This is a genomic window from Streptomyces sp. NPDC107517, assembly GCF_055582645.1.
Genome location: NZ_JBVJPM010000027.1, coordinates 1 through 57,117 on the forward strand (window position 1 = coordinate 1; position 57,117 = coordinate 57,117).

General features: G+C 71.1%; 49 protein-coding genes and 2 pseudogenes (1 of these 51 only partly in view). 15 read left to right on the plus strand and 36 right to left on the minus strand.

What is annotated here, in order from left to right:
• Positions 1-402 (plus strand): annotated as a pseudogene (locus ACZ67T_RS37560) (2-oxoacid:ferredoxin oxidoreductase subunit beta); the annotation flags it as partial.
• Positions 403-434: 32 nt separating this feature from the next.
• Here ACZ67T_RS37560 and ACZ67T_RS37565 read toward each other — a convergent pair.
• A complete protein-coding gene (locus ACZ67T_RS37565; RefSeq protein WP_469990376.1) occupies positions 435-809 on the minus strand; it encodes a winged helix-turn-helix transcriptional regulator in 375 nt (124 codons plus the stop codon).
• Between the two features lie 92 nt (positions 810-901).
• Here ACZ67T_RS37565 and ACZ67T_RS37570 point away from each other — a divergent pair, with 92 nt between their 5' ends.
• The 3 genes from ACZ67T_RS37570 (at position 902) to ACZ67T_RS37580 (ending at position 3,750) form a co-directional block, all read left to right on the plus strand.
• A complete protein-coding gene (locus tag ACZ67T_RS37570) occupies positions 902-1,759 on the plus strand; it encodes an SDR family oxidoreductase (protein WP_469990378.1) in 858 nt (285 codons plus the stop codon).
• A gap of 115 nt (positions 1,760-1,874) precedes the next feature.
• The gene (rarD, locus tag ACZ67T_RS37575; protein ID WP_469990380.1) at positions 1,875-2,906 is read left to right on the plus strand and encodes an EamA family transporter RarD; all 1,032 of its coding nucleotides are present in this window, start codon (positions 1,875-1,877) and stop codon (positions 2,904-2,906) included.
• A 256-nt stretch (positions 2,907-3,162) separates the two neighbouring features.
• Complete coding sequence (locus tag ACZ67T_RS37580) at positions 3,163-3,750, plus strand: flavodoxin family protein (RefSeq protein WP_469990381.1); 588 nt, start codon at positions 3,163-3,165, stop codon at positions 3,748-3,750.
• A 15-nt stretch (positions 3,751-3,765) separates the two neighbouring features.
• Here the strand turns inward: ACZ67T_RS37580 and ACZ67T_RS37585 are convergent, their stop codons facing one another.
• From ACZ67T_RS37585 to ACZ67T_RS37600, 4 genes are all read right to left on the minus strand, one after another.
• Positions 3,766-4,668: an ABC transporter permease gene (locus ACZ67T_RS37585; protein ID WP_469990383.1), complete on the minus strand. Its 903-nt coding sequence runs from the start codon at positions 4,666-4,668 to the stop codon at positions 3,766-3,768.
• A complete protein-coding gene (locus ACZ67T_RS37590; protein WP_469990384.1) occupies positions 4,655-5,611 on the minus strand; it encodes an ABC transporter ATP-binding protein in 957 nt (318 codons plus the stop codon). The genes ACZ67T_RS37585 and ACZ67T_RS37590 overlap by 14 nt, the downstream gene beginning before the upstream one ends.
• 109 nt (positions 5,612-5,720) lie before the next feature.
• Complete coding sequence (locus ACZ67T_RS37595; protein ID WP_469990386.1) at positions 5,721-6,998, minus strand: LolA family protein; 1,278 nt, start codon at positions 6,996-6,998, stop codon at positions 5,721-5,723.
• A 556-nt stretch (positions 6,999-7,554) separates the two neighbouring features.
• Positions 7,555-8,565 (minus strand): polyprenyl synthetase family protein, encoded by a 1,011-nt coding sequence (locus ACZ67T_RS37600; RefSeq protein ID WP_469990387.1) that lies wholly within the window; start codon positions 8,563-8,565, stop codon positions 7,555-7,557.
• Between the two features lie 224 nt (positions 8,566-8,789).
• Here ACZ67T_RS37600 and ACZ67T_RS37605 point away from each other — a divergent pair, with 224 nt between their 5' ends.
• Both ACZ67T_RS37605 and ACZ67T_RS37610 read left to right on the plus strand, forming a co-directional pair.
• Positions 8,790-10,304 (plus strand): peptide MFS transporter, encoded by a 1,515-nt coding sequence (locus ACZ67T_RS37605; RefSeq protein WP_469990389.1) that lies wholly within the window; start codon positions 8,790-8,792, stop codon positions 10,302-10,304.
• Between the two features lie 28 nt (positions 10,305-10,332).
• The gene (locus ACZ67T_RS37610; protein ID WP_469990507.1) at positions 10,333-12,333 is read left to right on the plus strand and encodes a CocE/NonD family hydrolase; all 2,001 of its coding nucleotides are present in this window, start codon (positions 10,333-10,335) and stop codon (positions 12,331-12,333) included.
• A 68-nt stretch (positions 12,334-12,401) separates the two neighbouring features.
• Here ACZ67T_RS37610 and ACZ67T_RS37615 read toward each other — a convergent pair whose 3' ends face one another.
• The gene (locus tag ACZ67T_RS37615; RefSeq protein WP_469990391.1) at positions 12,402-13,223 is read right to left on the minus strand and encodes a Cof-type HAD-IIB family hydrolase; all 822 of its coding nucleotides are present in this window, start codon (positions 13,221-13,223) and stop codon (positions 12,402-12,404) included.
• 78 nt (positions 13,224-13,301) lie between these two features.
• Positions 13,302-13,490 (minus strand): annotated as a pseudogene (locus tag ACZ67T_RS37620) (hypothetical protein); the annotation flags it as partial.
• Between the two features lie 116 nt (positions 13,491-13,606).
• Here ACZ67T_RS37620 and fahA point away from each other — a divergent pair.
• The gene (gene fahA, locus ACZ67T_RS37625; protein WP_469990392.1) at positions 13,607-14,863 is read left to right on the plus strand and encodes a fumarylacetoacetase; all 1,257 of its coding nucleotides are present in this window, start codon (positions 13,607-13,609) and stop codon (positions 14,861-14,863) included.
• A 16-nt stretch (positions 14,864-14,879) separates the two neighbouring features.
• Here fahA and ACZ67T_RS37630 read toward each other — a convergent pair whose 3' ends face one another.
• Both ACZ67T_RS37630 and ACZ67T_RS37635 read right to left on the minus strand, forming a co-directional pair.
• Entirely contained in the window at positions 14,880-15,956 is a 1,077-nt protein-coding gene (locus ACZ67T_RS37630) for a DUF5937 family protein (protein WP_469990394.1), read from the minus strand.
• Between the two features lie 329 nt (positions 15,957-16,285).
• On the minus strand, positions 16,286-17,497 hold the full coding sequence (locus ACZ67T_RS37635; protein ID WP_469990396.1) for a M20 family metallopeptidase: 1,212 nt from the start codon (positions 17,495-17,497) through the stop codon (positions 16,286-16,288).
• Positions 17,498-17,672: 175 nt separating this feature from the next.
• Between ACZ67T_RS37635 and ACZ67T_RS37640 the strand changes: the two genes are divergently transcribed.
• Positions 17,673-19,220, plus strand: a complete 1,548-nt coding sequence (locus ACZ67T_RS37640; RefSeq protein WP_469990397.1) for an AbgT family transporter — start codon at positions 17,673-17,675, stop codon at positions 19,218-19,220.
• A gap of 15 nt (positions 19,221-19,235) precedes the next feature.
• On the opposite strand, the gene recQ is transcribed toward ACZ67T_RS37640, so the two are convergent.
• From recQ to ACZ67T_RS37715, 15 genes are all read right to left on the minus strand, one after another.
• Positions 19,236-21,227, minus strand: a complete 1,992-nt coding sequence (gene recQ / locus ACZ67T_RS37645; RefSeq protein ID WP_469990399.1) for a DNA helicase RecQ — start codon at positions 21,225-21,227, stop codon at positions 19,236-19,238.
• Between the two features lie 206 nt (positions 21,228-21,433).
• Positions 21,434-23,083, minus strand: coding sequence for an NADH-quinone oxidoreductase subunit NuoN (gene nuoN, locus ACZ67T_RS37650; RefSeq protein ID WP_469990401.1), 1,650 nt, complete (start codon positions 23,081-23,083; stop codon positions 21,434-21,436).
• Positions 23,080-24,651 carry an NADH-quinone oxidoreductase subunit M gene (locus tag ACZ67T_RS37655; RefSeq protein ID WP_469990402.1) on the minus strand — a complete coding sequence of 524 codons (1,572 nt, stop codon included), beginning with the start codon at positions 24,649-24,651 and terminating at the stop codon, positions 23,080-23,082. Before ACZ67T_RS37655 ends, nuoN begins: the two co-directional genes overlap by 4 nt.
• Before the next feature lie 5 nt (positions 24,652-24,656).
• Positions 24,657-26,558, minus strand: a complete 1,902-nt coding sequence (nuoL, locus tag ACZ67T_RS37660; protein ID WP_469990404.1) for an NADH-quinone oxidoreductase subunit L — start codon at positions 26,556-26,558, stop codon at positions 24,657-24,659.
• 14 nt (positions 26,559-26,572) lie between these two features.
• Positions 26,573-26,872 (minus strand): NADH-quinone oxidoreductase subunit NuoK, encoded by a 300-nt coding sequence (gene nuoK, locus ACZ67T_RS37665; RefSeq protein ID WP_100598032.1) that lies wholly within the window; start codon positions 26,870-26,872, stop codon positions 26,573-26,575.
• Complete coding sequence (locus ACZ67T_RS37670) at positions 26,869-27,693, minus strand: NADH-quinone oxidoreductase subunit J (RefSeq protein WP_469990406.1); 825 nt, start codon at positions 27,691-27,693, stop codon at positions 26,869-26,871. Before ACZ67T_RS37670 ends, nuoK begins: the two co-directional genes overlap by 4 nt.
• Positions 27,690-28,301, minus strand: a complete 612-nt coding sequence (nuoI, locus tag ACZ67T_RS37675; RefSeq protein ID WP_326774580.1) for an NADH-quinone oxidoreductase subunit NuoI — start codon at positions 28,299-28,301, stop codon at positions 27,690-27,692. The genes ACZ67T_RS37670 and nuoI overlap by 4 nt, the downstream gene beginning before the upstream one ends.
• Entirely contained in the window at positions 28,294-29,676 is a 1,383-nt protein-coding gene (gene nuoH / locus ACZ67T_RS37680; protein WP_469990408.1) for an NADH-quinone oxidoreductase subunit NuoH, read from the minus strand. The genes nuoI and nuoH overlap by 8 nt, the downstream gene beginning before the upstream one ends.
• Positions 29,673-32,171, minus strand: a complete 2,499-nt coding sequence (locus ACZ67T_RS37685; RefSeq protein WP_469990410.1) for an NADH-quinone oxidoreductase subunit G — start codon at positions 32,169-32,171, stop codon at positions 29,673-29,675. The genes nuoH and ACZ67T_RS37685 overlap by 4 nt, the downstream gene beginning before the upstream one ends.
• Positions 32,168-33,523, minus strand: a complete 1,356-nt coding sequence (gene nuoF, locus ACZ67T_RS37690) for an NADH-quinone oxidoreductase subunit NuoF (protein ID WP_469990412.1) — start codon at positions 33,521-33,523, stop codon at positions 32,168-32,170. The genes ACZ67T_RS37685 and nuoF overlap by 4 nt, the downstream gene beginning before the upstream one ends.
• Complete coding sequence (gene nuoE, locus ACZ67T_RS37695; RefSeq protein WP_469990414.1) at positions 33,520-34,398, minus strand: NADH-quinone oxidoreductase subunit NuoE; 879 nt, start codon at positions 34,396-34,398, stop codon at positions 33,520-33,522. Before nuoE ends, nuoF begins: the two co-directional genes overlap by 4 nt.
• Complete coding sequence (locus tag ACZ67T_RS37700; protein ID WP_469990415.1) at positions 34,395-35,729, minus strand: NADH-quinone oxidoreductase subunit D; 1,335 nt, start codon at positions 35,727-35,729, stop codon at positions 34,395-34,397. The genes nuoE and ACZ67T_RS37700 overlap by 4 nt, the downstream gene beginning before the upstream one ends.
• Positions 35,729-36,469: an NADH-quinone oxidoreductase subunit C gene (locus ACZ67T_RS37705; protein ID WP_100598024.1), complete on the minus strand. Its 741-nt coding sequence runs from the start codon at positions 36,467-36,469 to the stop codon at positions 35,729-35,731. The genes ACZ67T_RS37700 and ACZ67T_RS37705 overlap by 1 nt, the downstream gene beginning before the upstream one ends.
• A complete protein-coding gene (locus ACZ67T_RS37710; RefSeq protein WP_006133126.1) occupies positions 36,466-37,020 on the minus strand; it encodes a NuoB/complex I 20 kDa subunit family protein in 555 nt (184 codons plus the stop codon). Before ACZ67T_RS37710 ends, ACZ67T_RS37705 begins: the two co-directional genes overlap by 4 nt.
• A 13-nt stretch (positions 37,021-37,033) precedes the next feature.
• Positions 37,034-37,393, minus strand: coding sequence for an NADH-quinone oxidoreductase subunit A (locus tag ACZ67T_RS37715; protein WP_007383963.1), 360 nt, complete (start codon positions 37,391-37,393; stop codon positions 37,034-37,036).
• A gap of 714 nt (positions 37,394-38,107) precedes the next feature.
• Between ACZ67T_RS37715 and ACZ67T_RS37720 the strand changes: the two genes are divergently transcribed.
• Positions 38,108-38,914: a C40 family peptidase gene (locus ACZ67T_RS37720; RefSeq protein WP_469990418.1), complete on the plus strand. Its 807-nt coding sequence runs from the start codon at positions 38,108-38,110 to the stop codon at positions 38,912-38,914.
• An 86-nt stretch (positions 38,915-39,000) separates the two neighbouring features.
• On the opposite strand, the gene ACZ67T_RS37725 is transcribed toward ACZ67T_RS37720, so the two are convergent.
• From ACZ67T_RS37725 to ACZ67T_RS37735, 3 genes are all read right to left on the minus strand, one after another.
• Positions 39,001-40,803: a hydroxysqualene dehydroxylase gene (locus ACZ67T_RS37725; RefSeq protein WP_469990420.1), complete on the minus strand. Its 1,803-nt coding sequence runs from the start codon at positions 40,801-40,803 to the stop codon at positions 39,001-39,003.
• A 142-nt stretch (positions 40,804-40,945) separates the two neighbouring features.
• Positions 40,946-41,272 (minus strand): putative quinol monooxygenase, encoded by a 327-nt coding sequence (locus ACZ67T_RS37730; protein WP_469990421.1) that lies wholly within the window; start codon positions 41,270-41,272, stop codon positions 40,946-40,948.
• 179 nt (positions 41,273-41,451) lie between these two features.
• Positions 41,452-42,735 (minus strand): geranylgeranyl reductase family protein, encoded by a 1,284-nt coding sequence (locus ACZ67T_RS37735; protein WP_469990422.1) that lies wholly within the window; start codon positions 42,733-42,735, stop codon positions 41,452-41,454.
• Positions 42,736-42,833: 98 nt separating this feature from the next.
• Between ACZ67T_RS37735 and ACZ67T_RS37740 the strand changes: the two genes are divergently transcribed.
• On the plus strand, positions 42,834-43,340 hold the full coding sequence (locus tag ACZ67T_RS37740; RefSeq protein WP_469990423.1) for a GNAT family N-acetyltransferase: 507 nt from the start codon (positions 42,834-42,836) through the stop codon (positions 43,338-43,340).
• Positions 43,341-43,427: 87 nt separating this feature from the next.
• Positions 43,428-43,769 (plus strand): PASTA domain-containing protein, encoded by a 342-nt coding sequence (locus tag ACZ67T_RS37745; protein WP_469990424.1) that lies wholly within the window; start codon positions 43,428-43,430, stop codon positions 43,767-43,769.
• Positions 43,770-43,782: 13 nt separating this feature from the next.
• Here ACZ67T_RS37745 and ACZ67T_RS37750 read toward each other — a convergent pair whose 3' ends face one another.
• The 8 genes from ACZ67T_RS37750 to ACZ67T_RS37785 form a co-directional block, all read right to left on the minus strand.
• The gene (locus tag ACZ67T_RS37750) at positions 43,783-46,302 is read right to left on the minus strand and encodes a zinc ribbon domain-containing protein (RefSeq protein WP_469990426.1); all 2,520 of its coding nucleotides are present in this window, start codon (positions 46,300-46,302) and stop codon (positions 43,783-43,785) included.
• Positions 46,303-46,469: 167 nt separating this feature from the next.
• A complete protein-coding gene (locus ACZ67T_RS37755; protein ID WP_469990427.1) occupies positions 46,470-47,159 on the minus strand; it encodes a demethylmenaquinone methyltransferase in 690 nt (229 codons plus the stop codon).
• A 34-nt stretch (positions 47,160-47,193) separates the two neighbouring features.
• Positions 47,194-47,793 (minus strand): hypothetical protein, encoded by a 600-nt coding sequence (locus ACZ67T_RS37760; protein ID WP_469990428.1) that lies wholly within the window; start codon positions 47,791-47,793, stop codon positions 47,194-47,196.
• A 7-nt stretch (positions 47,794-47,800) separates the two neighbouring features.
• Complete coding sequence (gene mqnC / locus ACZ67T_RS37765) at positions 47,801-49,000, minus strand: cyclic dehypoxanthinyl futalosine synthase (RefSeq protein ID WP_326774590.1); 1,200 nt, start codon at positions 48,998-49,000, stop codon at positions 47,801-47,803.
• A gap of 80 nt (positions 49,001-49,080) precedes the next feature.
• Positions 49,081-49,815 (minus strand): prepilin peptidase, encoded by a 735-nt coding sequence (locus ACZ67T_RS37770; protein WP_469990430.1) that lies wholly within the window; start codon positions 49,813-49,815, stop codon positions 49,081-49,083.
• A gap of 47 nt (positions 49,816-49,862) precedes the next feature.
• Entirely contained in the window at positions 49,863-50,558 is a 696-nt protein-coding gene (locus ACZ67T_RS37775) for a hypothetical protein (protein ID WP_469990432.1), read from the minus strand.
• Between the two features lie 96 nt (positions 50,559-50,654).
• Positions 50,655-52,346, minus strand: coding sequence for a serine/threonine-protein kinase (locus ACZ67T_RS37780; protein ID WP_469990434.1), 1,692 nt, complete (start codon positions 52,344-52,346; stop codon positions 50,655-50,657).
• A 295-nt stretch (positions 52,347-52,641) separates the two neighbouring features.
• Positions 52,642-53,487, minus strand: coding sequence for a menaquinone biosynthetic enzyme MqnA/MqnD family protein (locus tag ACZ67T_RS37785; RefSeq protein WP_469990509.1), 846 nt, complete (start codon positions 53,485-53,487; stop codon positions 52,642-52,644).
• A 310-nt stretch (positions 53,488-53,797) separates the two neighbouring features.
• Here ACZ67T_RS37785 and ACZ67T_RS37790 point away from each other — a divergent pair, with 310 nt between their 5' ends.
• Positions 53,798-54,001: a cold-shock protein gene (locus ACZ67T_RS37790; protein WP_006138897.1), complete on the plus strand. Its 204-nt coding sequence runs from the start codon at positions 53,798-53,800 to the stop codon at positions 53,999-54,001.
• Positions 54,002-54,122: 121 nt separating this feature from the next.
• Here ACZ67T_RS37790 and ACZ67T_RS37795 read toward each other — a convergent pair whose 3' ends face one another.
• On the minus strand, positions 54,123-54,686 hold the full coding sequence (locus ACZ67T_RS37795; RefSeq protein ID WP_469990436.1) for a helix-turn-helix domain-containing protein: 564 nt from the start codon (positions 54,684-54,686) through the stop codon (positions 54,123-54,125).
• Positions 54,687-54,771: 85 nt separating this feature from the next.
• On the opposite strand from ACZ67T_RS37795, the gene ACZ67T_RS37800 reads away from it, so the two are divergent.
• The 3 genes from ACZ67T_RS37800 to ACZ67T_RS37810 all read left to right on the plus strand — a co-directional run.
• Entirely contained in the window at positions 54,772-55,608 is an 837-nt protein-coding gene (locus tag ACZ67T_RS37800) for an AzlC family ABC transporter permease (RefSeq protein ID WP_469990438.1), read from the plus strand.
• Positions 55,605-55,919 (plus strand): AzlD domain-containing protein, encoded by a 315-nt coding sequence (locus ACZ67T_RS37805; RefSeq protein ID WP_469990440.1) that lies wholly within the window; start codon positions 55,605-55,607, stop codon positions 55,917-55,919. The genes ACZ67T_RS37800 and ACZ67T_RS37805 overlap by 4 nt, the downstream gene beginning before the upstream one ends.
• A gap of 280 nt (positions 55,920-56,199) precedes the next feature.
• A protein-coding gene (locus ACZ67T_RS37810) for an ATP-binding protein (RefSeq protein ID WP_469990441.1) crosses the window boundary here: on the plus strand, positions 56,200-57,117 show its 5' portion. The gene runs 132 nt beyond the window's last position; 918 of the gene's 1,050 nt are visible here — the first part of the coding sequence; the start codon lies at positions 56,200-56,202; the stop codon falls past the right edge of the window.

Sequence of the window (57,117 nt, forward strand, 5' to 3'; positions counted from 1 at the left end):
GACGGCGCCTTCGAAGTCCTCAAGGACAAGCAGCAGGCCGAGGAGGCGGTGATCCGCCTGGAGCACGGGCAGCCGATCCGCTTCGGCACCGACCTCGCCCAGGGCGTCGTGCGCAACCCGGGAACCGGTGACCTGGAGGTCGTCGACGTGAGCGAGGACAACCAGTCACAGATCCTCGTCCACGACGCACACGCGGCCTCGCCCACGACGGCGTTCGCCCTGTCCCGACTGGCCGACCCGCACACCCTGCACCACACCCCCATCGGCGTCTTCCGCTCCGCCGAGCGGCCCGTCTACGACGTGCAGATGTCCGACCAGCTCGACGAGGCGATCGAACAGAACGGAAAGGGCGACCTCGGCGCACTGCTCGCCGGCGGCGACACCTGGACCGTGGTCGGCTAGGCGGATCCGCCCGATGACACAGCCCGCGCCCCTCAGGGGGTGCGGGTTTCGTCGTATGCCGCTCGGGCCTCCGTCACCGCTTCCATGCGGCGCTCCGTCCACATCGCGAGCGTTCTCACCTGTTCCGCCGCCTCGCGGCCGAGATCGGTGAGCGAGTAGTCCACGCGTGGCGGGATGACGGGCTTCGCGTCGCGGTGCACCATGCCGTCGCGCTCCAGGGTCTGGAGTGTCTGCGTGAGCATCTTCTCGCTGACGCGGCCGATCTCTCTTCGCAGCTCGCTGAACCGGTACGAGCGCTCCTCGAGGGCGATCAGGACGAGGACGCCCCAGCGGCTGGTGACGTGTTCGAGCACGAGCCGGTACGGGCACAGCTCCTCGCCGTCGGCACCCCACTTACTTACTGCCATGCCAGTACCTTACTTCAAAGTGGGTACTTTCCAATAGTTAGCGCCGTGCGTAGGCTCAGCGCCATAACCAGTCACCAAGGGAGATTCCTGGCATGAGCATCGTCGTCACCGGAGCCACCGGACACCTCGGCCGTCTCGTCGTCGACGGCCTCCTCGCCGCCGGTGCACCGGCGCAGAGCATCGCCGCCGTCGTCCGCGACAAGGACAAGGCCGCCGACCTCGCCGCCCGCGGCGTCGAGCTGCGGATCGCCGACTACAGCGCGCCCGGGACGCTGGCCGGCGCCTTCGCCGCCGGGGAGCGGGTCCTGCTGATCTCCGGCAGCGAGGTCGGGCAGCGCGTGGCGCAGCACCAGGCCGTGATCGACGCCGCGAAGGGCGCGGGCGTCGCGCTGCTCGCGTACACCGGCGTCCTCGGCGGGCCCGAGGCCGACTTCGACCTGGCGGCCGAGCACAAGGTGACCGAGCAGGCGATCCTGGACTCCGGTCTGCCGTACACGTTCCTGCGCAACGGCTGGTACCACGAGAACTACACCGAGAACCTCGCCCCGGTCCTGGAGCACGGCGTCGTCACCGCCTCCGCGGGCGAGGGCCGCGTCGCCTCCGCCTCCCGCGCCGACTACGCCGCCGCCGCGGTCGCGGTCCTCACCGGCGAGGGCCACGAGAACAAGACGTACGAGCTGAGCGGCGACGTCGCCTGGTCCTTCGCCGAGTACGCCGCCGAGCTGTCGAAGCAGACCGGCCGGACGATCGCGTACAACGCCGTCACGCCCGAGCGGAACCGGGAGATCCTGCTCGGCGCCGGACTGCCCGCACCCTTCGCCGACATCCTCGTGGGCGTCGACACCGCCATCGAACAGGGCCTGCTCGCCGGCACCGGCGGCGACCTGTCCCGGCTGACCGGTCGCCCGACGACCCCGCTCGCGGACGCGATCAAGGCCGCGCTCGCCTGAGAACGGACGGTCTCCCACCTGCACGGACGTCCTGTCATGACCGTATAGAGATACGGACATGACAGCCGGTGCCCCGCGGCGCTACCTTCATGGGTGGCCGCCACGGGGCGTCCGCATGGGTGAAGGAGGGGCCGTGGAGGCTGGGCAGTCGAGGAGCGAACAGCGCACAGGACTGTTGAACGGCATCGCGGCCTACGGGATGTGGGGCCTGGTGCCCCTGTTCTGGCCCCTGCTCAAGCCCGCCGGCGCCGGTGAGATCCTCGCCCACCGCATGGTGTGGTCGCTGGCCGTGGTCGGCATCGCCCTGCTCTGCGTACGCCGCTGGGCCTGGGCCGGTGAGCTGCTGCGCAACCCGCGCAGGCTGGCGCTCGTCACGGTCGCCGCCGCCGTCATCACGGTCAACTGGGGCGTCTACATATGGGCCGTGAACGCGGGCCATGTCGTCGAGGCGTCGCTCGGCTACTTCATCAATCCGCTGGTCACCATCGCCATGGGCGTCCTGCTCCTGGGCGAGCGGCTGCGGCCCGCGCAGTGGGCGGCGGTCGGCATCGGCCTCGCCGCGGTCCTCGTCCTCGCCTTCGGATACGGGCAGCCGCCCTGGATCTCCCTCTGCCTCGCCTTCTCCTTCGCCACGTACGGCCTGGTGAAGAAGAAGGTGAACCTCGGCGGCCTGGAGTCGCTCGCCGCCGAGACCGCGATCCAGTTCGTGCCCGCGCTCGCCTATCTGCTGTGGATCGGGGCGCAGGGCGAGTCCACGTTCGGCAACGGCCCGGGGCACGCCACGCTGCTCGCGGCGACGGGCCTGGTCACCGCGATCCCCCTGGTCTGCTTCGGCGCCGCCGCCATCCGCGTACCCCTGTCGACACTGGGGCTGCTCCAGTACCTGGCGCCGGTCTTCCAGTTCCTGCTCGGCATCCTGTACTTCCACGAGGCGATGCCCGCCGAACGCTGGGCGGGCTTCGCCCTCGTATGGGTGGCGCTCACGCTCCTGACGTGGGACGCCCTGCGGACGGCCCGGCGAGGGCGGATCGCGCTCGCCGAGCAGGAGGCGCGGGTGACGGCTCCGGAGACGGTGCCGGAGTCCACGACGAATCCCCAGGCGCAGCCCCAGCCGCAGACGGATCCGCGGCGCGAGCCGGCCGCCTGATCCCGCGCGCCGACACGAGCGCGCCCGGCGTCACCATCACCACCGCCACCTGAGGGCCGCGCGGAAGGCGGAGAGCGTGCCGGCCGCGCCGGCACGCTTCGAGGCGATCCCGTACACCGCGGTCACCGCCGAGAGCCGGCGCGGGCGCGGCCCCGGGCCGCGTCGGCCCCCGTGGCTCCCCTGGACAGTTTTACTTGCACATGCATAAACTGCACGTGCAGGTAATCGGCGCGACCAACCGACCCCGGAGTGCCCCATGTCCCGCACGTTCCTCTTCCTGCTCGGCAGCAGCCGCGGCGAAGGCAACACCGAGATCCTGGCCCGCAAGGCCGCCGAGCAGCTCTCCCCCGAGGTCGGGCAGCGGTGGATCGACCTCGCCGAGCACCCGCTCCCCGACTTCGAGGACCTCCGCCACGACAGCGACCACACCCGGCCCGCCGGCGACAACACGGCGCTGCTCCTGGACGCGACCCTCGAAGCCACCGACATCGTCATCGCGTCGCCGCTGTACTGGTACTCCGTCTCGGCCCCCACCAAGCGCTACCTCGACCACTGGTCGGGCTGGCTGCGCACCCCCGGCATCGACTTCAAGGCGACCCTCGCGGGGCGCACCCTGTGGGGCGTGACGGCGCTCGCCCACGAGGAGCAGGTCGTCGCGGACCCGCTGGTCGGCACGCTGCGCAACTCGGCCGCGTACATGGGCATGCGCTTCGGCGGCGTCCTGCTCGGCAACGGCAGCAAGCCCGGCGACGTACTCAAGGACGAGCAGGCGCTGCTGCGCGCCAAGACGTTCTTCGCGCCCGAACGGCAGCCGGAGATCGCCCGCTTCCCGTACGAGGCGTAGGAGTGCGGAGGTCGGCTACGCCGTGACGTCCTTCGTCGTGAAGCGCGCCCACGCCGCCGAGCCGAACACGGCCGCGTACAGGCCCTGGAGGCCCAGGTTCTTGAGCAGGTCGTCCCAGTAGACCGGCTCGCGCATCAGGTCTGCGAAGGACAGCCAGCGGTGCGAGAACAGGTACGGCTGGATCGCGTGCAGCTGGGGGATCTGGTCGAGGATCTGGACGGTGATGAGCAGGCCCACCGTCGTCGCCATCGCCGCGATGCCGCTGTTCGTGAGCGTCGAGACGAACAGTCCGAGCGCGGCGATCCCGACGAGTGACGCGGCCACGACGAGGGCGATCAGCAGCGCCCGCACGAGTCCCTCGCCGAAGCCGATCCGGGTGCCGGAGATCGTGACGAGGTCGCCGAGCGGGAAGAGCAGGGCGCCGGTGGCGAGCGCCGTCACCGCCACGACCAATGTCGCGACGAGGCAGAACGTCATCGTCGTCGCGTACTTGGTGAGCAGCAGACGGGTGCGGCCCGCGGGGGCGACGAGCAGATAGCGCAGCGTCCCCGCGTTCGCCTCGCCGGCGATCGCGTCGCCCGCGATCACCCCGACCGCCATCGGCAGGAAGAACGGGAGCGTCGCGGCGAGCGAGGTGAAGACCAGGAACAGGCCGTTGTTGGTGATCTGCGCGATGAACGCGGGCCCTCCCCCGCCGCCGCCCGCACCCGGTGAACCGCCGCTCGTCTCGATCTTCACGGCGATCCCGACGAGGATCGGCACCCCGGCCAGGACCGCGAGCAGGGCGACCGTGCGCCAGCGGCGGAACGTGGTGACCAGCTCGCTCCGGAACAGGCCGAGCGTCCAGATCCTCTTCCGCACGGGCGCCGCGTCCTTGGCGGCGGTGACGGCGGCGGCCGTGGCCTCAGCCTGCGACATCGAATCCCTCTCCCGTCAGGGCCACGAACGCGTCCTCCAGCGAAGCCCGTTCGAGTCCGAAGCCGCGGACGCGGACGCCCGCGGTGACCAGCGCGGCGTTCAGCTCGGCGAGGTCCGTGCCGGGACCGGGCGGCTCGCCCGTCACCTGGTCGTCCGTCACGGTCAGGTCCGCTATGCCCCGCTCCTTCAGGACGCGCGCCGCGTCGCCCGGGTCGGGGGTCGTGACCACGAGCCGGCCGCGGGCCCCCGCCGCGAGCTCGGCGACCGGGCCCTGTGTGATGAGCCGGCCGCGCGCCATCACGGCCGCGTGCGTGCAGACCTGCTCGATCTCGTCGAGGAGGTGCGAGGAGAGGAAGACGGTCGTGCCGTCCGACGCCAGCTCCCGTACCAGGGAACGGATTTCACGCATGCCCTGCGGGTCGAGGCCGTTCGTCGGCTCGTCGAGCACGAGGAGCTTGCGGGGCTGGAGCAGCGCGGCCGCGAGCCCGAGACGCTGCTTCATGCCGAGCGAGTACGCCTTCGCCTTCTTGCCCGCGGCGGCCGTCAGACCCACCCGGTCGAGGGCGGTGGCGACGCGGGCGCGACGGGTGCGGGGGTCGGCGGCCGGGTCAGCGGAGTCGTACCGCATCAGGTTGTCCCGGCCGGACAGGAACCCGTACAGGGCGGGGCCCTCGATGAGCGCGCCGACGTGCGGGAGGACCGTACGGGTCGCACGGGGCATGGGGCGGCCCAGGACGCTGGCCGCGCCGGACGTCGGCTCGATCAGGCCCATCAGCATGCGGATGGTGGTGGTCTTGCCCGAGCCGTTCGGCCCGAGGAAGCCGAAGACGCTGCCGGCGGGGACGGTGAGGTCGAGGCCGTCGACCGCCGGCCGGTCGCCGCCGTAGCGCTTGGTGAGGGCCCGCGTCTCGATCACGGACTCCTCGGCAGTGCTCGCCGCCATCTCGCTCCCGTCGTGCCCGTCGTGCCCGTCGGTTCTGGTGGAGTGCGGGAGTGGAGGCACCGGGACCGGCGCCTCCACTCCTGCCTGCCAACTCTCGTGCCGCGTACGGCTACTGCGCCGCGTTCGCCGCCTTCACGAGCGCGTCCTTGGTGACCGCGCCCACGTAGACCTTGCCGTCGTCCGTCATCAGCGCGTTGACCAGGCGGGTCGAGAAGACCGTGCCCGAGCCGAACTTGCCCGTCACATGGTCGCCGAGCGCGTCCATGAACTTCTGCGCCTCCGGCGGGACGTCGCCCGAGCCCGAGCCGCCCGTCGGCAGGCCCTGCCCGCCGGGCAGCTTCAGCGCGGCGATGGACGTCCAGCCCTCACCGATGACCTTCATGTCGTTCATGCCGCCGCCCTGAGCGTCCCCCAGCTCCTTGGGCATCCCCTTGGGCAGGTCCTTGGGAAGGTCCTTCGGCAGGTCCTTGGGCGCGTGGGACTTGTCCTGCGCCTTGAGGTCGTCGCCCTCGGTGACCTTGGTGCCCTTCGGCGGAGTGAAGTCGAACGTCGAAGCGGCCGGCTTGGCGAAGTCCACCTTGGTGAAGCCCGCGTCCACGACCGCCTTGCCGCCGCCCGCGGGCGTCAGCGTGAACTTCAGCGGCACACCGGTCTTCGCGTCCACCGAGACGGTGATCCCGCCGACCGTCGAACCGGCCTGCTTCGGCTTGACGAGCAGCTTGTACGCGTCGCGCCCCGCGACCTGCGAGGTGCCCTCCACCGAGATCGACGTCGTCTTGCCGGACGCCTTCAGGACCTCGTCCGCGAGCTCCTTGGGCGTGGCCGGGACGCCCTTCGGCGCCTCGCCCTTGCGGTGCTTCTCGGCCCGGTCACCGGCGGCAGCGGCGTCCTTGGCGTGGTACGCCTCGTTCGACGCGCTGTCGTAGGCCCAGACCTCGTCGCCGTTGTGGATCACGCTGTACTCGGACGCGTCGCCCAGGACCGACAGCTTGTGGCGGTCGGGGCCGTCCGCCGCGACGCGCAGCGTGTGCGTGCCGGAAGCGAGCTCCATCAGCTTGGACTGCGGGTCGGCGGACGAGCCCGCCTTGGCGTCCCCGCCGTCCGGGGAACCGCCGGCGCCCGGGGTGAAGCCGCCCGCCATACCGCCCAGGGACGGAAGTCCGAGATCCGTGGAGATCTTCACCGTGCCGGACATCTGCTGCACGTCCGACTTGGCGATCTTCTCGATGAGCTGCTGCGCGCTGAGCTTCGGCAGATCGGGGTTCCCGGAGTCGGCCAGCGCCGGGACGAGCCCGATCGTCGCCGCGGCCACCCCCACCACCGCGACCGGGACCACATAGCGGGTCGCCTTGCGACGGCCGGCGCTTTCGGATTCGTACGGTGCCATGTCGTTGCCCTACCTCCGTGTTGGGCGGCGGCCTACCGTCCTTGCTCGTCTGTCCACCCCAAGCCGCCATTCTCACCCGAACTGGTCGGGAGTGGTGCTATCAATCTGACCAAATCGGCCGGGCGGAAGCGTCAGACCCCAGGATCAACTCCGCGTACTCCCGCGGTATGACACGAGAGGGCGGCGGCGCCCCCATCCCGTAGGGGAGACGCCGCCGGTTGCGCGGGTCGGTCAGCGCTGCACGACACGAACACGTAGTCGGCCCGGTACCGCACGCCGACGGCCGTGCCGGGATCGCAACGGCCCGCCGGGGCGACCCCGCCGACCGTGTTCAGGCGCAGGATCCCGACGGTGTTCAGGCGCAGGATCTCGGCAGTGTTCAGGCGCAGGATCCCGACGGTGCCAAAGAGGAGCCCGCGCCGCTTGCCGGTCCGCCTCACGTCGCGGTCCGGTCGAGCGGAACACCGCAAGGACCACGGTCCCGGGTCGCGCGGCAACGGCCGCAGACCTCACCGGCCCGCGCGCGGCGGCCCGGTGAGGCGGGAGGGCGTGGGCGTCAGCCCGCCCGGTGCACCACCGCGTCGCACAGCTCCAGGAGAGCCGCCTTCGCGTCGCACTCGGGCAGCGGCGCGAGGGTCGCCCGCGCCTCCTCCGTGTACCGCACTGTGTCCTTGCGGGCCTGCTCCAGGGCGGGGTGGACACGCAGTCGCGCGAGCGCCTCGGCGTGGCGCGCGTCGTCCGTCAGGTCGGAGTCGAGGAGCTCGCACAGGGCGCGGTCCTCGGGCAGGCCGAGCTGCTCGGCGCGCTCGCGCAGCCGAAGGACCGGCAGCGTGGGGATGCCCTCGCGCAGGTCGGTGCCTGGGGTCTTGCCGGACTCGTGCGAGTCGGAGGCGATGTCCAGGACGTCGTCGGCGAGCTGGAAGGCGACGCCGAGCCGCTCGCCGTACTGGGCGAGGACGTCCACGATGCGCTCGTCGGCGCCCGACATCATCGCGCCGAACCGCACGGCCACGGCGATCAGCGAGCCGGTCTTGCCGCCCAGGACATCGAGGTAGTGGTCGACCGGGTCGCGGCCGTCGCGCGGTCCGGCCGTCTCCAGGATCTGCCCGGTGACGAGGCGTTCGAAGGCCTCCGCCTGGATGCGGACGGCCTCGGGCCCGAGGTCGGCCAGCATGTGCGAGGCGCGCGAGAAGAGGAAGTCGCCGGTCAGGACCGCGACGGAGTTGCCCCAGCGGGTGTTGGCGCTGTCGACGCCGCGGCGCACGTCGGCCTCGTCCATCACGTCGTCGTGGTAGAGCGTCGCGAGGTGCGTGAGCTCGACGACGACGGCGGCGGGCACGACACCCGGCGCGTACGGATCGCCGAACTGAGCGGCGAGCATCGCGAGGAGGGGCCTGAAGCGCTTGCCGCCCGCACGGACGAGATGCTGCGCGGCCTCCGTGATGAAGGGGACCCCGCTCTTCGTCGCCTCGAGCAGACCCTCCTCGACAGCCGCCAACCCGGCCTGGACATCGGCTTCGAGAGCCTGGTCCCGCACGCTAAGACCGAAAGTCCCGACGACGGTCACGAGAGGTTCTCCTGTCTGCTGACGATCACATGGCGAACTCGGTCGATCATTTGGTCGATGACACGGTTTGTCGATGTGTCGCTGCCATCACTCAAGTCAGCGTATCCGGTCGCGTTTCGATCACAGTGGGGGCCTGCCCGCACAGACCAGGCCGAGCGACCCACGAACACCCCCGGTATGTTCTTGATCAGCTCATACGACCGAGTAGACCGGGAGTCTTGCTTTTGTCCCGCACCACGGCCGAGGCCGAGCCGAACGAACCGCTGAGCGACCAGCCGCCGCCGGGCGACGACCACGCGTTCTTCGGCCAGCCTCGCGGCCTGCTCACGCTGTCGGGCCTCGAGGTCTGGGAGCGTTTCTCGTTCCTCGGCATGCAGGCCATCCTCGTCCTCTACTTCGCGGACACGGTGGCACACGGTGGCCTGGGCATGTCCGCGGGGACCGCGGCCTCCGTATCGGCAGCGTACGGAACGCTCGTCTACCTCGTCTCGGTGGGGGGCGGCTGGCTCGCCGACCGGATCCTCGGCTCGTACCGCGCGGTCCTGTACGGCGGCATCCTGATCGCCTGCGGCCACTACGCGATGGCGGTGCCGACGGCGGCCATGACCTGGGTCGGCCTCGGCCTGATCAGCGCGGGAACCGGCCTGGTCAAACCCAATGTCGCCACCATGGTCGGCAAGCTCTACCGCACCGACGACGAGCGCCGCGACGCCGGCTTCGCGCTGTACTACATGGGCATCAACATCGGCGCCTTCGCGGGCCCGTTGATCACCGGCTGGCTCGGCGACCACAAGGGCTGGCACTGGGGCTTCTCGGCCGCCGCGATCGGCATGACGCTCGGACTCGTCCAGTACGTCGCCGGGCGACGTCACCTGGCCGGGCGCAAGCACGCCGCCGAGTACGCGCTGCCGCCCGAAGGGATGCGACGCGCGGTTCGGATGATCATCGCGGGCGCGGTCGTCGTCGCCGTACTCGCCGTGATCCTCGTCCGGGCCGGCCGGCTCACGATGGACCGCTTCGTGGACGTCCTCACGGTCATCTCGGTCATCGCGCCGGTCGTGTACTTCGCGGTCATGTTCCGCAGCCCCCGCGTGACCGCCGAGGAGCGCGGCAGGCTCAAGCCGTACGTCGTGCTCTTCCTGGCCTCCGTGGTCTTCAACTTCATCCTGTTCCAGGCGTACTCGACGATGATCCTGCTGGCCTCGACGAACGCCAGGACCGAGATCCTCGGCTTCCACTTCCCCGCCAGCTGGTACGCGTCCGCGCTCGGCGCCTTCGAGGTCGCGCTCGCCCCCGTGGTCGCCGGTCTGTGGGCCCGGATGGGGCCGCGTCAGCCGCACGCCTCCAACAAGATCGCGTTCGGTGTGATCCTGGGCGGTCTGTCGTTCCTTCTCATGGTCATCCCCACCTCGGGCCACAGCGGGGACACGTACAAGATGGCCGCCTGGTGGATCGTCGGCTCGTATCTGCTGCTCGGTCTCGGCGACATCCTCCTGGAGACCTCCGGCATGTCGGCGACGACGAAGCTCGCGCCGAAGGCCTTCTCCAGCCAGACCATGTCCCTCTGGTTCCTGTCGCTCGCTCTCGCCAACGGCATCCAGGCACAGACCGTGAAGCTCTACGGCGAGGTCTCCAATCCCGCGTACTTCGGCGTCAACGGCGCCATCGCCGTTGTCCTCGGCCTGGCCGTGATCGCACTCGCGCCGTGGCTGCGCAGGACCATGCACCCCGTTCACTGAGGTAACTCCCATGTCAGAAACCCCGGCCATCGCCATCCGCACCTCCTTCCCCTACGAGACGACCCACGAGGACGTCCGTGTACCCCTGCCGGACGGCACCACACTGTTCGCCCGCATCTGGCGTCCGGTGACCGACGAGCCGGTGCCCGCCGTCCTCGAGTACCTCCCGTACCGCCTCAGCGACTGGACAGCGCCGCGCGACTGGCAGCGCCACCCCTGGTACGCGGGCCACGGCTACGCCTCCGTGCGTGTCGACGTACGCGGGCACGGCAACTCGGAGGGTCTGCCCGGCGACGAGTACGACTCGACGGAGCTCGCGGACGGGGTCGCCGTCGTCAACTGGCTGGCCGCACAGCCCTGGTGCAGCGGCAAGGTCGGCATGTTCGGCATCTCCTGGGGCGGCTTCAACTCCCTCCAGATCGCGGCCCTCGCGCCCGAGCCGCTCAAGGCGGTCGTCACGGTCTGCTCAACGGACGACCGCTATGACAACGACGTGCACTACATGGGAGGTTCCGTCCTCGCGGTGGACATGCACGCGTGGGCGGCGACCATGCTCGCCTTCGTGTCGCGGCCGCCCGACCCCCAGTTCGTCGGCGAGGGCTGGCGCGACATGTGGCTCGAGCGCCTCGAAGCGGTCGACCCGTTCATCCACACCTGGCTCGCCCACCAGACACGCGACGCCTACTGGCAGCACGGCAGCGTCTGCGAGGACTACACCGCCGTACGCGCGGCCGTCCTCGCGGTGGGCGGCTGGCACGACCCGTACCGCGACACCGTCCTGCGGCTGGTCGAGAACCTGCCCGACCAGCAGGTACGCGGGATCATCGGCCCCTGGTCGCACCAGTACCCGGACCGCGGCCTGCCGCCGGGCCCCGCGATCGGCTTCCTCCAGGAGACTCTCCGCTGGTGGGACCACCACCTCAAGGGCGTCGACAACGGCGTCATGGCGGAGCCCAAACTCCGCTCCTGGATCAGCGGCTCGCACCCGCCCGCCACCGTCTACCCGACGCTGCCGGGCCACTGGGTCGGCGACCCGTCCTGGCCGTCCCCGAACGTCGCGCCCCTCGCGTACGCCCTTGAGGGCCCGCCCGTGATCGTGAAGTCGCCCCAGCAGACGGGCCTGGACGCGGGCCGCTTCTTCCCCTTCGGCAACGACGCGGACCTGCCGCCGGACCAGCGGGACGAGGACGCGAAGTCGGCGTGCTTCGACTTCGGGGTGCCCTCTGAGCTGCAGGTCCTCGGCCGGCCACAGGTCAGCTTGCGGATCACCAGCGAGGTACCGCGCGGGCAGGTCGCCGTCCGGGTGTGCGACGTGGCACCCGACGGCTCGTCCACCCTGGTCACACGCGGCGTCCTGAACCTGTCCTCGCGCGAGGGCCGCGACAAGGCCGTCGCCTGGCCCCCCGGCACCACGGACGAGTTCTCCTTCGAGCTGAACGGCATCGGCCACACCTTCCCGGCCGGGCACCGCATCCGCCTCGCGGTGTCGTCCGCGTACTGGCCGTGGATCTGGCCGCAGCCCGGATCCGAGGCCGGCTTCACCCTCGACCCGACGGGCAGCACCCTCGAACTGCCCGTCAGGATGGTCGACGCCGAGAACGGCGCCGACATCCGCTTCGAAGGGCCCGAGCAGTCCGAGCCGATGGGCGTCGTCCACCCGGTCACCCTGGACGAGCAGCGCCCCGAGCGCCTCTGCGTCCGCGACGTCGCCAAGGGCGAATGGCGCCTCGAGGTCGACCCGCGCTACGGCGGCACCCGGGTCTACCCCGACGGCCTCGAATTCACCGAGGACGCCCTGGAGACGTACGTCATCCAGGAGGCGGACCCGCTCAGCGCGCGCACCCGGTCCGACTGGTCGATCCGCCTGCACCGGCCCGAGCTGGCATGGGACGTGACGATCAAGACCCGCTCCGAAATCGCCTGCGACGCGACGGACTTCATCACCAGCAACGAGGTGGTGTGCCGGGACGGCGGCGAGGTGGTCTTCCACCGGACATGGGAGCAGCGGATTCCGCGCACGGCGGGGTGAGCCGAGCGTGCCGGGCGACACCGACGAGGCAAGCCGAACATGCCCTGCGGGGCCGGCGGGGCGCGTGGCTAGCGTCGTGCGAAGTGGCGTTCGAGGATCACCGCGACGCCGTCCTCCTCGTTCGACAGGGTCACCTCGTCGGCCGCCGCCCTGAGTTCGGCGTGGGCGTTGGCCATGGCGACGCCGTGGCCGGCCCACGCGAACATCGGCAGGTCGTTCGGCATGTCGCCGAAAGCGACCGTGCGCTCCGGCGTCAGGCCGAGCCGTTCGGCGGCCAGTGCGAGCCCCGTCGCCTTGGTGACGCCGCACGGCTGGAGCTCCACGGTGCCGGGGCCCGACATGGTGACCGTCGCCAGATCGCCGACGACCGCCCGGGCCGCCGTCGCCAACTCGTCGTCGCTCAGCCGGGGATGACGGAGCAGCACCTTGCTGATGGGCTCGGCCCACAGCTCCTCGCGGCGCTCGATCCGCACGGCGGGGAGCGTGGGGTGCGGCATCACATAGCCCGGCTCGATGAGCGTCAGACCGTCCGTACCGTCCTGGTCGACCGCCGCGTCGACCTGGCCGACCTCGGCCTCGATCTTGCCGAGAGCCTGCTCGGCGAGGTCGCGGTCGAGGGTCAGGGACCACACGATGCGGTCCGTCGCCGCGTCGTACAGCTGGGCGCCCTGAGCGCAGACCGCGAGGCCGGTGCCGTCGAGCTCGCCGAGCAGCGGCCGCACCCGAGGCACGGGCCGTCCCGTCACCACGAGGTGCCGGGCCCCCGCGGCCGCCGCGGCCGCGAGGGCGTCGCGCGTCCGTTCGGAGACCGTGTCATCGCCGCGCAGCAGCGTCCCGTCCAGGTCTGTGGCGATGAGTTCGAACGGAGCGGAACGAAACGGAGCGGGCATGATCGAGAGAATACGGACCGCTCCCCCGGATCACTCCGCCCGGTCACCCCTCCGTCGCCCGTCCTCTGCCCCGCTCGTTCACCCTTGCCCGGGGCGCCTCACGCGTGGGCCGGCCGCCGCGAGGTGCTTCGCCAGACGCGGCGAGGCGAACTCGGCGCCGCACACGAACCGCGTGACCGGCCCCAACGACGACCCGCCCAGCGTGCCCGTGAAGTGGAGCCCCCGGACCGAGGCCACGTGGCCGCCCGGCGCCAGGGCGCCGAGCCGGAAGTGACCACTAGGGCAAGGCTTTTCCGGACATCACGGACTCTTTAGGCACTGCCCCAACGCGGCGCTCCCACGTAACGTGTGGCCCACCCAAACGGAAAGCGAGGCAGGTACGCATGTCCGAGCAGACCCCGCTCACCCCGCTCGACCTCCCCGAAGGCGACCCCTTCGGACCGCACAACCTCCCTTACGGGGTGTTCTCCCTGCCGGGGGAGGCCGTGGAAGCGCGCCGGGTCGGCGTGCGCCTCGGCTCGTACGTGCTGGACGCGGGCGCCGCGGCGGCCGCCCTCGGCTCGCCCTACGTCTCCCTGCTCGCCCGCCCCACCCTGAACCCGCTCATGGCGGCGGGCCGCACCGCCTGGTCGGACGTGCGCCGCGCCCTCACGGCCTGGGTCACGGTCCCGGCCCACCGCGAGACCGTGACCCCTCTGCTGCACCCGCTCGCCGATGTCACCCTGCACCTCCCCTTCGAGGTCGCGGACTACGTCGACTTCTACGCCTCGGAGAACCATGCCCGGAACCTGGGCCGGATGTTCCGCCCGGACGAGGAGCCTCTGAAGCCCAACTGGAAGCATCTGCCGGTGGGTTACCACGGTCGCGCCGGGACGGTCGTGGTCTCGGGCACGGACGTGGTCCGCCCCTCGGGCCAGCGCAAGGCCCCGGCCGACCCGGCGCCGGTCTTCGGCCCGTCGGTGCGGCTCGACATCGAGACGGAGCTCGGCTTCGTCGTCGGGACACCGTCCGCGCAGGGCACGCCGGTGCCGCTGTCCGCGTACCGCGACCACGTGTTCGGGCTGTGCCTCCTCAACGACTGGTCGGCGCGCGACATCCAGTCCTGGGAGACCGTGCCGCTCGGCCCGCACCTCGGCAAGTCGTTCGCCACGTCGGTCTCGGCCTGGATCACCCCGCTGGACGCGCTGGACGAGGCGCGCGTGGCGCCCCCGGAGCGCACGTACCCGCTGCTGCCGTACCTGGACGACTCGGCGCCCTCCGCCGACGGCATCACGGACGAGCCCGGCGGTTACGACCTGCACATCACCGTCACCCTCAACGGCCATGTCATCTCCGAGACCTCCTCCGCCACCCTCTACTGGACGGCGGCGCAGATGCTGGCCCACATGACGGTGGCCGGCGCCTCCCTGCGCACGGGCGACCTGTACGGCTCCGGCACCATCAGCGGCGCCTCGGAGAACGCACGCGGCTCCCTCATCGAGATCACCTGGAACGGCCGCGACCCCATCGAACTCCCCGACGGCAAGCGGACGTTCCTCGAGGACGGCGACGTGGTCACGATGACGGCGTGGGCCCCCGGCCCGGACAGCACCCGCGTGGGCCTCGGCGAGGTGACCGGGCGGATCGTGGCGGGCGTCTGAGCAGGACCGCCCCCGGTCAGTACTGGAGCGCCGTCGCCACGTCCCGGCCGATGCGTTCGACGGCGTCGAGGTCGAGACCGTAGTGCACGAAGCGGCCGTCGCGTTCGGTGCGTACGAGGCCGAGGTCGCGCAGGGCACGCAGGTGACGGGAGACCTGCGGGCGGGTCATGGAGAGCCTGTCCGCCAGGTCGGCCGTGGTCAGCGGCTGGCGCGCGATGAGCCGGCACAGGCGCACCCTGCGCGGGTCCGTGAGGGCGAGCATGCGGCTCCGGGCCAGGGTGACGCCGACCTCGGGGGCGTCCACGGGGAAGTGCAGGACGGGCGGCAGCCCCGGTTCGTTCTTCACGATCAGGTGCGGCGCCCCGTAGCGGGTGGGGATCAGCAGCACCTGGGTGCGGGCCGGGGTGATCACCGAGTGGTGCAGTTTGTCGAAGACGACCCGGGGCGGGTCGGCGAGGCGGGTGCTCGACGGGCTCAGCGATGCCAGGGCCGGGGCCGGACCCTCATCGGCGAGGCGCTGGCGCATGCGGTGCGCGGCGGCGGCGAGCGCGGGTTCCGTCTCGGCCCACAGGTCGGCGAAGAAGGCGGAGCGGCACAGGCCGAGGAACGCGAGCAGGCCGGCGCGCACCTCTTCCGGATCGCTCAGCAGGTCGGCGGCGAGCGCGCGGTGGGACGCGGGCAGCCCGGAGACCGCGTGCCGCAACGCGTCCGCCTGCCCGGACTCCTGGCGCAGCCGGGCGAAGTCGAAGCCGCGGTAGCCGCTGGCGCAGGCGTAGGCCGTCAGCTCGGCGAACCGGTCGGCCGGCAGCTCGGCGAGGGAGTGCAGCTGCTCGGGCAGGGTGCGCCGGGCACCGTCGGCCGCGAGGTAGAAGCCGCGCCAGCGCAGGGCTGCCCACAGCGGCGAGAACCGTTCGAGACCGACACGGAAGTCGTCCCCCGCCGCGGCGACGACCCGCTCGGCCAGCGCCCGGTGCTCGGGGTGATGCGACCGCTCGGTCAGCACGTGCAGGGCCGCGGCCAGCTCGGCGAGCGGGGACACCCCGACAGCGAAGTGGGCGGGGGTGGCCCCTTCGAGTACGAGGACGACCGACATGAACCGGAGTGTACGGAGCGACGGCGCACCGCCTAGGGCCCGGGCGCTCCGACCGGGCGGCCAGCTTCACGACCTCGGCGGTCGGATGCGGCGGCCAGCTTCACGGCCTGGGCGGTCGGATGCGGCGGCCAGCTTCACGGCCTCGGCGATCAGATGCCGTCTCCCCGGCCTCGGCGATCAGATGCAGCGGCCCATCTCCCCGGCCTGGGCGGTCGGATGCGGCGGCCCACTGCACGACCTCGGCGATCAGATGCAGCGGCCCATCTCCCCGGCCTGGGCGGTGTGAACCGGCGGACCGCCGCAGAGCCCGGCCCGGGCGCCCGGTCCGGTCAGGCCCCGTCGAACTCCGCCCGGACCGCCGCCAGGAACGCCGGGTCCGCCGTCAGGTCCAGGACCACCCGGGCCAGGCCCGTCGCGGCGATCTGCGCGCGGTCGTGCGCGAGGCCGGTCGCCGCCGCGTCGCGCATCGCCTCGGAGTGGCTGGGCGTGCCGTGCGGGGCGATCTGCACATAAGGGTGGATGACGGGCACGAGCTGCGACAGATTGCCGATGTCGGACGATCCCGCCGGGGTGTCCGGATCACCGGGCACGATGTCGGCGAGGCCGAGGCCGCGCACCGTGTCCCCGAAGCGCTCGGCCATCACGGAGTTGTTGCGCCGGTCCGCGTACATGGGCCCGGTCTCCGTCAGCTCGGCTTCGGTCTCGGTGGCGAGCGCCGCGCCCAGGGCGGCCTTGCGCACCCGTTCGACCAGGGCCTCGGCGGAGGCCGCCGTCCGGTCGCGCACATAGAGGTCGACCGAGGCGTGGGCGGGCACCACGTTGGGGGCCTGCCCGCCGTCCGTGACGATCCCGTGCACGCGGGCCGTGGGCGGCATGAACTGGCGCATCGCGTCGAGCGCCTGGAGGAAGAGCTGGGCGGCCGCCAGCGCGCTGCGCCCCTCCCACGGCGACTTCGCGGCGTGCGCGCCGACTCCCGTGAAATCTGCCCGCAGGTGCGCGGCGGCAAGGCCGTGCCGGGTGGTCAGGGAGCGGTCGGCGGGGTGGAACATCACCGCCGCGTCGACCCCCTCGAAGACCCCGGCCTCGGCGAGCCGGATCTTGCCCGCGCCCCCCATCTCCTCGCCGGGCGTGCCGATCACCGCGATCGTGCCCGGGTGGTCGGGCATGGCGCGCACGGCCGCGATCGCCGCCGCGGCCCCGCCCGCCGCGATCAGGTTGTGTCCGCATCCGTGCCCGATCCCGGGCAGCGCGTCGTACTCCGCGAGCACGGCGACGTACGGGCCCGGCGTTCCTGTCCGGTGCACCGCGATGAACGCCGTCTCCAGTCCGCCGGCGGGCGACTCGACGGTGAAGCCCTCCTCGCCGAGCCACCCGGTGAGTACGTCCCGCGCGTGGAACTCCGCGAACTTCAGTTCCGGTCGCCCGTGCACGGCCCGGCTCGCCTCCTCCATGCGGGGGCGCAGGGCGGTCAGCTCCGCGGTGAGCATCTCGGTCGAGGCGGCCGTGGCGGCGGGGACGGGGGTGGGGGAAGCGGCGGGCACGGGGGCTCCTGACGTGCTGATGAGCTGGGTCGTACGTCGAGACTGCGGCCGGCGTCCCACTCCTCGGCCCCGATTACCGCACGCCAGGTAACCCTGGTCAGACTCCTTCCTGCTGCTCGTAGGGTCGCCGCACCGCAGACCACCCCCAGCAGACGTACGACAGAAGGAGGGACCGATGGCAGCCGTGGACGCCCCTGCCGCAGCACCCGCGCCCCCGCACGGATTCATGAGATTCCTGGGCGGGATCGAACGGGCGGGCAATCGCCTGCCGCACCCCTTCTGGCTCTTCTGGATCCTGTTCGCCGTCACAGCCGTCGCGAGCTGGGGCATGGCCGAGGGCGCGCTCGGCGTCGCCGACCCGGGCACCGGCAAGCAGGTCGCCGTGCGGACCGTGCTCACCGTGGACGGAGCCCGCGAGTTCCTCTCCTCCGTCGAGCAGAACTTCGTCACGTTCGGGCCACTCGGCACCGTCACGATCGTGATGCTCGGCGTCGCGGTCGCGGAGCGCACCGGCCTCTTCGAGGCGCTCGCCGTGAAGTCGCTGTCGCGGGTCTCGGCGAAGTACGTGGTGCTCGCCGTCGCCCTCGCCGGCGCCCTGTCGAAGTTCCTCTCCGACTCGGCCTACATCATCCTGATCCCCCTCGGCGCGATCGCGTTCCAGACCGTGGGCCGCTCCCCCGTCCTCGGCATGATCGTCGCGTTCGTCTCCATCAATGCGGCCGGAGACGCCAACCCCCTCATCGCCCCCGGCGACGCGGCCTTCGCCGCGATGGCGACCGAGGCCGCCCAGACCGTCTCCCCGCACGCCTCCGTGCGCCCGACGGACAACATGTACTTCACGACCGTCTCGGCGATCGTCCTCGCGCTCGTCATCACCTACGTCACCGAGAAGGTCCTGGCCCGCCGGGAACACACGCTGCTGCCCGACGACGCCGAGGCCGCAGTGGAATCGGACCGCCCGGCTCCCGGCCCCCGTGAGGTGCGGGCGCTGAAGCTCACCGGCCTTGCCGCGCTTGCCTATTGGGGCCTGGTCGCGCTCGCCGTGCTGCCCCGGAACTCGCCGCTGCGCGCCCCCGACGGCGCGATCGTCGAATCCCCGCTCTTCGACGACATCGCCGTCTTCCTCGCCCTGTTCTTCCTGGTCATCGGCTTCGTCTACGGACGCCTGACCGGGGCCATCGGCTCCAACCACGACGTGCCCGCCTTCATGGCGGACGGCCTGCGCTCCATCGCACCGCTGCTCGTGATCTTCTTCGCGGTCTCGCAGTTCGTGGCGCTGTTCAAGTGGACCAACATCGGGACGTACGTCGCCGTGCGCGGCGCCGACGCCATCCGCGACGCGGGCGCTCCGACACTCGTCCTCTTCGCCCTCCTCATCGCCGCCGTCGCCTGCATGAACCTGCTGATCACCAGCGGGCAGGCGCTGTGGGCCCTTGTCGCGCCCGTCCTCGTACCGATGCTGATGCTGCTGCACATCAGCCCCGCCACGACCATGGCGCTGTACCGGATCGCGGACTCCTGCACGAACTCCATCACCCCGATGTCGACGACCTTCATGCTGACCGTCGGCTTCATCCAGACCCGCAAGAAGCGGGCCGGGATCGGGACGCTCGTCTCCTGCACGCTGCCGGTGGCGCTCAGCATGCTCGTGGTGTGGACGGTCCTGTTCTTCGTGTGGTGGCTGCTCGGGATCCCGCTGGGGCCGGGGGCACCCGTGCGATGACGGGCTGAGGAAGCCTCACCAGTCGATGTCGTCGGGTTCCGGCTCCGGCTCGTGCTCGGGCCAGTGCTCCTCCGGCGCCGCCGCCTCCGTGGCGGCGCCGGTGACGGAGCCGGCCGGGGCCGAGCCGCCACCGGAACCGGCGCCGTCCAGGCCCGCCAGGACCTCGAGGACACCCTCGCCCCACGTCGCCAGCTTCTTCTCGCCGACACCGCCGATCGTGCCCAACTGGGCGATGGACGTCGGGTGCTGGAGGGCGATCTCCTTGAGCGTCGCGTCGTGGAAGATGACGTACGCCGGGACCCCGTTCTCCTTCGCCTGCGCGCCGCGCCACGCGCGGAGCGCCTCGAAGACGGGCAGCAGCTGCTCCGGCAGGTCCGCCGCGGGCGACTTCGCCTTGCGGTCGCGCGAGGCCGAGCGGGACGCGGCGGGACGCGGCGCCTCCTTGCGCAGCCGCACCTCCCGCCGGCGCCCGAGGACGCTCCCGCTCTCCTCGGTGAGCACCAGCGTCCCGTACTCGCCCTCGACCGCGATGAGCCCCTGCGCGAGCAACTGCCGCGCCACGCCCCGCCATTCGGCCTCGCTCAGATCTTCACCGATGCCGAAGACGGAGAGCTGGTCGTGGTCGAACTGGATGACCTTGGCCGTGCGCCGGCCCATCAGGATGTCGATGACCTGGCCCGCGCCGAACTTCTGCCTGCGCTCCCGGTCGAGACGCACCACCGTGGAGAGGAGCTTCTGAGCGGCGACGGTGCCGTCCCACGTCTCCGGCGGGGAGAGGCACGTGTCGCAGTTGCCGCAGCCGGCCGTCTGCGGCTCCTGCCCGAAGTACATGAGCAGCTGCGACCTGCGGCACTGCGCCGTCTCGCACAGCGCCAGCATCGCGTCGAGGTGGGACCCCGCCCGGCGCCGGAACGCCTCGTCCCCCTCCCCCATGTTGATCAGCTTCCGCTGCTGGACGACGTCCTGCAGCCCGTACGCCATCCAGGCCGTGGACGCGAGCCCGTCACGGCCGGCGCGGCCCGTCTCCTGGTAGTAGCCCTCGACGGACTTCGGGAGATCGAGATGCGCGACGAACCGGACATCGGGCTTGTCGATGCCCATGCCGAACGCGATGGTCGCGCAGACGACCAGGCCCTCCTCGCGCAGGAACCGGGACTGGTGCGCCGCGCGGGTGCCCGCGTCCAGGCCCGCGTGGTACGGGACCGCCTCGATGCCGTTGCGGCTGAGGAACTCGGCCGTCGCCTCCACCGACTTGCGCGACAGGCAGTACACGATGCCCGCGTCGCCCTCGTGCTCCTGCTTGAGGAAGCCGAGGAGCTGCTTCTTCGGGTCGGCCTTCGGCACGATCCGGTACTGGATGTTGGGCCGGTCGAAGCTCGCCACGAAGTGCTTCGCGTCCGGCATGCCCAGGCGCTGGGTGATCTCCTGGTGCGTGGCGTGCGTCGCCGTCGCCGTGAGCGCGATGCGCGGCACGTCCGGCCAGCGCCGGCCCAGGACGGACAGGGCCAGGTAGTCCGGGCGGAAGTCGTGCCCCCACTGCGCCACACAGTGCGCCTCGTCGATCGCGAAGACGGAGATCCTGCCGCGGGAGAGCAGGTCGAGCGTGGAGTCGAGGCGCAGCCGCTCCGGCGCCAGATAGATGACGTCCAGCTCGCCCGCGAGGAATTCGGCCTCGACGGTGCGGCGCTCGTCGAAGTCCTGCGTCGAGTTCATGAACCCGGCGCGCACGCCGAGCGCGCGCAGCGCGTCCACCTGGTCCTGCATGAGGGCGATGAGGGGCGAGATCACGACGCCCGTGCCGGGCCTGACCAGGGCCGGGATCTGGTAGCACAGGGACTTTCCGCCGCCGGTCGGCATCAGGACGACGGCGTCCCCGCCGTCCACGACGTGGTCGATGATCGCTTCCTGCTCGCCGCGGAACGCGTCATATCCGAAGACGCGGTGCAGCGTCTCCAGCGCGCCGCCGCGCATCGCCGTCGCCACGCCGGGCTCCGTCACCTCGCTCATGCCACCGATCCCATTCATCGCCCTGTCCCCCGTACGTCCATACTTCGTGGTTCGACCACTGCTGCCACGATAGGGCTCCGCACCGACAGCCCGAAAAGTTATCCACAGGCTGGGGGCGAAGTCACTTCCGGCCGGGAGTCCCGAAACGCCTCCGCCCGGCATCCCCTCGCGGGGACACCGGGCGGTGACGACCGTACGTGGTGCGGTTACCGCACGAACACGCTCGCCTGGTTCGCCAGGTCCAGGAAGTACTGCGGCGCGAGGCCCAGCACCACCGTGACCGCCACACCCACCGCGATCGTGGTCATGGTCAGCGGCGAGGGCACTGCGACCGTCGGGCCGTCCGCCTTCGGCTCGCTGAAGAACATGAGCACGATCACCCGGATGTAGAAGAACGCCGCGATGGCCGACGAGATCACACCGACCACGACGAGCGCACCGGCCCCGCCCTCCGCCGCCGCCTTGAACACGGCGAACTTTCCGGCGAAGCCCGAGGTCAGCGGGATACCGGCGAAGGCGAGCAGGAACACCGCGAAGACGGCCGCGACCAGCGGCGAGCGGCGTCCGAGCCCTGCCCATTTCGACAGGTGCGTGGCCTCGCCGCCCGCGTCCCTGACCAGCGTCACCACGGCGAACGCGCCGACGGTCACGAAGGAGTACGCGCCCAGGTAGAAGAGCACGGACGAGATGCCTTCGGGCGTGGTGGCGATGACACCGGCGAGGATGAATCCGGCGTGCGCGATCGACGAGTACGCGAGGAGCCGCTTGATGTCCGTCTGGGTGATCGCGACGATCGCGCCGCCCAGCATCGTGACGATCGCGATGGCCCACATGACCGGCCGCCAGTCCCAGCGCAGGCCGGGCAGGACGACGTACAGGAGCCGCAGGAGGGCGCCGAAGGCGGCGACCTTCGTGGCGGCCGCCATGAAGCCGGTGACCGGCGTCGGCGCGCCCTGGTAGACGTCCGGGGTCCACATGTGGAACGGCACGGCGCCGACCTTGAACAGCAGGCCCATGACGACCATGGCGACGCCGATGAGCAGCAGCGCGTCGTTCCCCATGGTGTCCGCGAGCGCCGGGTCGATGTTCTGGATCGATCCGTCGACGACGTCGGCGATCGTCGCGTACGACACGGAGCCCGCGTACCCGTACAGGAGCGCGATGCCGAACAGGGTGAACGCCGAGGCGAAGGCGCCGAGGAGGAAGTACTTGACCGCGGCCTCCTGCGACATGAGCCGCTTGCGGCGGGCCACGGCGCACAGGAGGTAGAGCGGCAGGGAGAAGACTTCCAGGGCGATGAACAGCGTCAGGAGGTCGTTCGCCGAGGGGAAGACCAGCATGCCGCCGATCGCGAAGAGCGCGAGCGGGAACACCTCGGTGGTGGTGAACCCGGCCTTCACGGCGGCCTTCTCGCTGTCGCTGCCGGGCACGGACGAGGCCTGCGCGGCGAACGAGTCGACGCGGTTGCCGTGCGCCTCCGGGTCCAGGCGTCGCTCGGCGAACGTGAAGATGGCGACGAGGCCGGTCAGCAGGATCACGCCCTGGAGGAACAGGGCCGGGCCGTCGACGGCGATCGCACCCATGGCCGCGATGTGCGCCTTCGTGGTGCCGTACCCGCCGGCCGCGAGTCCGACCACCGCGGCGAACGCGGCGGCCAGGGCGACGACGGCGAGGAACACCTGGACGTAGTAGCGGGACTTGCGCGGCAGGAACGCCTCGACAAGGACCCCGAGGACCGCCGCACCGATGACGATCAGGGTGGGCGACAATTGGCCGTATTCGATCTTCGGCGCGTCGATCTTGGAAATGGGATCGGCCGCCGTTGTCCACAGGCTGTGGACGGCTGCTGTGCTCACTTGGCCGCCTCCACCGCTGGCTTCGGGTCCTTCTTGTGTACGTCGGACAGGGTCTGCTTGACCGCCGGGTTCACCAGGTCGGTGACCGGCTTCGGGTAGACGCCCAGGAAGATCAGCACGGCGATCAGCGGGACGACCACCGCGAGTTCCCGCACCCGCAGGTCCGGCAGGGCCGAGACCTCCGGCTTCACCGGGCCCGTCATCGTCCGCTGGTAGAGGACGAGCGTGTAGAGCGCGGCGAGCACGATGCCGAAGGTCGCGATGATCCCGATCACCGGGTAGCGCGAGAACGTGCCGACCAGGACCAGGAACTCACTCACGAAGGGCGCGAGGCCCGGCAGCGAGAGGGTCGCGAGGCCGCCGATCAGGAACGTGCCGGCGAGCACCGGGGCGACCTTCTGCACGCCTCCGTAGTCCGCGATCAGGCGCGAGCCGCGGCGCGAGATCAGGAAGCCCGCCACCAGCATCAGGGCGGCCGTCGAGATCCCGTGGTTGACCATGTAGAGCGTCGCGCCCGACTGGCCCTGGCTCGTCATCGCGAAGATGCCGAGGACGATGAACCCGAAGTGCGAGATCGACGCGTACGCCACCAGACGCTTGATGTCCCGCTGGCCGACCGCGACCAGCGCACCGTAGACGATGCTGACGAGGGCCAGTACGAGGATGACCGGCGTCGCCCACTTCGAGGCCTCCGGGAAGAGCTGGAGGCAGAAGCGGAGCATCGCGAACGTGCCGACCTTGTCGACCACCGCCGTGATGAGGACGGCGACCGGGGCGGTGGACTCCCCCATCGCGTTCGGCAGCCAGGTGTGCAGCGGCCACAGCGGCGCCTTCACCGCGAAGGCGAAGAAGAAGCCGAGGAATAGCCAGCGCTCGGTGCTGGTCGCCATGTGCAGCGAACCGTTCGCCCGCGCGGCGACGATCTCCTGGAGCGAGAAGTTCCCCGCCACCACGTAGAGACCGATCACGGCGGCCAGCATGATGAGGCCGCCGACGAGGTTGTAGAGCAGGAACTTCACGGCCGCGTACGAGCGTTGGGCCGCCGCGTTCTCGTCGCTGCCCGAGTGGGCGCGGTCCCCGAAGCCGCCGATGAGGAAGTACATCGGGATGAGCATGGCTTCGAAGAAGATGTAGAAGAGGAAGACGTCGGTGGCCTCGAAGGAGATGATCACCATCGCCTCGACGCCGAGGATCAGGGCGAAGAAGCCCTGGGTCGGGCGCCACCTCGAACTTCCCGTTTCCTGCGGGTCGGCGTCGTGCCAGCCCGCGAGGATCACGAACGGCATCAGGAGGGCGGTGAGCGCGATGAGCGCCACCGCGATGCCGTCCACGCCCAGCTCGTACCGCACCCCGAAGTCCTTGATCCAGGAGTGGGATTCGGTGAGCTGGTAGCGGGCGCCGCCGGGCTCGAAGCGCACGAGCACGACCGCGGCCAGCACCAGCGTGGCGAGCGAGACGAGCAGCGCCAGCCACTTCGCCGCCGTGCGCCGCGCGGCCGGTACGGCAGCCGTGGCGATGGCTCCCACGGCGGGGAGCACCGCCGTCGCTGTCAGCAGAGGAAAGGACATTGCTATCAGACCGCCCTCATCAGCAGGGTCGCGGCGACGATGAGTGCCGCACCGCCGAACATCGAGACGGCGTACGAGCGGGCGTAGCCGTTCTGGAGCTTGCGCAGCCGGCCGGAGAGCCCGCCGACCGAGGCCGCCGTCCCGTTGACCACGCCGTCGACCAGGGTGTGGTCGACGTAGACCAGGGAGCGGGTGAGGTGCTCGCCGCCGCGGACCAGGACCACGTGGTTGAAGTCGTCCTGGAGGAGGTCACGGCGGGCGGCCCGGGTGAGCAGCGAGCCGCGCGGGGCGACGACGGGGACCGGGCGACGGCCGTACTGGAGGTAGGCCAGGACCACGCCGATCACCAGGACCACCATGGTGGCCGCGGTGACGGTCGTGGCGCTGATGGGCGCGTCCCCGTGGCTGTGCTCGGTGACCGGCTCCAGCCAGTGCAGGAAGCGGTCGCCGATGCTGAAGAAGCCACCCGCGAAGACGGATCCGAACGCGAGCACGATCATCGGGATCGTCATGGACCTCGGCGACTCGTGCGGGTGCGGCTCGTGGCCCTCGGCGTCGGGCTGCCAGCGCTTCTCACCGAAGAAGGTCATGATCATCACGCGCGTCATGTAGTACGCGGTGATGGCCGCGCCGAGCAGGGCCACCGAACCGAGGATCCAGCCCTCCGTGCCGCCCTTCGCGAACGCCGCCTCGATGATCTTGTCCTTGGAGAAGAAGCCGGACAGACCGGGGAAGCCGATGATCGCGAGATAGCCGAGCCCGAACGTGACGAACGTGACCGGCATGTACTTCCTGAGGGCGCCGTACTTCCTCATGTCCACCTCGTCGTTCATGCCGTGCATGACCGAACCGGCGCCGAGGAAGAGGCCCGCCTTGAAGAAGCCGTGCGTCACCAGGTGCATGATCGCGAAGACGTAGCCGATGGGGCCGAGGCCCGCGGCCAGCACCATGTACCCGATCTGCGACATCGTCGAGCCGGCCAGCGCCTTCTTGATGTCGTCCTTCGCGCAACCGACGATCGCACCGAACAGGAGCGTGACCGCACCCACGATGACGACGACGAGCTGTGCGTCCGGCGACGCGTTGAACACCGCGCCGGAGCGGACGATCAGATAGACACCGGCGGTCACCATGGTCGCGGCGTGGATGAGGGCCGAGACCGGGGTCGGGCCCTCCATCGCGTCACCGAGCCAGGACTGCAGCGGCACCTGGGCGGACTTGCCGCACGCGGCGAGCAGCAGCATCAGGGCGATGCCCGTCAGCGTCGCGCCGCCGCCCTGGTGCTCCTCCGCCGCCTTCAGGACCGGCGCGAAGGCGAACGTCCCGAACGTCGTGAACATCAGCATGATGGCGATCGACAGGCCCATGTCGCCGACGCGGTTGACCAGGAAGGCCTTCTTCGCCGCGGTGGCCGCGCTGGGCTTGTGCTGCCAGAAGCCGATCAGGAGGTACGAGGCGAGGCCCACGCCCTCCCAGCCGACGTACAGGAGCAGGTAGTTGTCGGCGAGGACCAGGAGGAGCATCGCCGCGAGGAACAGGTTCAGGTAGCCGAAGAAGCGGCGGCGCCGCTCGTCGTGCTCCATGTACCCGATCGAGTAGATGTGGATCAGCGTGCCCACACCGGAGATCAGGAGCACGAACGTCATCGACAGCTGGTCCAGCTGGAAGGAGACGTCCGCCTGGAAGCCCTCTACCGGGATCCAGCTGAACAGGTGCTGGGTGAAGGTGCGGTCGTCCGCGCTCTTGCCGAGCATGTCGGTGAAGAGGAGGACGCCGATGACGAAGGAGGCGGCCGAGAGCAGCGTGCCGAGCAGATGGCCCACACGGTCCAGCCGCCGTCCGCCGCACAGCAGTACGGCCGCTCCGAGCAGTGGCGCCGCTACCAGCAGCGCAATCAGGTTTTCCACTGTGCAGCGACCCCTTACAGCTTCATCAGGCTGGCGTCGTCGACCGAGGCCGAGTGGCGGGAACGGAACAGCGACACGATGATCGCGAGCCCGACCACGACCTCCGCGGCGGCGACGACCATCGTGAAGAAGGCGATGATCTGGCCGTCGAGATTGCCGTGCATCCGGGAGAACGCGACGAACGCGAGGTTGCACGCATTGAGCATCAGCTCGACGCACATGAACAGAACGATCGCGTTCCGCCTGATGAGCACGCCGGTGGCGCCGATCGTGAACAACAGGGCGGCGAGATACAGGTAGTTGACCGGGTTCACTTCGACGCCTCCTCGGTCCGCTCAAGGCGCTCGGCCGAGCGCTGCTCCAGGGCCTTCAGGTCACTGAGCGCCTCGTCCGACACGTCGCGGATCTGGCCGCGCTCGCGCAGCGTCTGCATGACCGTGAGCTCCGACGGGGTGCCGTCGGGGAGCAGGCCCGCGATGTCGACCGCGTTGTGCCGGGCGTAGACGCCCGGGGCGGGCAGCGGCGGCAGGTGCTTGCCCTCGCGCACACGCTGCTCGGCCATCTCCCGCTGCGTCCTGGCCCGCTCGATGCGCTCGCGGTGCGTGAGCACCATGGCTCCGAGGGTGGCCGTGATCAGCAGGGCGCCGGTGATCTCGAAGGCGAAAACGTACTTCGTGAAGATGAGGGCGGCGAGCCCTTCCACGTTCCCGCCGGCGTTCGCCTTGCCCAGTCCGATGAACTGGTGGAGCGAGGCGTTCCCGATGCCCGCGAGGAGCAGGATCCCGAATCCGAGCCCGCACAGCAGGGCCAGCCAGCGCTGGCCCTTGATGGTCTCCTTCAAGGAGTCCGCCGCGGTGACACCGACGAGCATGACCACGAAGAGGAACAGCATCATGATCGCGCCGGTGTAGACGATGATCTGGACGACGCCCAGGAAGTACGCGCCGTTGGCCAGGTAGAAGATCGCCAGGATGATCATGGTCCCGGCGAGACACAGCGCACTGTGCACCGCCTTCTTCATCAGGACCGTGCACAGGGCGCCGATGACGGCGACCGTGCCGAGGACCCAGAACTGGAGGGCCTCACCGGTGGAGGTGCCGGCAGCGAGAGTGGCTGCGGCGGCGAGCTGGCTCATGCCTCCGCCCCCTCGGATTCGGGCTTCTCGCCCTTGGAGACGGCGACCTGACGCACCGTGCCGGGCGCGGCCTCCGTCACCAGACCCCGGTAGTAGTCCTGCTCGTCCGTGCCGGGGAAGATCGAGTGGGGCGATTCGACCATGCCCTCCTCGAGCCCGGCGAGCAGCTGCTCCTTGGTGTAGATCAGGTTCTCGCGGCTGCTGTCGGCGAGCTCGAACTCGTTCGTCATCGTCAGCGCGCGCGTGGGGCACGCCTCGATGCACAGGCCGCACAGGATGCAGCGGGCGTAGTTGATCTGGTAGACGCGGCCGTACCGCTCGCCCGGCGAGTAGCGCTCCTCGTCGGTGTTGTCCGCGCCCTCCACATAGATGGCGTCCGCGGGACAGGCCCACGCGCACAACTCGCAGCCGATGCACTTCTCCAGGCCGTCCGGATGACGGTTGAGCTGGTGCCGGCCGTGGAAGCGCGGGGCCGTGGTCTTGGGCTGCTCCGGGTACTGCTCCGTCAGCCGCTTCTTGAACATGGCCTTGAAGGTCACGCCGAAGCCGGCCACGGGATTCTGGAAGCCGGGCTTGGTCTGCCCGCCCTCCGTCGACTCCTCAGCCATGGGACGCCTCCTTTCCGTCACGAGGACCCTCACCGGTTCCGTCACCGGCAGTATCCGGTCCGCCACTGACAATCAACTCCCGCTCCCCGCGCGGGCGTCGGCGCGGCACGGCGGGCGGGGTCTGGCCGGGCAGCGGCGGAACCGGGAAGCCGCCTGCCATCGGGTCGAAGGCCGCGGCCTGTTCGTCCGCCTCCTGTGCCTCGCGCTCCTTGCCGCCGCGGTCCCTGAAGATGTCGACGAGGAACGAGAGCAGCAGCAGCGCGAGGATTCCGCCGCCCACATACAGGGCGATGGAGGCGAAGTCGTAGTTCTCGTTCCGCAAGGTCCGCACGGTGGCGACCAGCATCAGCCAGACCACGGAGACCGGGATCAGGACCTTCCACCCGAGCTTCATCAGCTGGTCGTAACGCACGCGCGGGAGCGTGCCGCGCAGCCAGATGAAGAAGAACAGCAGCAGCTGGACCTTGATGACGAACCAGAGCATCGGCCACCAGCCGTGGTTCGCGCCCTCCCAGAAGGTGGACACCGGCCACGGGGCCCGCCAGCCGCCCAGGAAGAGCGTCACCGACACGGCCGAGACCGTCACCATGTTCACGTACTCGGCGAGCATGAACAGCGCGAACTTGATCGACGAGTACTCGGTGTTGAAGCCGCCGACGAGGTCGCCCTCGGACTCCGGCATGTCGAACGGCGCACGGTTCGTCTCACCGATCATCGTCACGATGTAGATGAGGAACGAGACCGGCAGGAGCACGATGTACCAGCGGTCATGCTGCTGGGCGACGATCTCCGAGGTGGACATCGACCCGGAGTAGAGGAACACCGAGGCGAACGCCGCACCCATCGCGATCTCGTACGAGATCATCTGGGCGCAGGACCGCAGACCGCCCAGCAAGGGGTAGGTCGATCCGGAACTCCAACCCGCGAGCACGATCCCGTAGATGCCGACCGAGGCGACCGCGAGGATGTAGAGCATCGCGATCGGCAGGTCGGTGAGCTGCATCGTGGTGCGGTGGCCGAAGATCGAGACCTCGTTGCCGGAGGGCCCGAAGGGGATCACGGCGATCGCCATGAAGGCCGGGATCGCGGCGACGACCGGGGCCAGGATGTAGACCACCTTGTCGGCGCGCTTGACGACGACGTCTTCCTTCAGCATCAGCTTGATGCCGTCGGCCAGCGACTGGAGCATGCCCCAGGGGCCGTGCCGGTTGGGGCCGATGCGCAGCTGCATCCAGGCGACGACCTTGCGCTCCCACACGATGGAGAAGAGCACGGTCACCATCAGGAAGGCGAAGCAGAAGACCGCCTTGACCGCGACCAGCCACCAGGGATCGCGGCCGAACAACGAGAGGTCTTCGAGAGCGAGCGGGATCATGACTGCACCTCCTTGGCCTCGTCGATGCCCGCGGGACCGATCCGGACGAGCGTGCCGGGCACGGCCCCCGTGTCGGAGGCCACGCCCCCGCCGGTGGAGTTCAGCGGAAGCCACACGACGCGGTCCGGCATCTCCGTCACCTGGAGCGGGAGTTGAGTCGTCCCCGCAGGTCCCGTGACGGCGAGTACGTCGCCGTCCTTGACGCCCGCCTCGGCGGCCGTGGCGGCCGACACACGCGCGCGTGCCGCGTGCCGCGTGCCGGCGAGCGCGTCGTCGCCCTCCTGGAGACGGCCCTGGTCGAGCAGCAGCCGGTGCCCCGCGAGGACGGCCTCACCGGACGCGGGCCGCGGCAGCTGCGAGGCCGTCTCCAGCGAGTCCGTCGCGCGGGGCCCGCTCCACCCGCCGAGGCGGTCGAGCTCCCCCCGCGCGGCCCGCAGGTCCGGCAGTCCCAGGTGTACGTCCATGGCGTCCGCGAGCATCTGGAGGACCCGCGCGTCGGCGGGCGCCAGGGATCGCGTCATCTGGTCGGGCTTGAGCGCCGCCTCGAAGAGACGCGCCCGGCCTTCCCAGTTGAGGAACGTGCCCGCCTTCTCGGCGACCGCGGCAACCGGGAGCACGACGTCCGCGTGGTCGGTGACCTCGCTGGGACGCTGCTCCAGGGAGACGACGAACGCCACCTCGTGCAGTGCTTCACGCGCGCGTGCCGGGTCCGGCAGGTCCGCGACCTCGACACCGGCGACGACCAGGGCCCGCAGCTCGCCGCCGGCGGCGGCCTCGACGATCTGGCCCGTGTCGCGCCCGTAGCGGTGCGGGAGTTCGGACACTCCCCAGGCGGCGGCCACCTCTTCCCGCGCGCGCGGGTCGGTGGCCGGACGTCCGCCGGGAAGCAGCGACGGCAGGGCGCCCGCCTCGATCGCGCCGCGCTCCCCGGCCCGGCGCGGAATCCACACCAGCTGGGCGCCGGTCGCCGTGGCGGCCCGCACCACGGCGGTCAGGGCGCCCGGCACGGACGCGAGCCGCTCACCGACGACGATGACGGCACCCTCGGCACGCAGCGCCTCGGACGCCTCGGCGCCGCCGTCCTCCAGGCCGAAGCCGGAGGCGAGCGCGTCCAGCCACTCGGTCTCGGTGCCCGGAGCGGCCGGCAGCAGCGTGCCGCCCGCCTTCTCCAGCCCCCGGGTCGCGAACGGGGCGAGCCCGAACGTCCGCTGGCCGTGCCCGCGCCACGCCTTGCGCAGCTTCAGGAAGACGCCGGGCGCCTCCTCCTCGGCCTCGATCCCGACGAGGAGTACGGCGGGCGCCTTCTCCAAGGACGTGTACGTGACCCCGACACCGTCGAGGTCACGCCCGCGCCCCGCGACCCGCGCCGCCAGGAAGTCGGCCTCCTCGCTGCTGTGCACGCGCGCGCGGAAGTCGATGTCGTTCGTGTCGAGCGCCACGCGCGCGAACTTGCTGTACGCGTAAGCGTCCTCAACGGTGAGTCGGCCACCGGTCAGGACCCCGGCGCGGCCGCGGGCCGACAGCAGACCCCGAGCCGCGACGCCCAGGGCCTCGGGCCAGGAAGCGGGTTCGAGGACACCCTCCGCGTTACGGACGAGCGGCGTGGTCAGCCGGTCGGGCTTCTGCGCGTAACGGAACCCGAAGCGGCCCTTGTCGCAGACCCACTCCTCGTTGACCTCCGGGTCCGGCGCCGCGAGGCGCCGCATGACCTTGCCGCGCCGGTGGTCCGTGCGGGTCGCACAGCCGCCCGCGCAGTGCTCGCACACGCTGTGCGAGGACACGAGGTCGAAGGGCCTGGAGCGGAATCGGTACGCCGCCGAGGTCAGCGCCCCGACCGGACAGATCTGGATCGTGTTCCCGGAGAAGTACGACTCGAAGGGGTCGCCCTCGCCGGTGCCGACCTGCTGGAGCGCGCCGCGCTCGAGCAGCTCGATCATCGGGTCACCGGCGATCTGGTTGCTGAACCGCGTGCAGCGTGCGCAGAGCACACACCGCTCACGGTCGAGCAGGACCTGGGTCGAGATCGGGACCGGCTTCTCGAAGGTCCGCTTCTTCCCCTCGAAACGGGAGTCGGACTGGCCGTGCGACATGGCCTGGTTCTGCAGCGGGCACTCGCCGCCCTTGTCGCAGACCGGGCAGTCCAGCGGGTGGTTGATGAGGAGCAGCTCCATCACGCCCCGCTGCGCCTTCTCGGCGACGGGTGAGCTGAGCTGGCTCTTGACCACCATGCCGTCGGTGCAGGTGATGGTGCAGGACGCCATCGGCTTGCGCTGGCCCTCGACCTCGACGATGCACTGGCGGCAGGCGCCGGCCGGGTCGAGCAGGGGGTGATCGCAGAAGCGGGGGATCTCGATGCCGAGCTTTTCGGCGGCGCGGATCACCAGCGTGCCCTTGGGCACGCTGATCCCGATGCCGTCGATCGTCAGCGAGACGAGATCTTCCGGCGGCACCGCCGCCTCACCGCCCCCGGAGGGAGCGCCTGTGGTTACCGTCATGCGTTCACCTCCGTGCGCTGGTCCGCCCAAGCGGTCGACTTGGCGGGGTCGAAGGGGCAGCCCTTGCCCGTGATGTGCTGCTCGTACTCCTCGCGGAAGTACTTGAGCGAGGAGAAGATCGGGGACGCGGCGCCGTCGCCGAGCGCGCAGAACGACTTGCCGTTGATGTTGTCGGCGATGTCGTTCAGCTTGTCGAGGTCGCTCATCGAGCCCTTGCCGGCCTCGATGTCGCGCAGCAACTGCACGAGCCAGTAGGTCCCTTCACGGCACGGTGTGCACTTGCCGCAGGACTCGTGGGCGTAGAACTCGGTCCAGCGGGTGACCGCCCGCACGACGCAGGTCGTCTCGTCGAAGCACTGGAGCGCCTTCGTGCCGAGCATCGATCCCGCGGCGCCGACGCCCTCGTAGTCGAGGGGCACGTCGAGGTGCTCGTCGGTGAACATCGGGGTGGAACTGCCGCCGGGCGTCCAGAACTTGAGGCGGTGCCCCGGACGCATGCCTCCGCTCATGTCGAGGAGCTGGCGCAGCGTGATGCCGAGCGGCGCCTCGTACTGGCCGGGGTTGGTGACGTGCCCGCTGAGCGAGTACAGCGTGAAGCCCGGGGACTTCTCGCTGCCCATCGATTTGAACCAGTCCTTGCCGCGATGCAGGATCGCGGGAACCGACGCGATGGACTCGACGTTGTTGACCACAGTGGGGCACGCGTAGAGGCCCGCGACCGCGGGGAAGGGGGGACGGAGCCGCGGCTGGCCACGGCGGCCTTCGAGCGAGTCGAGCAGTGCGGTCTCCTCGCCACAGATGTACGCGCCCGCGCCCGCGTGCACCGTGAGTTCGAGGTTCAGTCCGCTGCCCAGGACGTTCTCGCCGAGGTAGCCCGCCGCGTAGGCCTCCCGCACGGCCTCGTGGAGCCGTCGCAGTACGGGGACGGTCTCGCCCCGCAGATAGATGAAGGCGTGCGAAGAGCGGATCGCGTAGCACGCGATCACGATCCCCTCGATGAGGGAGTGCGGGTTCGCGAAGAGGAGCGGGATGTCCTTGCAGGTCCCCGGCTCCGACTCGTCGGCGTTGACCACCAGATAGTGCGGTTTGCCGTCGCCCTGCGGAATGAACTGCCACTTCATTCCGGTGGGGAAGCCTGCGCCGCCTCGGCCTCGCAGGCCCGAGTCCTTCACATAGGCGATCAGGTCGTCCGGCGACATGGCGAGCGCCTTGCGCAGGCCCTCGTAGCCGTCGTGCCTCCGGTAGACGTCGAGGGTCCAGGACTTGTCCTCGTCCCAGAACGCCGAAAGGACCGGCGAGAGCAGCTTCTCGGGGCTGGTGTCGTTGTTGATCTCGGCTGCCAAGGTCATCACTCCCCCTCCTCGGCGACAGGGCCCGCCGGGTGGGCCGGATCGGAGGACGACGTGTCCTGGGGCGCGTCGTGCGAGCTCAGGTGCTCGGCGGGCGACGCGTCGTGCGGTGACGCGTCGCCGACGTCCCCGTGGGGACCTCCGTCCCGCGGATGGACCACGCGCGCGGGGGCGGCCTCGCCCCTGGCGAGACGCAGGCCGATCAGCGAGGCAGGTCCCGCGCTGCCGCTCGCCTCGACGGCGCCGGGCCGCTCGTCCGGGAAGCCGGCGAGGATCCGCGCGGTCTCCTTGTACGTGCACAGGGGGGCGCCGCGGGTGGGTTCGACCTGCGCGCCCGCGCGCAGGTCGTCGACCAGCCGCTTCGCGCTGCCCACCGTCTGGTTGTCGAAGAACTCCCAGTTGACCATCACGACGGGCGCGAAGTCGCAGGCGGCGTTGCACTCGATGTGCTCGAGGGTGACCTTGCCGTCCTCGGTGGTCCCGCCGTTGCCGACGCCCAGGTGCTCCTGGAGGGCCTCGAAGATGGCGTCGCCGCCCATCACGGCGCACAGCGTGTTCGTGCAGACCCCGACCTGGTAGTCACCGCTCGGCTTGCGCCGGTACATCGTGTAGAACGTCGCGACGGCGGTGACCTCGGCGGTGGTCAGGCCCAGCACGTCGGCGCAGAACTGCATGCCCGTGCGCGTGACATGCCCCTCCTGCGACTGCACGAGGTGCAGCAGCGGGAGGAGCGCGGAGCGGGAATCCGGGTAGCGGGCGATGATCTCGCGCGCGTCCGTCTCGAGGCGGGCTCGGACGTCGTCCGGGTAGTCGGGCGCGGGCAGTTGGGGCATGCCCAGGCTGACGCCCTGGCCCTGCTCGGAAGGAGTGGTGGTCACCGGTCGACGCCTCCCATCACGGGGTCGATGGACGCGACGGCGACGATGACGTCGGCGACCTGGCCGCCCTCGCACATCGCCGCCATGGCCTGAAGGTTGGTGAAGGAGGGGTCGCGGTAGTGGACCCGGTAGGGGCGGGTGCCGCCGTCGGACACGACGTGCACCCCGAGCTCCCCCTTGGGGGATTCGACGGCGGAGTACGCCTGCCCGGCGGGGACCCGGAAGCCCTCGGTCACCAGCTTGAAGTGGTGGATCAGGGACTCCATGGAGGTGCCCATGATCTGCTTGATGTGGTCGAGCGAGTTGCCGAGGCCGTCCGGGCCGAGCGCGAGCTGCGCCGGCCAGGCGATCTTCTTGTCGGCGACCATGACCGGGCCCGGGGCGAGCCGGTCCAGGCACTGCTCGACGATGCGCAGCGACTGCCGCATCTCCTCCAGGCGGATCAGGAAGCGTCCGTAGGAGTCGCAGGTGTCCGCGGTCGGGACCTCGAAGTCGTAGTTCTCGTAACCGCAGTACGGCTGCGACTTGCGCAGGTCGTGCGGGAGGCCCGCCGAGCGCAGGATCGGTCCGGTGGCGCCGAGGGCCATGCAGCCGGTGAGGTCGAGATAGCCGACGTCCTGCATACGGGCCTTGAAGATGGGGTTCCCGGTGGCGAGCTTGTCGTACTCGGGAAGGTTCTTCGACATCTTCTTCACGAACTCGCGGATCTGGTCCACCGCGCCGGGCGGCAGGTCCTGGGCGAGTCCGCCGGGCCGGATGTACGCGTGGTTCATGCGCAGGCCGGTGATGAGCTCGTAGATGTCGAGAATGAGTTCACGATCACGGAAGCCGTAGATCATGATCGTCGTGGCGCCGAGCTCCATGCCGCCGGTGGCGATGGCGACCAGGTGCGAGGACATCCGGTTCAGCTCCATCAGGAGCACCCGGATGATCGACGCGCGGTCGGGGATCTCGTTCTCGATGCCGAGGAGTTTCTCGACCGCGAGGCAGTACGCCGTCTCGTTGAAGAACGGCGTCAGATAGTCCATGCGCGTCACGAACGTGGTGCCCTGCGTCCACGTGCGGTACTCGAGGTTCTTCTCGATGCCCGTGTGCAGATAGCCGATGCCGCAGCGGGCCTCGGTGACCGTCTCGCCGTCGATCTCCAGGATCAGCCGGAGCACACCGTGCGTGGACGGGTGCTGCGGCCCCATGTTGACGATGATGCGCTCGTCGTCGGCCTTGGCCGCGGACTGGACGACCTCGTCCCAGTCGCCGCCGGTGACCGTATATACGGTCCCCTCGGTCGTCTCGCGCGCCGAAGCGGCCGATGCCGCAGAAGAAGTAGACATCAGGAGTACGACCTCCGCTGGTCCGGAGCCGGGATCTGGGCGCCCTTGTACTCGACGGGGATGCCGCCGAGGGGGTAGTCCTTGCGCTGCGGGAAGCCCTGCCAGTCGTCCGGCATCATGATCCGCGTCAGCGCCGGGTGGCCGTCGAAGACCAGACCGAAGAAGTCGTACGTCTCGCGCTCGTGCCAGTCGTTCGTCGGATAGACGGCGACCAGCGAGGGGACGTGCGGATCCGCGTCGGGGGCGCTGACTTCGAGACGGATCAGCCGATTGTGGGTGATCGAGCGCAGGTGGTAGACGGCGTGCAGCTCGCGGCCCTTGTCGTCCGGGTAGTGCACCCCGCTCACGCCCGTGCAGAGCTCGAAGCGCAGGGCCGGGTCGTCGCGCAGCGTCTGGGCGACACGCACCAGGTACTCGCGTTCGATGTGGAACGTGAGCTCGTCGCGGTCGACGACGGTCTTGTCGATGGCGTTCTCGGGAACGAGGCCCTGTTCCTCCAGGGCCCCCTCCAGCTCGTCGGCCACCTCGTCGAACCAGCCGCCGTACGGCCGCGTGGCGGCGCCCGGCAGCCGGACGGAGCGGACGAGGCCGCCGTAACCCGAGGTGTCGCCGCCGTTGTTGGCGCCGAACATGCCGCGCTGGACGCGGATCTCCTCGCCCTGGTCGCCGCGCTGCCCCGGGAGGTTGGCCGCGCTGAGGTCCTTCTCGGGGTTGACCCCGTTGCTGTCCGCGTCACTCACCGCAGCAGCCCCTTCATCTCGATCGTCGGGAGCGCCTTGAGCGCCGCTTCCTCCGCCTCGCGGGCCGCCTCCTCGGCGTTCACGCCGAGCTTGGAGGACTGGATCTTCTGATGGAGCTTGAGAATCGCGTCCATCAGCATCTCCGGCCGCGGCGGACAGCCGGGCAGGTAGATGTCCACAGGGACTACGTGGTCGACGCCCTGCACGATCGCGTAGTTGTTGAACATCCCGCCCGACGAGGCGCACACGCCCATGGAGATGACCCACTTGGGGTTCGGCATCTGGTCGTAGACCTGCCGCAGAACGGGCGCCATCTTCTGGCTCACGCGCCCGGCCACGATCATCAGGTCCGCCTGCCGCGGCGAGCCGCGGAAGACCTCCATGCCGAAGCGCGCCAGGTCATAGCGACCGGCGCCCGTCGTCATCATCTCGATGGCGCAGCACGCCAGGCCGAACGTGGCCGGGAAGACGGATGACTTGCGCACCCAGCCCGCGGCCTGCTCGACGGTGGTCAGCAGAAAGCCGCTCGGCAGCTTTTCTTCGAGTCCCATGGCTTAAGGCCCCTCAGTCCCATTCCAGGCCGCCGCGCCGCCATACGTACGCGTACGCGACGAAGACGGTGAGCACGAAGAGCAGCATCTCCACGAGCCCGAAAACACCCAGGGCGTCGAAGGTGACGGCCCAGGGGTAGAGGAAGACGATCTCGATGTCGAAGACGATGAAGAGCATCGCCGTCAGGTAGTACTTGATGGGGAAGCGCCCGCCGCCGGCCGGCGTGGGGGTCGGCTCGATACCGCACTCGTAGGCCTCGAGCTTGGCCCGGTTGTACCGCTTTGGACCGATAAGCGTGGCCATGACCACGGAGAAGATCGCAAAGCCTGCCCCGAGGGCTCCCAGTACGAGGATGGGCGCATACGCGTTCACCGCTCCTCGCTCCTCTCAGTCGGCGCTGACTGCTGGCGGATACGTGGGGCCCGCCTCCCGCTCCCCGCGAAGCCACCCCCGGTTGCACGAAGATCGCTCACATGTGAAGCAGGTCACAAGCCCAACTGCCCCGCATCCTATGCCTGCCGGTCTGTGATCTGCGACACGGGGTGCGCCAACAGCTTTGTGATCTCCACCACCTGACGAAGGATCATGAAGTCGGATGAGCGGTGATCTTCACACGCGAAGCGCCTGAGTGATCACCAGACGTGACATCTTGGCGCGTTACCCCAGGTGACAGGGCTGGCGCACTATCAAGAGGTGGCGCACCCAGGCAAATTGGCGCTGGACAGAACCGGCTGATAGTGGGCTCCGTTCACACATCAGGGGGAGAGGTGTGGACGTAAGTGGACGCGGGCATGCGCTCGCGAGGAGCGTCCGGCCGCGAAGACGACCCCTTTGTGACCTGCGTCACGTCGACTGTTACCGTTCGGAAACCGGGCTTGGCCATCGGTATCAACGAGTGGTAGGCCCAGGGCAATTCGGGCGTATTACGGAAAGCCCATGATCACAGGCTTGATCAGCCCTGTCCGTATTGCCCGTTACGGCGTCAATAAAGGCCGCCGCGCCCGGGATTCGAACGTTCTCACAACAACTGTGGCGCACCACACGTTTCTTGAAGGAACCATGGAGGCCCTGATAGCGGTTGTACTCATGTCCCACACCGCTCACATACCCAGCCACCGGAAGCCCCGTCGCAGCGCGTCGAAAATCGCCCTGCGCGCCGGAGTTGCCGGTGGCGTACTCAGCACCCTGGCAGTGGCCGGTGCGTCCGGCCCGGCGTTTGCCGCCGAGCCGGTGACCGAGACCATCGAGATGCCGACCATCACGGCGGACCTCTCCGCTCAGGTCGCCCAGTCCGCGGACGCCACCCAGCAGGCCGCGAACTCCTACGCGCTGCAGGCTGAGCAGGACCAGGCCATCGCAAAGGCCGCGAAGCAGGCCAAGTCGGACCAGGCCATCGCCGAGAAGAAGGCGGAGGCCAAGAAGAAGGCCGAGGCCGAGGCGAAGCGCAAGGCCGAGGAAGCGCGTGCGTCGCGCTCCGCCGAGCGCACGACCCTCGCGACCCCCTCCTCCGCGAAGTCCGACGCCGTGGCCCCCGCCAGCGGCAGCGTCGCGTCCGTCATCGCCTTCCTGAAGGCTCAGGTCGGCGACGCGTACGTCATGGGCGGCACCGGCCCCAACTCCTGGGACTGCTCCGGCCTGACCCAGGCCGCGTTCGCGCAGGCCGGCATCAGCCTGCCGCGCGTCTCGCAGGACCAGTCGACGGCCGGCACCCCGGTCTCCCTCGACAGCCTGCAGGTCGGCGACCTCCTCTACTGGGGCTCCGCGGGCTCGGCGTACCACGTGGGTGTGTACATCGGTAACGGCCAGTACCTGGACGCCGCGAACCCCTCCAAGGGCGTCGTCATCCAGGACCTGTCCGGCTACCCGGCGAGCGGTGCGGTCCGCCTCCTCTGAGGTCCCCCCCAGCCAGCCGACTGAGGCCGCCGCTTCCCGCGTGGGGGCGGCGGCCTCCGTCGTACGCGGGTCCTTCTCACCCGCTCTCAGCCCAGATCGAAGGTGTTCGGCAGGCCGAGCCGGAAGCGGGTCTCGTCGACGCGCTTGAGCGGTTCGAGCTCGGGCGGCCGGTACAGCTCCCAGATCCGGCAGCGCTCGGCGTCCGAGCCGTCCTGGTCCAGAAGGGCGTTGACGGCCCGCCGCGCGGACTCGTTGGCGCCCTCCATCGTCGCGAGGTCCACATCCGTGCGGACGTAGTCGCCCGCGAGGAAGAGATTCGGGACGGCCGTGCGCGCGGTGGGGCGGTTGTACCAGGTGCCGGTCGGGTGGATGAACAGCGGCTCGCGGTTGCGCGGGGATGGCCCGCCGAGACCGGTCACCGCCGGGTCCATGAACCAGGACAGCCGGTCGGAGTCCTCCACAAGGGCCCGCCCGCTGTCGTTGACCCCGTCCTTCAACTGCGCCCAGCACTCCTCCACGATCTCCTCACGTGTGCACTCCCTCGCGGTCTTCCCGTACAGAATGCCAGGGATGTCCCATTCGGAGACGATCGTGGAGATGCAGTCGGCGGCCTGCCCGTCGCCGTAGTCGGCGGCGAAGTCCCGGCCGTCCCAGAACTGCGCCTGCCCGACGGCGGTCACCGCCCAGGGCGAGTCGAGGCAGTTGACGTGCCCGTTCACCAGCGGGACCGGGCGGCGCACATAGAACATGATCCCGGTCATCCAGTCCGTGCGGAGCTTGTCGCAGCGGGCCAGTTGCGGATCGGCCGCCCGCAGCGCCGGGCCCCAGGTGGGGCGGGCGTGCTCGACGGGCATGGCCTGGACGTAGTGGTCGGCGGTCACGACCCGTTCACCCCCGCCGTCGGGGTCGGTGACCCTGACACCGGTGACGCGTCCGGTCCCTTCGTCGTAGAGGATCTCCCGCACGTCGCTGGAGAACTCGAACGCGACGCCCAGGGAGGCGAGGTGGGCCCGCCAGGGGTCGATCCAGGCCTCCGTCGTGGGGGCGTTCAGGACGCGGTCGATGTCGGCGTCGGGGCCGTCGAGGCCACGGCCGAGCAGGCCCCACAGGATCAGCGCCTCGATGATGACGCGGCCGACCGTGCGGGTGGAGGCCTCCTGGGCGCGGGTGGCGACGAGGTTGCGGGTCTGGCCGATGCCGAGGAGCGTGCGGTACTCCTCGCTGAAGTCGCCGGCCCGGATGAAGTCCCACCACGGCACGGCCTCCCACTCGCCCTCGCGGCGGGCGTCGCAGCTGGTGAGATGGACGAGGAGGCGGTTCGCGAAGTAGGCGACCTCGTGCGCGGGAAGGCGGGTCCCGGTGTCCAGGGCCGCCGTGATCTCGTCGCGCAGCCAGGCCGTCGTCAGATCGCCCACACGCGGTGGGGTCGTGACGCGACGCAGGGGGAAGTGCAGGTCGGGGCGGCCCTCTTGGCGGGCAAAGAGCTCCTCGGTGGCGTTGCGGAGGTTCGCACGGACACCGCCGGGCTGATCCCCGTACGGGATGCGGCGCATCGTGTCGGGCAGGTTCCGGTAGAAGCCGGGGAAGAACCGGAACCCGTGTTCGCCGGGAAGCGGCGCCCGGCCACCCGTCCCGGTCCCCGGTACGTCCATGGAGCGGGCCTTGCCGCCGAGGACGTCGTAGTACTCGTGGACCGTCACCGCGTAGCCCCGCTCGGCGAGTTCCTGGGCGGCGGAGAGGCCGGAGACGCCGCCGCCGAGGACGGCCACACGGGTGCGTGCGGCGCCCTCGGCGAATGCGGGTGCGGGCCACAGGGCGGCGCCGGCCGCCGCTCCCCCGGCTCCCGCGATGAGTCCTCGCCGGGTCGGTCCCTGGTGCCGTGCGGTCATCCCGTGCCCCCCTGGGCTTGAGCGCCGTGCCTGACATGGATGCGTCAGACTAGGGATTCGGGATAAAAACGTCATCGGACGCGTACGGGCACGCACAGGACCTCTACAGGCTCCACCGGGCCTTCAGAGCCTGTGAAGACTCTCAGCCCCGCGGCGCCAGCTCACCCATCGGGCCCCAACCCTCGTTCGGGATGTCGGCGTTGATGATCTCCGGGGTGGTGGCGATGAGCGGGGCGATGGTGTCGAGACCGGCCTTGAAGTGGGCGGAGCCGACGTGCGCGGCGCCCGCGTCGCCGTCCCGGAAGCCCTCCAGGAGGACGTACTGGTGCGGGTCCTCGACGCTGCGGGACCAGTCGAAGAAGAGGTTGCCCTCCTCGGCGCGCGTGGCGCGGGTGAAATCGGCGGTGCGCTCCAGCCAGGAGTCGGCGTACTCGGGCCGGGCGGTGAACTTCACGGCGATGAAAATCATGCAGCCAGGGTGCTCCGTACCGCCCCGCACGGCCAGTTCGGCGCGCGTGATTGCGGGAGCGCCACAAGAACCGGGCCCACGCGGCGGCCCGCGCCGAGAGGCTCGGCAGCGCCGCGAGCACCCGCGGCCCGCCGGGGAGCGCGACGGCCGGCGTCGCCGACCGGGCGCGTCCGGGCCGCTCACGCCTTCGGCGCCACCTTGCTCAGGCCGTTGATGATGCGGTCCATCGCGTCGCCGCCCGTCGGGTCGGTCAGGTTGGCGAGCATCTTCAGCGTGAACTTCATGAGCACCGGGTGGGTCAGGCCGCGCTGCGTCGCGATCTTCATGACCTTCGGGTTGCCGATGAGCTTCACGAAGGCGCGGCCGAGCGTGTAGTAGCCGCCGTAGGTGTCCTTGAGGACCTTCGGGTAGCGGTGGAGGGCGAGTTCGCGCTGGGCGTCGGTCGCGCGGGCGTGCGCCTGCACGATGACGTCGGCCGCGATCTGGCCGGACTCCATGGCGTACGCGATGCCCTCGCCGTTGAACGGGTTCACCATGCCGCCCGCGTCGCCGACCAGGAGCAGGCCCTTGGTGTAGTGCGGCTGACGGTTGAAGGCCATGGGCAGGGCGGCGCCGCGGATCGGCATCGTCATGTTGTCCGGGGTGTAACCCCAGTCCTCCGGCATCGAGGCGCACCAGGCCTTCAGGACCTCGCGCCAGTCGAGCTCCTTGAAGGCGGCGGAGGAGTCGAGGATGCCGAGGCCGACGTTCGACGTGCCGTCGCCCATGCCGAAGATCCAGCCGTAGCCGGGCAGCAGCCGGTCCTGGGCGCCGCGGCGGTCCCACAGCTCCAGCCAGGACTCCAGGTAGTCGTCGTCGTGGCGCGGCGAGGTGAAGTACGTGCGGACCGCGACGCCCATCGGGCGGTCCTCGCGCCGGTGCAGGCCCATCGCGAGGGACAGCCGGGTCGAGTTGCCGTCCGCGGCCACGACGAGGGGCGCGTGGAAGGTGACTTCGCGCTTCTCCTCGCCGAGCTTGGCGTTGACGCCGGTGATGCGGCCCGTGCGGTCGTCGATGATCGGGGCGCCGACGTTGCAGCGCTCGTACAGGCGCGCGCCCGCCTTCTGCGCCTGACGGGCGAGCTGCTCGTCGAAGTCGTCGCGCTTGCGGACGAGTCCGTAGTCCGGGTAGGAGGCGAGATCCGGCCAGTCCAGCTGGAGCCGGACGCCGCCGCCGATGATCCGCAGGCCCTTGTTGCGCAGCCAGCCCGCCTCTTCGGAGATGTCGATGCCCATCGACACGAGCTGCTTGGTGGCGCGCGGGGTGAGGCCGTCGCCGCACACCTTTTCCCGGGGGAACGCGGTCTTCTCAAGAAGGAGGACGTCGAGTCCGGCCTTGGCCAGGTAGTACGCGGTCGTCGAACCGGCTGGCCCGGCCCCGACGACGATCACATCTGCGCTGTGCTCGGAGAGGGGCTCGGTCACGGCGGGTTCTCCCGAAGACTCGAAATCTGCGTGCCGCACGGCACCGGATGTGGGCAGTCTATGCAGCGGTACTGATCACCCAGCCGAAGGGCCGCCCTGTGAACCGAGCTCTGCCTGATGTACAGCTGCGTGTCCCCACCGACGAGGACGCCTTCGCCTGGCACCGCGTCTTCGACGACCCGGAGGTCATGGAGTTCCACGGCGGGGCCGCTGCCGAGCTGTCCGTGTACGAGGAGCTGACCGCCCGGCAGCGCCGGCACGACGCGGAGCACGGCTTCTGCCTGTGGACGATGACCGACCCGGACGGCGACGTCATCGGCTTCACGGGCGCGCAGCCCTGGCCGCACGCCTGGGGTCCGGCGGGCGAGATCGAGATCGGCTGGCGGCTCGGGCGCGCGCACTGGGGCCGCGGCTACGCGACGGCCGCCGCGCAGGCGACGCTGGAACGGGTACGGGCCGCGGGTGTACGGAGCGTGGTGGCGATGGTCGACTCGCGCAACGAGCGCTCGGTGGCGGTGACGCGGCGCCTCGGCATGGAACCCGCCGAGACGTTCACCGTCCCGGGTGACCCGCGCACGGGCCTGTGCTTCCGGCTCACGCTGTAGGCGGCTCGGGTCCGCCTTGTCAGCCCGGCCGCTTCCGGTCAGGGCCCGGACGGAGCTACCCTTCGGGTACCGCTGGGGGTGAAGTCTGTGCGCATTACACCCAAGACGCCCGAAGTGCGCGTACCGAAGTTCGTCGGCCTCATGGCCGTCGACGCGCGCGAGGCCGCGGCGGCGCGCGGCGTACAGCTGGCCGCGCCCGACCGCCCCGACTTCCGTCTCACCGTGGTCGACTATGTCGTACGCCAGTACCCACTGCCCGACACCGAGGTGCCCCGCGGCGCCGTCGTCACCGTCTGGTTCGACCTGGCGGAGGGCGAGGGCCACGGCGGCTCCGGGGTGAACGAGCCCCGCATGCCGGGACCGCGCGGCGGCGGGCTGCAGCGCGAACTGGACGAACCGGGTGAGACGTACTCGGTGGTCGGCACGTAGCGCCCGGCCGGGGTCAGTTCGTCAGACGCCAGGACTCCAGGCCGGTCCGGTACGTCTTCTTCAGGTCGGCCCACACGTCCTGCTGCCCCACGAGGTAGATCGTGTACTCGGTGCCGTCCTCGGCGACGTACGACTGGTCGATGCCGTGCATCGTCCGGCCGCCCTCGTCGCGGTAGGTGTACTCCCAGATCGCGCCCTGCCGCCCCTGGAAGGTGTTCCGGCGCAGGTCGATCCGCTGGTAGTCCTGCTTCTTCTTGTCCTCCTTCGCGTGCTTCTCCATGTTGAGGATGTTGTCGTACGAGGTGTAGCCCGCGTTCGGGATGACGCCGATGAGGTAGTGCTCGGCGCCGGTGCTGCCCGCGTAGGTGATCTGGCTGCCGTTCTCGACGCCCTCGCGCGACCACACGTCGGGGATCACGAAGGAGAAGCCCATGGGGTCGGTGACCTTGCGGTAGCCGGACGGAACGGTGGCGTCCGGGGTCGCGTCCGGCGCGGGGTCCGTGGCCTGGTCCGGCGTCGCGCTCGGGGTGGGGCTCGGGGTGGGGCTCGGCGCCGGGGTCGGCTGCTGCGACGTGGCGGGCCGCTCGGTGCCGGCGGCGGGCCTGTCGTCGCGGCCCGCCTTGTCGTCCTTGCCGCCGTGGTCCTGGAGCAGCAGCACGCCGGCCGCCACACCGCCCCCGATGACGAACGCGCCCGCGATGGTGGCGACCCAGATCCCGGCGCGGCGCGGGGACTTGGCAGGCACGGCGGCCGGCCGCGCGCCGAGCTGGAAGGTGTGCGGGTCGTAGACGGGGGCGGGGGCGGCGGGGCCGGGGGTGGGCCCGGGAGGAGGCGTGGGTGCGGGCGCGGCAGCGGCGGTAGCTGTCGGCAGGGCGGCCGCGATGTCGGGGCTCGGCGGGTCGATGGGGGCGGGCGGTTCGTCGGGGGTGGGCGGCTGGGCGGGTGCTTCCGGCATGGCGGTCACCGGCGCCGGAACACCCGGCGCCGGCCCGAACGCCCCCGGCGGCACCTGCGGTTCCGGCACGATCCCGGTCCGCGCCCCCGCCATCTGCATCAGATACGGCGCGAGGAACGCCGCCGCGAACACCCACAGCAGCCCGAACAGGAGCGCCTCCGCCATGCCGAGGCCCACGCCGGCGCTGCCCGTGCCGCTGCCGCCGAGGTCGGACGCGGCCCCGGTGGCCTGCACCCCGAGGCCGCCGACGGCGCCGAGCAGCAGGAAGAGACCGAGGAAGATCCCGGCGGAGAGCAGCTGTTCACGACGGTCGGCCGACCTGCGCGCGGCCATCACGCCCACGGTCAGCGCGCAGACGGTGCCGAGGGCCAGCGCGCCCACAACCGCCCAGGAGTTGGTGACGTCGCCGAGCTCGGAGAGGCCGAACGACTGGTGCTGGTAGCCGCCCCCGTACGTCGAACTGCCGCCCGCCTCGAAGGAGATGGGCGCGCCCCAGCCGAGGCCGAGCGCCATGGCGCCGAGGTTCGGCAGCACGAGCAGGGCGACGACCAGCGGCGACAGGTCGGCCTGTCCCAGGTCGGACACGTCGGAGACGTCGCCCAGGTCGTCGATCTGGGCGATGCTGATGACGGCGGCGACCGAGCAGATCACGAGGACGACCGCGAGCGCGCGCAGTGCCGTTCCGGTGGCCCGCACCAGCGCCAGCACCCCCGGCCGGACGGCGAGCCACTGGGCCAGGTCGTCCCGGTGCAGCATTCCGGCGGCGACGGTGAGCGCGATGAGGAGCGCCCCGAGCGCGGCGAGCACCGGCGACGACGAGATCCGCACCCCCCGGATCGAGGGCTGCGCGAACAGGCCGAGCACGAGGACGCCGACGGTCACCAACAGGGCGACGCGCAGGGCGGCTTCGAGCCCGGGCGTGCCGGGGACGGGCGTGGGGTGACCGTCGGGGGCGGCCGCGCGGGCCCGGAGGCGCGAGCGCAGGACGCGTACGCCGATCCAGAGCGCCAGGATCCACAGGGCGGTGACCGTGAGAGGGACGAGGGAGAGCGCGGCGCCACCGCTGAGCTCCGCCCCCATGTCACCGCCCCCGGAGCCGAACGGCGAGTCCCCGCCGCCGAAGGGCGAGGGGCCTGAGGAGGCCGACACCTCGAAGCCGCCGCCGAGCGACTGGAGCAGTAACGCGAGCGAGATCCGCATGCGGTCGCCGAACCCGACGACGACGTCACTGCCCTGCCCGTACGAGGGAACGGCGAGGGCGACGGCGGCGATCACCAGGAGTCCGACGGGCCACAGCGCGGCCTGCGCCGAGCCGGCCCAGTCGCCGCGGAAGGCACGCCCGAAGAAGGCGCCGACGGGCGAGGGCCCGCCGGGGGCGAACGCGGGCGGCGGCGGGGCGGCGGGCGGCGCGAGCGGCGGAACGGGCGGCTGACCAGGCTGACCAGAGCGTGCGGCGGGAGGAGCCGACGGGTCCTGAACACCGGGCTCGCGCTCCGGCGTTCGTTCCCGCCCGCACTTCATGCAGAAGCGGGCCTCGTCGGGAGCCTGGGCTCCGCAGTGCGGGCAGAACGACGCCATGGGAAGTGCTCCGTCATCAGGAAAGCCGTACCGTCACCAGCGGTGACGGGCAGTCACCACGTACTCAACGGACACATCTTTCCCGGTGGACGGTTCCCCGCGACGGGGAATCGGCACAACGGGCAGGCACCGAACGGGACTTGAAGGCCCGCGACTCGAAGGACCGGCTACTTGACGCCCCGGTGCAGCGCCACGACGCCACCGGTCAGGTTCCGCCACGCCACGTCCGACCAGCCGGCCTTCTGGAGGCGGGCCGCGAGCGCCGGCTGGTCGGGCCAGCTGCGGATCGACTCGGCGAGGTAGACGTACGCGTCCGGGTTCGAGGACACGGCGCGGGCCACCGGAGGCAGGGCGCGCATCAGGTACTCGGTGTACACGGTGCGGAAGGGCGCCCACGTCGGCTGCGAGAACTCGCAGATCACGACGCGCCCGCCTGGCTTCGTCACCCGGTACAGCTCGCGCAGCGCCGTGTCCGTGTCCTGCACGTTCCTGAGGCCGAAGGAGATGGTCACGGCGTCGAACGTGTCGTTCTTGAACGGCAGCTTCGTCGCGTCGCCCGCGGTGAACGGCATCCACGGGTGCCGCTTCTTGCCGACCTGGAGCATCCCGATCGAGAAGTCGCAGGGCACGACGTACGCGCCGGCCTGCGCGAACGGCTGCGAGGACGTCGCCGTACCGGCCGCGAGGTCGAGGACCTTCTGCGCCGGCCGCGCGTCCACCGCCTTCGCGACCTCCTTGCGCCACAGCCGGGCCTGGCCGAGCGAGAGCACGTCGTTGGTGAGGTCGTACCGGTCCGCCACGTCGTCGAACATCGAAGCGACTTCGTGCGGCTGCTTGTCCAGGGATGCGCGGGTCACGCGTCCATTGTGGCAGTACGCCCCCGGGCGGGCGTCAGCGGCGCCGGTACACCAGGCGTCCCTCGACGACCGTGGCCACACAGGTGGCCGGGCCGAGCCGGACGAGCGAGGCGCGGTCCGGCACGTCGAACACGGCGAACCTGGCCGGTCCGCCCACGGTCAGCGGCGGCAGCAGGACGAGCGGCACCGGCGAGAAGGACACCGGCCCGGGCTGGTTCGGCGGGCGCTGCCCGAGCGCGAGCCCGGCCCTGCGCACCGCGTCCACCACGGCGCGCGAGCGCAGCTCCCCGGCCACGGCGACCGTGCCGTGCGCGAACAGCTGCTGGATGCCGCGGCGCGCGCTGGCCCCGGCCCGGGACGGATCCGCGCGGAAGATCTCCCGAGCGCGCTCCCCGACGACCGGCCGCGTGCCGAACTCGTCGGCCTCGCGCGGGTCCGGGTGGTACGTGCCCTCGAGGATCTCGGGCCCGTACGGGTTGAGCAGGCCGGGCGTGAGGATGCCGGGCCACCGCCGCACCCGCGCCTGCGGGCGGACGGCGGCGAGGTCCTCGTACGGGCCGAGGGCGGCGACGGACGCGCCCTCGACCAGGACCGCGGCCTCGGGCGAGGCCTCGGCCACGTGGATCGTCAGCAAATGAGCCTCAGTTGGTGGAGACGAGCTTCAGCTCGGGGTGTGCCGTGCCGCCCTCGATCGCGGTGGACGAGATGTGCGACTGGACGCGGTCGTCGACCGGGTCGTTCGCCGGGTCGTCGTGCACGACGAGGTGCTCGTACGTCGTGGCGCGCTGCGCGGGGACGCGGCCCGCCTTGCGGATGAGGTCGATGATCTCCAGGCGGTTCGAGCGGTGCTTGGCACCGGCCGAGGAGACGACGTTCTCCTCCAGCATGATCGAACCGAGGTCGTCGGCGCCGTAGTGCAGCGACAGCTGGCCGACCTCCTTGCCGGTGGTCAGCCAGGAGCCCTGGATGTGGGCCACGTTGTCGAGGAAGATCCGCGCGATGGCGATCATGCGCAGATACTCGAAGAGCGTGGCCTGCGTACGGCCCTTCAGGTGGTTGTTCTCCGGCTGGTACGTGTACGGGATGAACGCGCGGAAGCCGCCCGTGCGGTCCTGTACGTCGCGGATCATGCTCAGGTGCTCGATGCGCTCGGCGTTGGTCTCGCCGGTGCCCATCAGCATCGTGGACGTCGACTCGACGCCGAGGCGGTGGGCCGCCTCCATGATCTCCAGCCAGCGCTCGCCGGACTCCTTCAGCGGGGCGATCGCCTTGCGGGGGCGGGCCGGGAGGAGCTCGGCACCGGCGCCCGCGAAGGAGTCGAGGCCGGCCGCGTGGATCCGCTCGATGGCCTCTTCGACGGAGACCTTGGAGATACGGGCCATGTGCTCGACCTCGGACGCGCCGAGGGAGTGGATGACCAGCTGGGGGTACGCCTGCTTGATGGCGGAGAAGTGCTTCTCGTAGTACTCGACGCCGTAGTCCGGGTGGTGGCCGCCCTGGAACATGATCTGGGTGCCGCCGAGTTCGACGGTCTCGGCGCAGCGGCGCAGGATGTCTTCGAGGTCGCGCGTCCAGCCCTTGGCGGTGTCCTTGGGCGCGGCGTAGAAGGCGCAGAACTTGCACGCCGTCACGCAGACGTTCGTGTAGTTGATGTTCCGCTCGATGATGTACGTCGCGATGTGCTCGGTGCCGGCGTAGCGGCGGCGCCTGATGGCGTCGGCGGCCGCGCCGAGCGCGTGCAGAGGGGCGTCGCGGTAGAGGTCGAGCGCCTCTTCGGGGGTGATGCGTCCACCCGCGGCGGCACGGTCGAGGACGGTCTGAAGGTCGGCCTTCTCGGTCACCGGGCGTCCCTTTCGTTTCGTTCGTAAGGGGTTGTGGACGGACCGTCTCAGCGTACGCCAGCACGTCCTGCCGCCCGACGTCAGGCGGCGTAGGCGCCCATCAGGACGCCGGCGAGCGCGCCCGCGAGCAGGAACGGCCCGAACGGGATCGCCGTCCTGCGGCCGGCCCGCCGGGCGATCACGAGACCCGCGCCGTACAGCGCGGCGAACAGGAACCCGGCGAACGTGCCGATGAACACCTGCCCCCACCCGTACCAGCCGAGCACCGCCCCCAGGCCGACCGCCAGTTTCACGTCGCCGAACCCCATCCCCTGGGGGTGGATGAGGAACAGCCCGAGGTAGCCGCCGCCGAGCGCGAGCGCGCCGAGCAGCGCCGTCGGCCAGTCGCCGCCCGGCTCGGGCAGCAGCGCGGCCAGGCCGAGCAGGACGGGGGCGGCCGCGGCGACGGGCAGGGTGAGGACGTCGGGCAGGCGCTTCACCCGGGCGTCGACCACCGCGAGGAGCACCGCGGGCGGGACGAGGAGGAGCCAGGCGCCCAGTTCGGGCCGGATGCCGGTGGCGGCGGCGAGGGCGGCGCAGACGGCGGCGGTGAGCAGTACGGGCATCAGGGCGCCCGGGCCGAGCGCCCCGCCGCAGTCCCCGCACCGCCCGCGGCCCAGCCATCCGCGCACACCGCCCGGCAGCGGATGCCCGTCCGGGCAACTCGCCCGCCAGGTTTCGTCCGGTTCCACGGACAGCCGGTACGCGGCCCGTGGCACGAACAGCCCGGCCACGGCACCCCAGACCGCCCCGGCCACGACCAGCAGCAGTTCCACCGTCCCCACCCCTTTCCCTCGCTTCCCCCCGCGCCTGTCGGCGTCGCCTACCGGCCGAGCACCGCCAGCGCGAACGCGAGCCGCCGGTCGAGCCAACCGGCCTGCGGCACATACGACTTGACACCGTCGACGTACCCCTGCGTCAGTACGGTCTCCTCGCCGGCCCGCCACGTCACCGGCTTCGCCGTGCGCGTACCGGACTGGTCGCCGCCCTCGGCGCCCAGGCTGAGCACGGAGTCGACGACGCTGCCGACGAGCGCGCCCGCGCCCCGCACCGCGCCGTCCTTGCCGCGCGTCGCGATGTCCTTCGCGCTGCCCTTGGCCCAGTGGTAGCGGGCGACGGCGTCGGGCCGGTCCGGCTGCCGCAGCCAGAGCCCGTGCTGGACCGTGCGCTTCACGGCGGAGGTGCGGTGGACGTGGCCGAGTTCGGCGCCCGCCGCGTCGGTGACCAGATGCGCGTCACCCACCGCCGTCACCGTGCAGACGAGCCGCTGCGCTCCCCCGGCCTCGTACAGCTCGTGGGGTCCGCCGTCCTCGCCGTCCCCCACGACGTACGCCGCCGGGGCGAAGCAGCGCACGCCCGCGACCGTCGTGGGGACGCGTACGGCGAGGCGGCCCTTCACCGGCTTGCGCGGGAACGAGGCGGCCCTCTCGACGTCGGTCACCACGAACCAGCTGACGTCCTCCCACGCCACCGGCTCGACCAGCGGCCCGGCCGCACCCTTGTTCCTGCCGAATCCCATGTCCCCGCTCCCCCTCCTCTGTGTGTCCCCCCGCCCCGTTCGGCTGTCTGATCTCTCCCGTGGTCGGCAGCCGCCCTGGTCGTGGGTACATCCGCGTCAGCCGGCGCGCCGCATCGTGGCGACGGGGTCGCCCGCGCGCGGGTTGTCCGTCTCGTAGGTGAGTCGGTCGCCCGACTTCGACTTGATCAGGCGGACTTCGTGGCGGCCGGTGGTGCACTGCCCGCCGTTCGACTTCTTGGCGATGCCCGTGGCGACGATCCGGTCCTTCTCGACCCGCTTGAGGACGAGGACGTCCTCGCAGACCGCGCCGATCGGGTCGGTCTGGTGGAACGTGCCGAACTCCTCGCCGATCCGGCCCTGTTCGACGGTGACGCGGAACGTACCCATCGGCAGTGTGCCGCCGAGGCCGGTGGCGGGTCCTTCCCAAGTGCCCACGAAGGAGGCGGGGACGGTGCCCTTAGGGGCGGAGGCGGAGGCCGTCGCCGCGGGTGGACGGCCGCCCGCGGTGTCGCTCCCGCTCGTCGAGGAGCCGGGCAGCAGGTCGAAGAGGAACGCCGAGCCGAGGGTGACGGCGGCGAGCGCGCCCGCGACACCGAGCACGACCGTGCAGCTGATCCTCCGCCCGCGACCACCGGCGCCCGGCACGGACGTCGCGGCCACACTGACGGAGAGCTTCCCGGCACCCGGCACCTCGGTGCGCTGCGCGGGGACGGCGGCGTCTGCGGGGGCCGGAGCGGAGTCGGCGGGCGCGTGCACGCGCGGGACGACCGGTCCGTACGCGGGATCGGGCGGCCCGAACACCCCGGCGGGCGCCCCCGTCGCGTCCGGCGGCCGGTCGACCGACGGCTCGCTGAATCCGACCGGCCCCGAGCGCTCCCCGGCACCCGCCGGCGCCGCGCCCTCCAGGTCCAGGAGCGCCACCGCGCTGCGCCCCACCTGCTCCACCAGCGCGCCCGGCAGCCACCCCGCCGCCACGAGCCGGGCAGCGCCCTGCGGGGCGAGAGCGCTCGCCACCTCTTCGGGCGCAGGCCGCGCGGCCGGGTCCTTCGCCAGGCACGCGGCGGCGACGTCGCGCAGTTCCCCGCGCGCCAGGCCGAGTTCGGGCTCCTCGTGCACCACCTTGTAGAGGAGCGCGGCCGACGAGTCTCCGGGGAACGGGGAGGTGCCGGTCACCGCGTAGACGAGGACCGCGCCGAGGGAGAAGACATCGGCGGCGCCCGTGACGCCCTTGCCGAGGATCTGCTCGGGCGCCATGTATCCGGGCGACCCGATCGAGACGCCGGTGGAGGTGAGGGAGGCGGTGCCGTCGGTGGCGCGGGCGATACCGAAGTCGATCAGGCGCGGGCCGTCCACGGTGAGCAGCACGTTCGACGGCTTCACATCGCGGTGGACGAGCCCGAGGCCGTGCACCGCCGCCAGCGCCTCGGCGAGGCCTGAGCCCAGGACCCGTACGGAGTGGTCGGGCAGGGCGCGCTCCTTCACGGCCTGCGCGAGGGACGGGCCGGCCACGTACCCGGTCGCGACCCACGGCACGGACGCCTCCGGGTCGGCGTCGAGGACCGGCGCGGTCCAGGCGCCCCCGACCCGCCGCGCGGCGTCCACCTCGCGACGGAAGCGCGCCCGGAACTCCTCGTCGAGCGCGAAGTGCGGATGGACGACCTTCACCGCGACGGTGCGGCCTCCGGCGCTGCGCCCCAGATAGACGCGGCCCATTCCGCCGGAACCGAGCCTCCCGAGCAGCCGGTAGGGCCCGATCGTGGTCGGTTCGCCGGCTTCCAGCGGCTGCATGGCCTGGCCTCCCCCTGTGCCCACGCTCCAGTCGGGCCAGGGTAGTCCTCCCCTGTCACGCCTTCCCGTAGTCGCCGCCGCGCGGAGCGCATCGCTCCGATATCCGAGCACCCCGTGTATTCAAAACGTTCACCGGTGAAATTCCTGACGTTCACAGTCGATCGTCACCGAACAGCCCGTTGTTTCCGGATAGCCGGAATTGCCCCGCGCGGGAGAGGGGCGGCACGCAGAAGGCGTACGGGAATTCCCGAGAGGGAATTCCCGTACGCCTTCTGGGGACGGCGGAGCTACCGCGTCACGGCTGCAGCAGATCGACCCGGACATCGGCCGCGAAGCCGGTCGTCGGACCCACCCGGCGGGCGAACTCCGTGACGCCCTCCAGCTGCCGTGCGCCGAAGCGGAAGTCGAGCGTCGTGAAATAGCGCTCGAGGACCTGCTCGTCGAAGACCTCCCAGCGGGCGGCCTGCTCGGCGACCTTGGTGACCTCCTCCAGGGACACGTCCCGGGAGGCGAGGAACGCCTCGTGGACCTTGCGCGTGATGAGCGGCTCGCGCTGCGCGTAGTCCTTGCGGGCGGCCCACACGGCGAAGACGAACGGCAGTCCCGTCCACTCCTTCCACAGGGCACCCAGGTCGTGGACCTGGAGCCCGAGGCGCGGCGCGTCGTGGAGGTTGGCGCGCAGGGCCGCGTCCCCGATGAGCACGGCCGCGTCGGCGTCCTGCATCATCAGGCCCAGGTCCGGCGGGCACGTGTAGTAGTCGGGCTGTACGCCGAAACGGTCGGCGAGCAGCAGCTGCGCGAGGCGCACGGACGTGCGCGAGGTGGAGCCGAGCGCGACCCGACGCCCGTCGAGCTGGTCGAGAGGTACCTGCGAGACGATCACGCAGGACATCACCGGGCCGTCACAGCCGACCGCGAGGTCGGGGAAGGCGACGAGCCGGTCGGCCGCCTTCAGGAACTCGACGAGGGTGATGGGCGCGATGTCGAGGTCGCCCTGGACGAGGCTCTCGCTGAGCTTCTCCGGGGTGTCCTTCGTGAGCTCGAGGTCGAGGAGCGTTCCCGTCCTGGCAAGTCCCCAGTACAGGGGCATGCAGTTGAGGAACTGGATGTGGCCGACTCGTGGCCGGTTGCGCTGCGGGATCTCGGGAGAATTGTCCACATCGCGAGGCTAGACCCCATGCGGTACGGTGCAGGCTTCAGGGTCCCCGAGTCGGTCCTGTCAACCCTTTGACGCCCCGTGTCAAACCTCCGGGTGACGTGATCTTTCCCTCTATTGCATTCCGGTGCCTGCGTGCTAGGCTCGCCCGCAAGTTGCAGTTTGGTTTCCCTTGCAGTACAGAGCCTGCGGAGCATGTGACCGCGGGCTCTCGTCGTATTCAGACTTTTGCAGTTGTTCGCAAGTGCATTTGCAGGTTCTGGAGCAGGGCGACCCTTTGGCCCAAGGAGGGCTTATGGCTACCGGAACCGTGAAGTGGTTCAACGCTGAAAAGGGCTTTGGCTTCATCGCCCAGGAAGGCGGCGGCCCGGACGTCTTCGTCCACTACTCCGCGATCAACGCAAACGGCTTCCGCTCCCTCGAGGAGAACCAGGCCGTGAGCTTCGACGTCACGCAGGGTCCGAAGGGCCCGCAGGCGGAGAACGTCACCCCCATGTAAGTGGGGCGTCCCCAGGTTTGCCCTTGGGACGTCGTGACTCCGGAACGGATGCAGTACCCAAGGAGCCCCGCTCCGCCAAGTGCCCCGGCACGAGGCGGAGACGGGGCTCCTGCCTTTTTGCTCACGCGTACTGCATGACCAGGACGCACGTCGTACCCGACTCCAGGGCGCGGCAGGTGTGCGGGACGTCGCCGGGGTACGACATGTAGTCGCCCGGGCCGAGTTCGACCGGGTCGTCCTGGGGTCCCGCGAGGACCCGGCCGGTGCCCACCACGATGTGCTCGACGGCGCCCGGCATGTGGGGCTCCGAGTCGCGGGGCGCGCCGGGTTCGACCTGAAGGAAGTAGAGGTCACGCCGGGAGCCCGGCGGGTTCGGGGAGAGCAGCGTCGCCGCGTAGTCGGCCTGCTCCGACGGGACCGCGACCCCCTCGCCCGCCCTGATGACCTGGACGACGGGGCGGGGCGCGTCGAGCAGCAGACTCGGCGGCACGTCGAGCGCGACGCTCAGCGCCCAGAGGGTCTCCAGACTCGGGTTCCCGCTCGCCGACTCCAGCTGCGAGAGCGTGGACTTGGCGATCCCCGCGCGCTTGGCCAGCTCGGACAGGGAGATCCCGGCCCGGCCGCGCTCCCGGCGCAGGGCCGCGGCGATCCGGTCGAGGGGGAGGCGGGGGGTCTGGCCGGCCATGCTGCTCCTACTCACCGTTCGTTCGCTGAGGCGGACCGCATCGTTCGACTTGACGAACAAACGGCCCTGTGTCCATTCTACGAGTATGCGTTCGCCACACCGAACAGATAGTCCATCTGAGCGAACAGCCGCGGGCCGGGCCGTCCCTTCGGACCCCGCCGCCGCTCCCGCCCACACCGACCGGCGGCTCCTGCGCGACATCGCGCTCGTCTGCCTCGCCGACGCCGTCGTGGGGGTCTCCTTCGGCGCGATCGCGGTCACCGGCGGGCTGCCCGTCTGGGTTCCCGTACTGATGTCGCTGATCGTCTTCGCCGGGTCGGCACAGTTCAGCACCGTCGCCGTACTCGCGGCGGGTGGCGGCCCCGTGGCCGCCGCTGCGACCGGGCTGCTGCTCAACACCCGCACGGCGGCGTTCAGTCTGGCCGTCGCCGACGCGCTCGGCCGGTCCTGGCCCGCGCGTCTCGTCGGCGCACACCTCGTCACCGACGAGACGGCGGCGTTCGTCCTCGCCCAGCGGGATCCCCGGCGGCGCAGGGCGGCGTTCTGGCTGTCGGGCCTCGGGCTCTTCGCGGCCTGGAACCTCAGCGTGCTCGGCGGGGCGCTCGCGGGCTCCGCGCTCGGGGACACGGCCAGGTTCGGTCTGGACGCGGCGTTCCCGGCGGTGCTCCTCGCCCTCGTGCTGCCCGCGCTGCGCGGCGGGGCCGGGGTGCGGCGGGCCGCGGCGGCCGGTGCCGTGATCGCGGTCGCCGCGACGCCCGTGCTGCCCGCGGGGGTGCCGGTCCTGCTGGCGCTGACGGGCCTGCTCGCGGCCCGCACGCCCCGCCGGGGAACCCCGTCCCTCACGGCCGGCCGGGGATCCCCCTCCCGTGCGGCCGGCCCGGAAGCCCCTGCCCGTACGACCTCCCAGGGAGCCTCCTCGTGAACGCCACGCTCGTCGCCGTCCTCGTCCTGGCCGCCGGGACCTATGCCTTCCGGCTCGCCGGGCCCCTGCTGCACGGGCGGGTCGAGCTGCCCGCGCGGGTGCAGGAGCTGCTGACCGTCGGGGCGACCGTGCTGCTGGTGGCGCTGCTCGCGACGGGGGCGCTGACCGAGGGACACGGGTTCGCCGGGTGGGCCAGGCCCGCCGGGGTGCTGGCCGGCGGTCTGCTCGCGTGGCGGAAGGCGCCCTTCGCCGTCGTCGTCGTGGTGGCGGCCGCGACGACGAGCCTCCTGCGGCTCGCGGGCGTGTCGTAACGACCCCTGCATGTACGGAAATCCGCTCCCGATCGGGCGCGTAACGCCTCCAACCCGCTCCCGTACGGGCCGATTCGGCGATATACGGACGGATAGCGGGCCCGACCGGTCGTGCGGACCGGCCTCGCGCGAACCGCCGCTACTCTGATCGGCCCGCGTCACCGACCGGTCCCCGGCGCAGTGGACAGGTCCACCGATTTCTGCGCCCGCACCGATGCCGGGGACCGCCCGCATGCCGGCCGCATCTCACCGGAACGCAGCACGACGGAGGCACCAGAACATGCCGGAGCTCCTGCACACCCGGGCCGCGGGACTCGTCGGCAGGGACGGCGCCGCGGCCGCGCTCGAAGGGCTGCTGCGCGAGAAGCGCCTGGTGAGCGTCGTGGGGCCGGGCGGCGTCGGCAAGAGCGCGCTCGCCGCCCGGGTCGTACGGCGCCTGCGCCGCGAGCCCTGGTCCGTGACGGGCACCGCCGACCTGGCCACGCTCGACATCCCCGGGCTCGTGCCGCACGCGCTCGCCGGCGCCCTGCGCCTCGACGGCGATCCCGCGGTGCCGCAGCTCCCCGCGCTGGCCGCCGCGATCGGGCGGCGCCCCGTGCTTCTCGTCGTCGACACCTGCGAGCGGCAGGCCGCCGAGTGCGCCGCCACGCTGCTGCACCTCGTACAGGCGTGCCCGGAGCTGCACGTCCTCGCCACCAGCAGGATCCCGCTGGACACACCGGTCACCTTCCCGCTGCCCCCGCTCACCCCCGGCGGCGCCGCCCGTCTGCTCACCACGGCCGCGCGGGCGCTCGGCGCACCGCGGGACCCGGACCCCGAGCCGGCCCGCCGCATCTGCGCGGCGCTCGGCGGTCTGCCGCTCGCCCTGCGCATCGCCGCGGGCCAGCTGACCCGCCACGACGCCGACGACCTGCTGTCGCTCATCGGCCGCCCCGAGCGCCTGCTGGACCTGCCCGCCCCGATGCCCGGACTGCCGCACCGGCAGCGCACGCTGCGCGCCTCGCTGCGCTGGAGCCAGCGGCTCTGCCCGCCCGGCGAGCGGCTGCTGTGGGCGCGGGCCTCCGTCTTCACGGGGCCTTTCACCCTGTCCGACACGGTGACGGTGTGCGCGGACGACCGGCTGCCGCCCGACGAACTCGCCCGCGCCTTCGAAGGTCTCGCGGCCCACCGCCTGATCACACCCGAACCGTCGGGACCC

Coding starts and splice junctions, on each gene's coding strand:
- nuoH (WP_469990408.1), bottom strand. CDS start 29,676: ATGATCCCGCTCGCTCTCGAAGACCTCTCGTTGTTCGGCCGCGATCCC.
- recQ (WP_469990399.1), bottom strand. CDS start 21,227: ATGAGCGAGGTGACGGAGCCCGGCGTGGCGACGGCGATGCGCGGCGGC.
- ACZ67T_RS37795 (WP_469990436.1), bottom strand. CDS start 54,686: ATGGCCGGCCAGACCCCCCGCCTCCCCCTCGACCGGATCGCCGCGGCC.
- ACZ67T_RS37570 (WP_469990378.1), top strand. CDS start 902: ATGAGCATCGTCGTCACCGGAGCCACCGGACACCTCGGCCGTCTCGTC.
- ACZ67T_RS37565 (WP_469990376.1), bottom strand. CDS start 809: ATGGCAGTAAGTAAGTGGGGTGCCGACGGCGAGGAGCTGTGCCCGTAC.
- ACZ67T_RS37595 (WP_469990386.1), bottom strand. CDS start 6,998: ATGGCACCGTACGAATCCGAAAGCGCCGGCCGTCGCAAGGCGACCCGC.
- rarD (WP_469990380.1), top strand. CDS start 1,875: ATGGGTGAAGGAGGGGCCGTGGAGGCTGGGCAGTCGAGGAGCGAACAG.
- nuoI (WP_326774580.1), bottom strand. CDS start 28,301: ATGGCTGAGGAGTCGACGGAGGGCGGGCAGACCAAGCCCGGCTTCCAG.
- ACZ67T_RS37720 (WP_469990418.1), top strand. CDS start 38,108: ATGTCCCACACCGCTCACATACCCAGCCACCGGAAGCCCCGTCGCAGC.
- ACZ67T_RS37780 (WP_469990434.1), bottom strand. CDS start 52,346: ATGCAGCCGCTGGAAGCCGGCGAACCGACCACGATCGGGCCCTACCGG.
- ACZ67T_RS37800 (WP_469990438.1), top strand. CDS start 54,772: ATGCGTTCGCCACACCGAACAGATAGTCCATCTGAGCGAACAGCCGCG.
- ACZ67T_RS37725 (WP_469990420.1), bottom strand. CDS start 40,803: ATGACCGCACGGCACCAGGGACCGACCCGGCGAGGACTCATCGCGGGA.
- ACZ67T_RS37730 (WP_469990421.1), bottom strand. CDS start 41,272: ATGATTTTCATCGCCGTGAAGTTCACCGCCCGGCCCGAGTACGCCGAC.
- ACZ67T_RS37655 (WP_469990402.1), bottom strand. CDS start 24,651: ATGTCCTTTCCTCTGCTGACAGCGACGGCGGTGCTCCCCGCCGTGGGA.
- fahA (WP_469990392.1), top strand. CDS start 13,607: ATGTCCGAGCAGACCCCGCTCACCCCGCTCGACCTCCCCGAAGGCGAC.
- ACZ67T_RS37585 (WP_469990383.1), bottom strand. CDS start 4,668: ATGTCGCAGGCTGAGGCCACGGCCGCCGCCGTCACCGCCGCCAAGGAC.
- ACZ67T_RS37670 (WP_469990406.1), bottom strand. CDS start 27,693: ATGAGCCAGCTCGCCGCCGCAGCCACTCTCGCTGCCGGCACCTCCACC.
- ACZ67T_RS37615 (WP_469990391.1), bottom strand. CDS start 13,223: ATGCCCGCTCCGTTTCGTTCCGCTCCGTTCGAACTCATCGCCACAGAC.
- ACZ67T_RS37685 (WP_469990410.1), bottom strand. CDS start 32,171: ATGACGGTAACCACAGGCGCTCCCTCCGGGGGCGGTGAGGCGGCGGTG.
- ACZ67T_RS37790 (WP_006138897.1), top strand. CDS start 53,798: ATGGCTACCGGAACCGTGAAGTGGTTCAACGCTGAAAAGGGCTTTGGC.
- ACZ67T_RS37590 (WP_469990384.1), bottom strand. CDS start 5,611: ATGGCGGCGAGCACTGCCGAGGAGTCCGTGATCGAGACGCGGGCCCTC.
- ACZ67T_RS37750 (WP_469990426.1), bottom strand. CDS start 46,302: ATGGCGTCGTTCTGCCCGCACTGCGGAGCCCAGGCTCCCGACGAGGCC.
- ACZ67T_RS37775 (WP_469990432.1), bottom strand. CDS start 50,558: ATGGGATTCGGCAGGAACAAGGGTGCGGCCGGGCCGCTGGTCGAGCCG.
- ACZ67T_RS37700 (WP_469990415.1), bottom strand. CDS start 35,729: ATGTCTACTTCTTCTGCGGCATCGGCCGCTTCGGCGCGCGAGACGACC.
- ACZ67T_RS37630 (WP_469990394.1), bottom strand. CDS start 15,956: ATGTCGGTCGTCCTCGTACTCGAAGGGGCCACCCCCGCCCACTTCGCT.
- ACZ67T_RS37710 (WP_006133126.1), bottom strand. CDS start 37,020: ATGGGACTCGAAGAAAAGCTGCCGAGCGGCTTTCTGCTGACCACCGTC.
- ACZ67T_RS37580 (WP_469990381.1), top strand. CDS start 3,163: ATGTCCCGCACGTTCCTCTTCCTGCTCGGCAGCAGCCGCGGCGAAGGC.
- ACZ67T_RS37640 (WP_469990397.1), top strand. CDS start 17,673: ATGGCAGCCGTGGACGCCCCTGCCGCAGCACCCGCGCCCCCGCACGGA.